General features: G+C 43.9%; 55 protein-coding genes, 1 tRNA gene and 1 pseudogene (1 of these 57 running past the window's edge). 29 read left to right on the forward strand and 28 right to left on the reverse strand.

Translation table 11 applies throughout. The features are described from left to right. The first annotated feature begins 142 nt into the window (after positions 1 to 142). The gene (locus tag J6I44_RS08165; RefSeq protein ID WP_265765570.1) at positions 143 to 1,306 is read left to right on the forward strand and encodes a ThiF family adenylyltransferase; all 1,164 of its coding nucleotides are present in this window, start codon (positions 143 to 145) and stop codon (positions 1,304 to 1,306) included. Here the strand turns inward: J6I44_RS08165 and J6I44_RS08170 are convergent. The 7 genes from J6I44_RS08170 to J6I44_RS08200 form a co-directional block, all read right to left on the reverse strand. Then, on the reverse strand, positions 1,299 to 1,907 hold the full coding sequence (locus tag J6I44_RS08170; RefSeq protein WP_265765571.1) for an ImmA/IrrE family metallo-endopeptidase: 609 nt from the start codon (positions 1,905 to 1,907) through the stop codon (positions 1,299 to 1,301). The two genes, J6I44_RS08165 and J6I44_RS08170, sit on opposite strands and share 8 nt — an antisense overlap. A 188-nt stretch (positions 1,908 to 2,095) precedes the next feature. Next, positions 2,096 to 2,410 (reverse strand): helix-turn-helix domain-containing protein, encoded by a 315-nt coding sequence (locus J6I44_RS08175; RefSeq protein WP_265765572.1) that lies wholly within the window; start codon positions 2,408 to 2,410, stop codon positions 2,096 to 2,098. A 136-nt stretch (positions 2,411 to 2,546) separates the two neighbouring features. Then, complete coding sequence (locus J6I44_RS08180) at positions 2,547 to 3,062, reverse strand: hypothetical protein (protein WP_265765573.1); 516 nt, start codon at positions 3,060 to 3,062, stop codon at positions 2,547 to 2,549. Between the two features lie 9 nt (positions 3,063 to 3,071). Next, a complete protein-coding gene (locus tag J6I44_RS08185; RefSeq protein WP_265765575.1) occupies positions 3,072 to 3,359 on the reverse strand; it encodes a hypothetical protein in 288 nt (95 codons plus the stop codon). 273 nt (positions 3,360 to 3,632) lie between these two features. Beyond that, positions 3,633 to 5,771, reverse strand: coding sequence for a hypothetical protein (locus tag J6I44_RS08190; protein WP_265765576.1), 2,139 nt, complete (start codon positions 5,769 to 5,771; stop codon positions 3,633 to 3,635). After that, positions 5,722 to 5,979 carry a hypothetical protein gene (locus tag J6I44_RS08195; protein WP_265765577.1) on the reverse strand — a complete coding sequence of 86 codons (258 nt, stop codon included), beginning with the start codon at positions 5,977 to 5,979 and terminating at the stop codon, positions 5,722 to 5,724. The genes J6I44_RS08190 and J6I44_RS08195 overlap by 50 nt, the downstream gene beginning before the upstream one ends. 3 nt (positions 5,980 to 5,982) lie before the next feature. Beyond that, on the reverse strand, positions 5,983 to 6,282 hold the full coding sequence (locus J6I44_RS08200) for a hypothetical protein (RefSeq protein ID WP_265765578.1): 300 nt from the start codon (positions 6,280 to 6,282) through the stop codon (positions 5,983 to 5,985). Between the two features lie 196 nt (positions 6,283 to 6,478). Between J6I44_RS08200 and J6I44_RS08205 the strand changes: the two genes are divergently transcribed. Then, a complete protein-coding gene (locus tag J6I44_RS08205; RefSeq protein WP_265765579.1) occupies positions 6,479 to 6,892 on the forward strand; it encodes a helix-turn-helix domain-containing protein in 414 nt (137 codons plus the stop codon). 148 nt (positions 6,893 to 7,040) lie between these two features. Here J6I44_RS08205 and J6I44_RS08210 read toward each other — a convergent pair whose 3' ends face one another. From J6I44_RS08210 to J6I44_RS08230, 5 genes are all read right to left on the reverse strand, one after another. Continuing rightward, positions 7,041 to 7,322, reverse strand: a complete 282-nt coding sequence (locus tag J6I44_RS08210) for a hypothetical protein (RefSeq protein WP_265765580.1) — start codon at positions 7,320 to 7,322, stop codon at positions 7,041 to 7,043. Positions 7,323 to 7,522: 200 nt separating this feature from the next. Continuing rightward, entirely contained in the window at positions 7,523 to 8,362 is an 840-nt protein-coding gene (locus tag J6I44_RS08215; protein ID WP_265765581.1) for a hypothetical protein, read from the reverse strand. Further along, positions 8,352 to 9,521 (reverse strand): tyrosine-type recombinase/integrase, encoded by a 1,170-nt coding sequence (locus J6I44_RS08220; RefSeq protein WP_265765582.1) that lies wholly within the window; start codon positions 9,519 to 9,521, stop codon positions 8,352 to 8,354. Before J6I44_RS08220 ends, J6I44_RS08215 begins: the two co-directional genes overlap by 11 nt. 157 nt (positions 9,522 to 9,678) lie before the next feature. Continuing rightward, positions 9,679 to 9,752 (reverse strand) — tRNA-Arg (locus J6I44_RS08225). Positions 9,753 to 10,047: 295 nt separating this feature from the next. Continuing rightward, the gene (locus J6I44_RS08230) at positions 10,048 to 11,073 is read right to left on the reverse strand and encodes a hypothetical protein (RefSeq protein WP_265765583.1); all 1,026 of its coding nucleotides are present in this window, start codon (positions 11,071 to 11,073) and stop codon (positions 10,048 to 10,050) included. Positions 11,074 to 11,336: 263 nt separating this feature from the next. Between J6I44_RS08230 and J6I44_RS08235 the strand changes: the two genes are divergently transcribed. After that, positions 11,337 to 12,188 carry a dienelactone hydrolase family protein gene (locus tag J6I44_RS08235; protein ID WP_265765584.1) on the forward strand — a complete coding sequence of 284 codons (852 nt, stop codon included), beginning with the start codon at positions 11,337 to 11,339 and terminating at the stop codon, positions 12,186 to 12,188. 230 nt (positions 12,189 to 12,418) lie between these two features. Here the strand turns inward: J6I44_RS08235 and J6I44_RS08240 are convergent, their stop codons facing one another. Then, positions 12,419 to 13,030, reverse strand: coding sequence for a nitroreductase family protein (locus J6I44_RS08240; RefSeq protein WP_265765585.1), 612 nt, complete (start codon positions 13,028 to 13,030; stop codon positions 12,419 to 12,421). 135 nt (positions 13,031 to 13,165) lie between these two features. On the opposite strand from J6I44_RS08240, the gene J6I44_RS08245 reads away from it, so the two are divergent. From J6I44_RS08245 to J6I44_RS08260, 4 genes are all read left to right on the forward strand, one after another. After that, positions 13,166 to 13,837, forward strand: a complete 672-nt coding sequence (locus J6I44_RS08245) for an FAD-binding oxidoreductase (protein WP_265765586.1) — start codon at positions 13,166 to 13,168, stop codon at positions 13,835 to 13,837. 57 nt (positions 13,838 to 13,894) lie between these two features. Next, a complete protein-coding gene (locus tag J6I44_RS08250; RefSeq protein ID WP_265765587.1) occupies positions 13,895 to 14,698 on the forward strand; it encodes a class I SAM-dependent methyltransferase in 804 nt (267 codons plus the stop codon). Positions 14,699 to 14,734: 36 nt separating this feature from the next. Beyond that, the gene (locus J6I44_RS08255; RefSeq protein ID WP_265765588.1) at positions 14,735 to 15,799 is read left to right on the forward strand and encodes a Gfo/Idh/MocA family protein; all 1,065 of its coding nucleotides are present in this window, start codon (positions 14,735 to 14,737) and stop codon (positions 15,797 to 15,799) included. 322 nt (positions 15,800 to 16,121) lie between these two features. Next, positions 16,122 to 16,502 carry a hypothetical protein gene (locus tag J6I44_RS08260; RefSeq protein ID WP_265765589.1) on the forward strand — a complete coding sequence of 127 codons (381 nt, stop codon included), beginning with the start codon at positions 16,122 to 16,124 and terminating at the stop codon, positions 16,500 to 16,502. Positions 16,503 to 16,559: 57 nt separating this feature from the next. On the opposite strand, the gene queA is transcribed toward J6I44_RS08260, so the two are convergent. Together queA and dinB are read right to left on the reverse strand one after the other, a co-directional pair. After that, complete coding sequence (gene queA / locus J6I44_RS08265) at positions 16,560 to 17,561, reverse strand: tRNA preQ1(34) S-adenosylmethionine ribosyltransferase-isomerase QueA (protein ID WP_265765590.1); 1,002 nt, start codon at positions 17,559 to 17,561, stop codon at positions 16,560 to 16,562. A gap of 68 nt (positions 17,562 to 17,629) precedes the next feature. Continuing rightward, positions 17,630 to 18,715, reverse strand: a complete 1,086-nt coding sequence (gene dinB / locus J6I44_RS08270; RefSeq protein WP_265765591.1) for a DNA polymerase IV — start codon at positions 18,713 to 18,715, stop codon at positions 17,630 to 17,632. 131 nt (positions 18,716 to 18,846) lie between these two features. On the opposite strand from dinB, the gene J6I44_RS08275 reads away from it, so the two are divergent. The 12 genes from J6I44_RS08275 (at position 18,847) to J6I44_RS08330 (ending at position 31,753) form a co-directional block, all read left to right on the forward strand. Further along, positions 18,847 to 19,107, forward strand: coding sequence for a hypothetical protein (locus J6I44_RS08275; RefSeq protein ID WP_265765592.1), 261 nt, complete (start codon positions 18,847 to 18,849; stop codon positions 19,105 to 19,107). 86 nt (positions 19,108 to 19,193) lie between these two features. Further along, positions 19,194 to 19,442, forward strand: a complete 249-nt coding sequence (locus tag J6I44_RS08280; RefSeq protein WP_265765593.1) for a hypothetical protein — start codon at positions 19,194 to 19,196, stop codon at positions 19,440 to 19,442. A 372-nt stretch (positions 19,443 to 19,814) separates the two neighbouring features. Continuing rightward, the gene (locus J6I44_RS08285; RefSeq protein ID WP_265765594.1) at positions 19,815 to 20,336 is read left to right on the forward strand and encodes a 2'-5' RNA ligase family protein; all 522 of its coding nucleotides are present in this window, start codon (positions 19,815 to 19,817) and stop codon (positions 20,334 to 20,336) included. Positions 20,337 to 20,438: 102 nt separating this feature from the next. After that, the gene (locus J6I44_RS08290) at positions 20,439 to 21,842 is read left to right on the forward strand and encodes a Glu/Leu/Phe/Val family dehydrogenase (protein WP_265765595.1); all 1,404 of its coding nucleotides are present in this window, start codon (positions 20,439 to 20,441) and stop codon (positions 21,840 to 21,842) included. 84 nt (positions 21,843 to 21,926) lie between these two features. Next, positions 21,927 to 23,789: a 1,4-alpha-glucan branching protein GlgB gene (gene glgB / locus J6I44_RS08295; RefSeq protein ID WP_265765596.1), complete on the forward strand. Its 1,863-nt coding sequence runs from the start codon at positions 21,927 to 21,929 to the stop codon at positions 23,787 to 23,789. A gap of 102 nt (positions 23,790 to 23,891) precedes the next feature. Continuing rightward, positions 23,892 to 24,713, forward strand: coding sequence for a phosphosulfolactate synthase (locus J6I44_RS08300; protein ID WP_265765597.1), 822 nt, complete (start codon positions 23,892 to 23,894; stop codon positions 24,711 to 24,713). Positions 24,714 to 24,750: 37 nt separating this feature from the next. Further along, positions 24,751 to 25,569, forward strand: coding sequence for a glycogen/starch synthase (locus tag J6I44_RS08305; RefSeq protein ID WP_265765598.1), 819 nt, complete (start codon positions 24,751 to 24,753; stop codon positions 25,567 to 25,569). Positions 25,570 to 25,658: 89 nt separating this feature from the next. Further along, a complete protein-coding gene (locus J6I44_RS08310; RefSeq protein WP_265765599.1) occupies positions 25,659 to 26,816 on the forward strand; it encodes a hypothetical protein in 1,158 nt (385 codons plus the stop codon). Between the two features lie 6 nt (positions 26,817 to 26,822). Next, a complete protein-coding gene (locus J6I44_RS08315) occupies positions 26,823 to 28,121 on the forward strand; it encodes a hypothetical protein (RefSeq protein ID WP_265765600.1) in 1,299 nt (432 codons plus the stop codon). 67 nt (positions 28,122 to 28,188) lie between these two features. Further along, positions 28,189 to 29,511 (forward strand): tetratricopeptide repeat protein, encoded by a 1,323-nt coding sequence (locus J6I44_RS08320; RefSeq protein WP_265765601.1) that lies wholly within the window; start codon positions 28,189 to 28,191, stop codon positions 29,509 to 29,511. Positions 29,512 to 29,695: 184 nt separating this feature from the next. Next, positions 29,696 to 30,892 (forward strand): transcription termination factor Rho, encoded by a 1,197-nt coding sequence (gene rho / locus J6I44_RS08325; RefSeq protein ID WP_265765602.1) that lies wholly within the window; start codon positions 29,696 to 29,698, stop codon positions 30,890 to 30,892. 81 nt (positions 30,893 to 30,973) lie between these two features. Further along, positions 30,974 to 31,753 (forward strand): copper homeostasis protein CutC, encoded by a 780-nt coding sequence (locus J6I44_RS08330; protein WP_265765603.1) that lies wholly within the window; start codon positions 30,974 to 30,976, stop codon positions 31,751 to 31,753. Positions 31,754 to 32,000: 247 nt separating this feature from the next. Here the strand turns inward: J6I44_RS08330 and J6I44_RS08335 are convergent, their stop codons facing one another. The 6 genes from J6I44_RS08335 to miaA form a co-directional block, all read right to left on the reverse strand. Continuing rightward, a complete protein-coding gene (locus J6I44_RS08335) occupies positions 32,001 to 32,330 on the reverse strand; it encodes a rhodanese-like domain-containing protein (RefSeq protein ID WP_265765604.1) in 330 nt (109 codons plus the stop codon). 64 nt (positions 32,331 to 32,394) lie between these two features. Next, a complete protein-coding gene (lptB, locus tag J6I44_RS08340) occupies positions 32,395 to 33,153 on the reverse strand; it encodes an LPS export ABC transporter ATP-binding protein (protein ID WP_265765605.1) in 759 nt (252 codons plus the stop codon). Between the two features lie 17 nt (positions 33,154 to 33,170). Beyond that, complete coding sequence (gene purQ, locus J6I44_RS08345) at positions 33,171 to 33,872, reverse strand: phosphoribosylformylglycinamidine synthase subunit PurQ (RefSeq protein WP_265765606.1); 702 nt, start codon at positions 33,870 to 33,872, stop codon at positions 33,171 to 33,173. 4 nt (positions 33,873 to 33,876) lie between these two features. Beyond that, complete coding sequence (locus tag J6I44_RS08350; protein WP_265765607.1) at positions 33,877 to 34,209, reverse strand: ATP-dependent Clp protease adaptor ClpS; 333 nt, start codon at positions 34,207 to 34,209, stop codon at positions 33,877 to 33,879. 11 nt (positions 34,210 to 34,220) lie between these two features. Next, positions 34,221 to 34,469 (reverse strand): phosphoribosylformylglycinamidine synthase subunit PurS, encoded by a 249-nt coding sequence (gene purS, locus J6I44_RS08355; RefSeq protein WP_265765608.1) that lies wholly within the window; start codon positions 34,467 to 34,469, stop codon positions 34,221 to 34,223. A gap of 38 nt (positions 34,470 to 34,507) precedes the next feature. Further along, positions 34,508 to 35,437 (reverse strand): tRNA (adenosine(37)-N6)-dimethylallyltransferase MiaA, encoded by a 930-nt coding sequence (gene miaA / locus J6I44_RS08360; RefSeq protein WP_265765609.1) that lies wholly within the window; start codon positions 35,435 to 35,437, stop codon positions 34,508 to 34,510. A gap of 158 nt (positions 35,438 to 35,595) precedes the next feature. Here miaA and J6I44_RS08365 point away from each other — a divergent pair, with 158 nt between their 5' ends. The 4 genes from J6I44_RS08365 to J6I44_RS08380 all read left to right on the forward strand — a co-directional run bounded on the left by J6I44_RS08365 (position 35,596) and on the right by J6I44_RS08380 (position 41,173). Then, positions 35,596 to 38,184 (forward strand): family 20 glycosylhydrolase, encoded by a 2,589-nt coding sequence (locus tag J6I44_RS08365; RefSeq protein ID WP_265765611.1) that lies wholly within the window; start codon positions 35,596 to 35,598, stop codon positions 38,182 to 38,184. Positions 38,185 to 38,358: 174 nt separating this feature from the next. Continuing rightward, positions 38,359 to 39,474, forward strand: a complete 1,116-nt coding sequence (gene dnaN / locus J6I44_RS08370; protein WP_265765612.1) for a DNA polymerase III subunit beta — start codon at positions 38,359 to 38,361, stop codon at positions 39,472 to 39,474. Continuing rightward, the gene (locus J6I44_RS08375) at positions 39,467 to 40,255 is read left to right on the forward strand and encodes an SAM hydrolase/SAM-dependent halogenase family protein (RefSeq protein ID WP_265765613.1); all 789 of its coding nucleotides are present in this window, start codon (positions 39,467 to 39,469) and stop codon (positions 40,253 to 40,255) included. Before dnaN ends, J6I44_RS08375 begins: the two co-directional genes overlap by 8 nt. A 111-nt stretch (positions 40,256 to 40,366) precedes the next feature. Next, positions 40,367 to 41,173 (forward strand): class I SAM-dependent methyltransferase, encoded by an 807-nt coding sequence (locus J6I44_RS08380; RefSeq protein WP_265765615.1) that lies wholly within the window; start codon positions 40,367 to 40,369, stop codon positions 41,171 to 41,173. Positions 41,174 to 41,250: 77 nt separating this feature from the next. On the opposite strand, the gene argS is transcribed toward J6I44_RS08380, so the two are convergent. The 3 genes from argS to radC form a co-directional block, all read right to left on the reverse strand. After that, positions 41,251 to 42,885 (reverse strand): arginine--tRNA ligase, encoded by a 1,635-nt coding sequence (argS, locus tag J6I44_RS08385; protein WP_265765617.1) that lies wholly within the window; start codon positions 42,883 to 42,885, stop codon positions 41,251 to 41,253. 98 nt (positions 42,886 to 42,983) lie between these two features. Next, complete coding sequence (locus J6I44_RS08390; RefSeq protein WP_265765619.1) at positions 42,984 to 43,343, reverse strand: four helix bundle protein; 360 nt, start codon at positions 43,341 to 43,343, stop codon at positions 42,984 to 42,986. Between the two features lie 40 nt (positions 43,344 to 43,383). After that, positions 43,384 to 44,103, reverse strand: a complete 720-nt coding sequence (radC, locus tag J6I44_RS08395) for a RadC family protein (RefSeq protein ID WP_265765622.1) — start codon at positions 44,101 to 44,103, stop codon at positions 43,384 to 43,386. A gap of 203 nt (positions 44,104 to 44,306) precedes the next feature. On the opposite strand from radC, the gene J6I44_RS08400 reads away from it, so the two are divergent. Beyond that, positions 44,307 to 46,583, forward strand: a complete 2,277-nt coding sequence (locus J6I44_RS08400) for a carbohydrate binding family 9 domain-containing protein (RefSeq protein WP_265765623.1) — start codon at positions 44,307 to 44,309, stop codon at positions 46,581 to 46,583. A 79-nt stretch (positions 46,584 to 46,662) separates the two neighbouring features. Here the strand turns inward: J6I44_RS08400 and J6I44_RS08405 are convergent, their stop codons facing one another. Further along, the gene (locus J6I44_RS08405; protein ID WP_265765625.1) at positions 46,663 to 47,853 is read right to left on the reverse strand and encodes a phosphorylase family protein; all 1,191 of its coding nucleotides are present in this window, start codon (positions 47,851 to 47,853) and stop codon (positions 46,663 to 46,665) included. Between the two features lie 14 nt (positions 47,854 to 47,867). Between J6I44_RS08405 and J6I44_RS08410 the strand changes: the two genes are divergently transcribed. Next, positions 47,868 to 48,437 carry an NUDIX hydrolase gene (locus tag J6I44_RS08410; protein WP_265765627.1) on the forward strand — a complete coding sequence of 190 codons (570 nt, stop codon included), beginning with the start codon at positions 47,868 to 47,870 and terminating at the stop codon, positions 48,435 to 48,437. A gap of 32 nt (positions 48,438 to 48,469) precedes the next feature. On the opposite strand, the pseudogene J6I44_RS08415 reads toward J6I44_RS08410, so the two are convergent. Then, positions 48,470 to 48,829 (reverse strand): annotated as a pseudogene (locus J6I44_RS08415) (four helix bundle protein). Positions 48,830 to 49,182: 353 nt separating this feature from the next. On the opposite strand from J6I44_RS08415, the gene J6I44_RS08420 reads away from it, so the two are divergent. From J6I44_RS08420 to J6I44_RS08435, 4 genes are all read left to right on the forward strand, one after another. Then, a complete protein-coding gene (locus tag J6I44_RS08420; RefSeq protein ID WP_265765629.1) occupies positions 49,183 to 49,656 on the forward strand; it encodes a peroxiredoxin in 474 nt (157 codons plus the stop codon). A gap of 12 nt (positions 49,657 to 49,668) precedes the next feature. Beyond that, positions 49,669 to 52,215, forward strand: coding sequence for a type I DNA topoisomerase (gene topA / locus J6I44_RS08425; protein WP_265765630.1), 2,547 nt, complete (start codon positions 49,669 to 49,671; stop codon positions 52,213 to 52,215). Positions 52,216 to 52,322: 107 nt separating this feature from the next. Next, the gene (locus J6I44_RS08430; protein ID WP_265765631.1) at positions 52,323 to 52,892 is read left to right on the forward strand and encodes a hypothetical protein; all 570 of its coding nucleotides are present in this window, start codon (positions 52,323 to 52,325) and stop codon (positions 52,890 to 52,892) included. Positions 52,893 to 52,907: 15 nt separating this feature from the next. Next, positions 52,908 to 55,424 (forward strand): KAP family P-loop NTPase fold protein, encoded by a 2,517-nt coding sequence (locus J6I44_RS08435; RefSeq protein ID WP_265765632.1) that lies wholly within the window; start codon positions 52,908 to 52,910, stop codon positions 55,422 to 55,424. A gap of 95 nt (positions 55,425 to 55,519) precedes the next feature. On the opposite strand, the gene aat is transcribed toward J6I44_RS08435, so the two are convergent. Together aat and J6I44_RS08445 are read right to left on the reverse strand one after the other, a co-directional pair. Next, the gene (gene aat / locus J6I44_RS08440; protein WP_265765633.1) at positions 55,520 to 56,122 is read right to left on the reverse strand and encodes a leucyl/phenylalanyl-tRNA--protein transferase; all 603 of its coding nucleotides are present in this window, start codon (positions 56,120 to 56,122) and stop codon (positions 55,520 to 55,522) included. Continuing rightward, positions 56,109 to 57,671, reverse strand: the 3' portion of a protein-coding gene (locus J6I44_RS08445) for a zinc-dependent metalloprotease (RefSeq protein WP_265765634.1). Its footprint extends 915 nt past the window's final position; 1,563 of the gene's 2,478 nt are visible here — the last part of the coding sequence; its start codon lies beyond the right edge, outside the window; the stop codon is at positions 56,109 to 56,111. The genes aat and J6I44_RS08445 overlap by 14 nt, the downstream gene beginning before the upstream one ends.

Genomic DNA, 57,671 nt, shown 5'->3' on the forward strand with positions numbered 1-57,671 from the left:
CGCCAGCGCTTGCATTCAACGCTGGACTACCGCACACCGGCGGAAATGCAAGAGTATTTAACCCAACAACAAGAACGGGCAGCATGATCTGGCTTAACGTACTGTCCATTTTTTTGTAGCAATTCCAGAGGACGGACCTCTTTTGATCAATGATTATCCTCTTATCCGTGAAACAGAGTTTTCAGCAGTAATTACATCGCTAACAGAGTCAATAGATCCTTATGGTGATTTCCAGATCACTGATAGTTTAACAGATTGTAAGGCAAGTATATCAGTTGGTAAAACAGAACTTTCTACAACCTATTATACAGGTGGTAGAGGGACTGTTGGTATTTTAAGCAAAGATCCTATCGATCATATTGATTGGCAGGATCAAAGCAAGATTGGGGCAGCAATGGCTTCTACCTTGGCAGCCGCTGCTTTATTACGGAAAACAATTGATAAACCTGTCCGATCAATAGCAATTTGCGCCTGGAATTATGAAGAGGTAAAACTGGATGCCGGTAATTATCCAGAAGTATTAAACAATAAACCAGATCTTGGGAATTCTCTCATTATCGGAGCGGGAGCTGTTGGAAGCGCTTTTTCATATTGGCTACAGCTTTTAGGATTTAAAGGTAGCTTAGCTCTGATTGATAAGGATCCTGTGCAACTTCATAATACAAATAGGTCCCTACTTTTTATTCCGGACCATTCAGATTGGTTCACTGGTCCGGCGCTGAATAAAGTTGATGTTTTGGGTGAGACTTTTAAAGGTAAGTGTAGATCTATTGCAGAATGGTATGATGAAGTAGAAGAGATAAAAGATGAAAAATTTGATATTATCTACTGTCTGGCAAATGAGCGCGATGTCCGGACTCGCATAATGAGTAGGTACCCTTTAGTTGTATTGCATGCAACTACCGGTCACAATTGGGTAAGTCAGCTACACCGGCATATCTATGGCACTGATGATTGTATTCGTTGCAGAATGAATGACATTAAAGAGGTAAAATTTGAATGTTCTAAGGGAGAGGTTAAGAAGGATGAGGAAACGGAAGTGGAAGCTCCTATCAACAATAGGGATGCAGCCTTACCCTTCTTGTCAACTGCTTCCGGATTATTCTTGTATACACTTTCTCTAAAAATGGCCAACGGGTACGTATCGCAGGATAAGGTTAATGATTGGAGAATGTATTTTGACTTCTTGCATGATCCTTTTAGGAAGGGTGCTCAAAAATGTCAGTCGGATTGTCCTTATTCAGGAAAAGACCAGATGGTAAGGAAGATACAATCAGATAATAAATACAAGGAATTTGTTAATTAGGATCAACTGTAATGAAGGTTCCAATTCTATTTTGGTAGCCTAAATCAAAAGTTTGTTCTTTTATGGCATAATCATCACGTACAGAGGGATACCAGTTTTTTAATCGGGATTGGGATGTTACGCATCCATTAGTACAGGAATATGAATAAGCTTGGGATTGCTCATTCACTTGGTTTCCTCTGATAGAGTTGTGCCAATGGTTATCAAAAAAGAAGTCAGAACGCTGATCATATAGTATTTCATTATTGGTGTTGCTAACAATGAATGAACAGTCATTGTTAGTTAGCTTCATCATACGTATTGCCGTAGCCTCCCTTGAAATTTTATAATAAGTTCTTAGTTCTTCTAAAGCTGAATACGAAATAGAGAGTTTGTTTAGCTTATCCTTAAATGGGTTTGCAGGAGCTAAAAAATTGATGGCAAATATGTTAGCCTCTTGTTCTATTTCTTTATCAGAATAATAACCAGGATTTGAGACTAACCGGGATTCTTTATGCAAGACTTCGAGATGACTGGGTATAGATAAATGACCAAGCTCGTGAGCTAGGGTGAATCTTTTAAATTCTGGAGTCCAATCATGGCTTTTATTAAAGCCAATCAAATAATCTAACCTTCCAAGGTATTAGGTGAATCCAGAAAAGTCATCGTAGAAATCTTTTTCGATGAAATGATACCCGGCAAAGTCAATTAGCCCCTCAATATTTGGTATAAACGTATTGGGATCTAATTTTAAATGCTCTCTTAAATGAATGGTTGATTCTATAATCTCTGACTCATCTAACATCTATACTACTTATTTCCTGACTTTATGAGCTCAACAAATTCGTTGATTTTTTTAATTGAGTCAGCCGATAGGTCCTCTACATTTCTCATGAGCATTTGCCTTTCAAACTCGGCATCAGAGCTACCAACAAATTCCTCTACATTTGCATCAAGGATATTGGCAAACTTTCTAATTAGTGAAGGTGTAGGAACCCTATTCCCTTTTTCAAACTGAGAGATGGAAGCTTGAGTCATTTCCATCTTTTCAGCTACCTCTTGCTGGTTGTATCCTCTGTTTTTTCTAATCTTTTTTAGATTATTCCCAAACTCGGTCGATAGCATGGCATAGGGTTATATTATAAATTTACATTTATAATATAATTAAATTTGAACATATAGCAATACACTTTTGTCAGGGGAATTACCTTTTTGTTATGAGAAGTGTTTGAGTAGGAAAAAATGGACTGCAAAATCTTTTTTATATACAAATAATTGGCATTGATACTATTCCAATTTGTTTGGCTATGAAATAAGTCGAATTCCCGTCCACAATATCAAAAAGACCTTTTTCTTCATTTGGTATAATAGAAATAGGTTTTCGCCTAGGTATTATCCCTTGATACGCCTGGCGCATATAGATAAACCCGTTGGCAATGCCTTCAGGCCGTTTTCTTGTCGGGCGTAACCAGCTGATTGGTACGATAGCCGTAGCTTCATCCATATTGAAGAAACGATCCAGTCGGTTGGGATCTAGGCAAAACATGCGCTGGTAGTTTTGGAGGTACGTCCCAACTTGTTCCATTTTGAGCCAGCCGGTAAGGGCTGCATCTATATCCTCATCATTGGTATAGTTAACCTGTATGAATTGCCCCGTGTCATCTATGTTTATATGCAGTTTGTTGAAATCATGATACTGACGGTTGATTTCATCTAGTTGCTTTGTGAAGTGGCTCAGCAAAGTAGATGGATTGCTGGTATCGACAGCTGTTTTCATATATGCCATTTATAGATTTTCCGCTTGTGGGTTTTCTTGAATGATTTTAATTATATCATCCACTTCTGATTTTCGGCACAGTTTAATGGCCTTTCGACCATTTTGAATGTTCCGGCCATAGCTGCGGACGGTCAGCATCTTGCGATAGCCGCACCGGTAGAAGGAGGTTCGGGATATGCGTCCCAGTTGCTCACACATGTAGCTGATTGCTTCTCCGATGGTCATGAAGTCTTCTTGGTTGGAGCCGGTTCCCGCCGGTAAATAGTTTATCTCTTCAGGATTTTCAAAATTAGACATTATCTATCTTATTTTCTTAGAGGGTGGTGTTAAGTGCAATAAAAACTGATGGTTAACTGTCTAAGAAATCGGGAAAGATTCATCTTAGATATCTTAGACCGATCTTAGACTTCTTAGTCGTTTCTTAGTGGTTTTCTTAGCTATTTTATTATTTACTAACTAACTATTTATTATATACTTACAAGGTGTTGGTTGGGGCGGATTTTTCGTTTCTAAGAAAATAAGACGCTATTTACAGTTTCTTAGTAATTCTCATATTTCCGGCCATTTAGGTCAAAAAGGTGCCGCCTCGTCGGTTTCCGCTACAGCGTATTCAACCGGCCCTTGTTGGGATTCCCGCTGCATCATCACGTTAGCCTCCTCCCGCCGGCCAAAAGCCCGCAGCCACGAAGGCGTAAGGTGTTTCCGGGGAATATGGTAGCCGTGCCGGTTTTCCTTTACGGTGCCTTTTATCGGATCCTCATAGCTGTAATAATTAGTTTTCGCTTTTCCGTGCAGGTCCAGGGCTTCTATTTCTTCCCGGATGATATCCTGGCTGATATAATCGCGTCCCTTGTTGTAGTTGGTGTAGGCATCCCAGATGCCGCTCCAGTACATGACCAGCCCATCCTTGCTGTTCCATCCGTAATAGCGTTTGGGGAGCTCCCCGTTTTCATTCATGACTTCTATGCTGGCAAGGAATTGCTGAAGCGGGGTTTGATGGACTTCCCGTTCGGCCGAGTTGGCTAGAAACTGTACCCCGTACCGAAAGATCTCTGTGGAGATCCGCGAATCCCGAAGCAGCTCCTGCATCTCCCGGAGATCTTCCTCGCTCGCAGCCGACTTATCCCTCCCGGAAAGCGATTGCCCCACGAATTCGGCGAACTGCACGTCACCGGGCCGACAGACAAACAGATCTACCGTAATAAGCGCCGCCATATTTTCGATCTGCCGGTCTTTAATTTGGAACCGCACGCCTTCCTGGTCGCTTCGCCGGTCGAGTTCTTCCTCGACGGCTTCGGTCAGTAGGCGTTTGGTCCAGAGCAGCTCACTTTTAAACAGCTCCCGGTTAAAGTCATTATAGGTGTATAGTAGCGACAGAAACAGCCGCTGCATCTGGCTTTTATGATTTTCAAACCACCAGAGGTTCTGCACGTCACCCCGTTTGTCTTTTGCGTATTCAATCATAATACACCGCGAGCGGAAGTGGTCTTCGGTCGGTTTGTAGTTGGAGATAAACATTAGCTGCGACCGCACCGGGCTCCAAGCGTTCTTGGTCCGGTCGTGGGAGGCGCTTACCCCACGTTGTCGCAACTCGTACCACATGTTAAACACCTGTGGGGTGATCTTGCCTTTTCCGGGCACAAACTCATCCATGATGACCGGGATCTTGCTATGGTTGGCCAGCTTGTTTTCTGCAGATTTAAGCGTGGGGTTGGAATCGACGTCGGTAAACGACTGGCCGAAGAAGTTCAGCATGATTTGCGAGAGCTGACCTTTTCCCGTCGAAGGTTCCCCAAACAGGTACAAGAACACGACATGTTTGAATACGTCATAGATCTCATCAAAGAACAGGAACGAGAGCATATATGAGAAGATGAGGTATCCCTCAGCCTTTTTCTCGGGCTGCTGGCCGGCAATGAGCTCTCCAAATTTGTCTCGTACGGTATCGATGAAGTATTGGAGCTCTTTACCGGTAAAAAGACGGTGTTCCTCATCGCTATAAAATCCATCCGTGGGCGACGGCAGGTCAAACAGCGGCGCCGGTTCAATCCGACCGGGCTTCACGTAAAAGGTAGTGTCGGCAGCTACCATGGGGAACAGCCCGGAATCCGGATTCGGGGCGATGATATACTGGGGCTCCCGCAGGTGATCATTTGGGATATTGATAAGTGCATTTCGGGTTAAGTAAAACTTATACCCGTGATGCTCAATAAATCCGTAATAATTGAATTCATACACGGTCTGGGGTTGCCACCGATTGCAGAGAAAACTCATAAAGAAGAGGATTTCATCATCAGACTTAAACCGGGCTGACTGGTAGGAGTGCTTAAAGATCTGGATCTGAAACGCTTTCTTAGACAAGAGGTCCTCAGGCTCCAGCACAAAGAGCTCGCTTTGGGTTAGGGTTCGCGTTTCTGGAGTAAGCCAACTCACCTGGCATTCATAGAGCGTGGAATCCCATTTAAGGGTCTCGGGATTGTAGCGGATGATCTTGGAATGTATTTCAATGTCGAAGGTGCCGATCCGGCGGCTGGTGCCATCGGTTTCATTGCGGTACCATCCGAAATCCAGGGGATCGGAGCTGTCCACATATTCAAACGGTTCTTTTTGCGAATCAGAAATGGCAGATGGTTCAAGTTCATCTGGGTGTTGTCGACTGTTAGGTGATAGTAGCTTTAGAGAGCCTTCCCGGCTGTTGCTGCTGCTCATTTATTCGTTTTTGAGATATTAAAATTTTGTGTTCACTCACATGGTTGAGTTCATAGAGGTTGTCTCCATATCCGTATATCACCCAGAGGTCGTATCCTTCTACGATCTGTGTTTCGATCATGCGGACGGTTTCAGTGCGCTGGATACCATCGACGTCAAGAAATTTAATGGTATCCCCGAGAGTGTAGCGGGTACGTATATTGGCCATAGTTTAAAGGGTTAGTCGAATTCCTTTGATCTTGCAAAGAGCTCCCATGGGCAGATCAAATTTCTTGTTGAGAATGAGGGTAAGAACCTGCTCTGAAATTCCTAGTGCTCGTTCCATTTTGCACAAGCGATGATCTGAAATGTAGTATGGTTTTTTGAACCACTGCCGGAAGGTGTTTAGCTTTATATCAGGAAACAGGATTTTCCGAAAATCATCATAGGTATCATATTGATCGAGTATCTGTCCTTTTATGATGCCTAGGCGTAGCCGGTTAATTTCATATTTTGTTATTGGTCCGTTCACAAGCGTACTTCTGTCTTTTAAAATTTATGGGTAAGTAGTATAATCGGATGGTTACAGTTACCCGTTACCGATACCTACAGGGCTAAAGTAGTGATGTGATAACAACGAAACAATTAAATGTGATGTGATCATAAATATTTAAGAAGGGCATTGATTCCAATCACAATAAAACCAACAGGATAGGAAAAGAGGAATTTTGGAGAAAAAATCTGGATCAATATTACAAGATAATGTCCGGTATTTGCTGGAGGAATACTACGAAGGTAATGTGTCTGAAATGCAGCGGGAGACGGGGGTAAATCGGTCTGTTATTTCAGAGTTAAAAAATGGAGGGAAGACAGAAGTAAACAGCTCCACGCTAATTCGGTTTGCTGAGGCGGGGGTGAATCTTAACTGGTTGTTAACGGGTAAAGGTAGGCCTTTTATGGTTAACGAAGATTCCGAAATTAGCACAGAGCTGAAAGAAAAACAGTTGCTCGATAATCGCGCAAATGAGATTAAAAAGCTAGTAAGTGATATCGAAGATCAGCTATCCGAACAACCGCATTTGCGGCTTGATCCGGATGTTCAGACTGCACTTCTTGAACTTTTAAAGAAAGCTGTTCGATAAGATCTAGCACTTCCTTTTTGCTGTTGATCTGTTTGGCATTCGGTCCCCGTAGTGTTGGTTCACTGGTATTGATCATAGGTCACTCCTACTTGACTTATTTTTTAGTTACAAAAATAAATAGATACAAGAGTAAGTTGGTGGTGGTTTGTTACATTTTGGGCAAAAATATTTTTTCTATGACTTTGCGCTCAAAATATTTTCGGCGTGTTCCAAACCGGTGAAATGGCACAAAATTTTTGTCTTTGGGGGGCAAGTTGCTTCTATTGAGTATGCTACGGTGATGTAATCCAATTAGAGCTTCCACTTCCTTAGCTGTCATGAACTTTGATTTATCAGGTTCTGCATTCAGCTTGTTAAGAATGGTATCTAATTTGGCGTCGAGAATGGCAATGGTAGCCATTAAATTTTCTTTGGGGTCTTGAGAAGTCATAGATGATATCTTTGGGGTTGCAAAAATTTTATGGCGCTAAATAAAAGGCAACCCTTGGTAAAATACACCCGTTGAAAAAATCAGATTTTGAAAATCAATAGGAGATTTAAGTACTGAAAATCAAAATCTGTAATTTACCCTTAATTAACAGGCTCTATGGAACAGAAGGACAGGTTCATTTATCCATATTTTAACCTGTTTTATGAAAACTTTCTGTTTTTCAGAGTGGATTTGATCCGGTGTTTGAGAATGGACTTGTAGGCTTCCGGGTTAACGAGATAGTTGGGGGCATTTAGGATTTCGTATTTCCCGGCCGCTTCTTTTACAAGCTCATCAACCGGTTTTTGGGCTTTTACTTTATTGATATGTCCGTTGGAGCTATCTATTAGAAAGTCACTGATCAACTCATCCAAATCATCCACCAACAGTTTGAAGGTATACCTGCCATGCAGGCCGATGCGGACCTCTAAGAATGAAATTGCGTCATCAAGGCATCCGAATTGTCCAATAGTCCGAAGTTTGCCCTCTAGCCGGTTCAAGGTATCCTTTGAACAATTGTAGATGCGGGCCATTCTACATGTCCAAGGAGCATAGTCCAGGTTAAGAACACCTTCACCATAATCATTAAAAAGATTCTCCAGGATCCCGGAGAAGTGGGCATTGGAAATCTCAGCACCACTGAAATCTAAATCCAGGGTTTTCTTCCGATTTACCTTCTGTTCTGTAAATTCAATAACGCTCCGGCCAAGATTTGTCAAATGCTCCTGATACAGTTTTCTAACAGCTAAAATAAACTCCGGACTAAAGGTTTCGGCCGTTCTACCGGTGAAATTTTTCAGACAAAGTTGAAGCTGCTTTCGGTATTGATTGGTTTCCTTCAGATATGCTATGGCCGTGATACTCGTAGCCTGATACCGTTTAATATCCGATTCGAAGTTTAAGTTATTGGACAGTTTGGAAAACCGATCAGCGGTAAGTTTTAGCAGCAAATCTCTCTTTGGTAAAGAGTCAAATCTCGCAGTTGGTATCTTATGCTTCATTCAGGTAATTCATTTTACCGTTTCGGTTGGCGGTACGCATCAGGTCTTTCGCAACCAGGTGAACATAGCGGTTGGTAACTTCAAGGCTCTTGTGTCCAAGCATGTTTTTGACCTCTATGACATTAAAGCCAATACGCAGTAAATAGGTTGCACAAGAGTGGCGGAGTCCGTGAAAGTTTATGGTGTCTTTAAGTTCGGCTTCCTCAGTGGCATAGAATTTAAAGCGTTTAGAAACATTGTCTCCCGTCATTGCAATTTCACGATCAGGCGTTGATTTTGGACTCGGAAAGACTAAGCCCTTTTTGGGGTTACCCATGAGTTTGCGCCAGGCAATGAGTCGCCAGTACAACGTTTCAAAAATGGGTATTGTGCGCTCCGATCCATTTTTAGTATCAGTAACTCTGATAAATCCTTCTTTAAGATTAATATGCTCCCATCGCAACTGGATGATTTCCTTACGTCTCATACCAGTATAAAAAGCCAAAGTGATCAAGGGTTTAAACCAGAGCTGCATCTGATCGGAGGATTGAATAGCACCAGACTTTTTGTGTTTCAATTGGTAATCTCGAAACTTTTTAAAAATTATATCGAGATCATCCTCTTCGATAATTTTATCAACCAAGTTGTCTCGAACTCTTGGCAGGGCAATTTTATCGCAGGGATTGATTTCTATGTATTCTTCTTCCACCAGCCAGTTGAAGAACGTTTTCAGATGTTTTAGGTAATTCTTTTTTGAAGCATTGGCCAAGTCATCCCGAAGACAAAACGCCCGAATATCATCCGCATCAATTCTCGTGACAGGCATTGTATACCCAACATCCTCCATAAACATCTTAAGGAGATATTTATAGTGTCTTTTGGTTGGGGCTGTTACATTGGTCTTTTCCCTGAGGAATTTCTTTTGGAGGTCATTCAAGATTGGACTCACAACAGAAGTCCCCTTTAACTCCTGCATCTTTTCATACTCTTGGAGATTCCAATCATCATCAAACGGATTTATTTCATCGGCATCATAGAGCTTTTCGTACTGGAGTTTCTTTTGCTCGGCTATCTTCTTGTACTTGGTACCAAGTGCATAGGTTCGTTGGATGAGTTCGCCATCAACCCGCGTGGCGAAAACGATAGAGTAGTAGTTATTGCGTTTTCTTAGACTGGCCATTTACTCTCGAATAAGTAGTTAAGGTTGGAGAGTAATGTAACATCATATGTAACATCAGTCCAGTAAAATATGTGTGAATTATGAAATATTTTCATTTTGAGAAGGGCATATTGAAACAAAAAAACCCCGCCAAATTTTGACGGGGTTTTCTTCAAAGTGCGCCCGGAAGGATTCGAACCCTCAACTTTCAGATCCGAAGTCTGACGCTCTATCCAGTTGAGCTACGGGCGCTTACGGGTTTTCAGTAATTCAAAAACCGATCTTAATTCACGATGTTAAAGTACAAAATTTCAGAATCTCTTAGTAATATCATAGTCAAAAAAGTGACTATAAATCTTATTTCCTTTGACCCTGACCTGTTTGTTCCGAAGTCAGACGCTCTATCCAGTTGAGCTACGGGCGCAGGATAATTTTCTTTATCAGTTATGACCTTCTGATTCGAAGCCAGGAGGTTTAACCAATAATTTGAGTCGCTAAATATACAAATATTCCAAGAGGAATACAGAAGAAAATTATCAACTGGGATCTAAGTAGCGGGATTTGGGTTCGGCTCCACGTTTTGTGAGTCCAGATCATCCACCTTCTGCACGCCATCGAGCTTCAGGTAATCAACCAACTCATCCTGCAACTCGCTTTTGATTTTTTCAGGATGCGTGATCTTCGTGTAAAAGATGGTGAAATAGATGACTTTGATGGCCGTGACGGTACTCTCAATGAAGCTACTGAACATCTTGCCCAGCATAAGAGCGAGGACGAGGGGAATCCATGTAAAGGGCAGCGTCTCGAACCAGTATTTTGCTCCTTCGGTGCCTTCTATCTCAGTGAAAGGAAGAGGTCCGGCCAGCCACACGCCCAAGCCAATAGAGATGATGCCCAGTACAATATAGACGGGCACGACAATTCTTCGGGTCACATTCCCCAGGAAATCAATGCCAAAAACACCAACCAGTGACTCCGGGACCTGGCTTTTGAGCTTTTTCATCTTCTTTACGCCCGGCATAATATCCAGCCGATCGACGGCTACCGAAGGCAGCAGGTAGTGGTTGATCAAATCCCAGACTTCTCCTATCCCCGATATAAATAGTCGCACAAGCATCATGACAAACCCACTGCCTACGAGCTTCCCCTTCTTCATAAAGGCCATGGCGATATCGAGCCAGGCTATTTTGCGTGTCTGGGATTGGATAGGCTTACAGGCTTCCACGGCGCCGCTATAGGAAGGATCGTGGCCAATGATCGTCTCATAGACAATCCAGCTCATGCGCATCTCCTGTTTGTTGTGGTAAAAGTATTTATAGATAAAAAGGACGACAGCGAGGAAGATCATCCAGCCCTCCAGCGGAAGATCTAACCACCAGCCAAGCCATCCATAAAAGAAGCTGATAATCATGATGGAATTATAGATTAACATTCGTATCCAGGGTTTTAGGATATCCTCATCATGACCGATGATGGTAAAGGTATGCTTAAACAGGTTAAAGACCGAGGTAAGGCGGTCTTGAAATGGCAGATTATCCAGAGACTGCTCAATATTTTTGAAGTTGTAATCCATAGCGACGCCTTTGATGTATTGAAATTAGATATTTGAGCCAACGTAAAGTAAATCTCACATCTATATATACGATTTTGGAAGATAAAAGGGCTCAAATCAATGAACAGGAGGGTATTTGGGATACAAATAAATTTCCTCCATGCTGGCATAAAAGGAATATGCTGTCTAACTTAATATTCTTGGAACAAAACAGGGATTAATGCAACGTTTTACGGCCATTTTGTTGTTAATTAATTGAACCTCAAATAAATAAAGCTATAGAGATGACAAAAATCGGGAAGGGTTTATTGGTATTTGGACTGATGTTGATGCTGGGAGCTTGTAGCTCCGAATCAGAAAAGGGAGAGGGATATGTTGAACGAATGGAGAAGGAGCATCAAGGGGACAGTCCCGTACAGAATGCGGCCACTGATCCAGATGAAAAAGAACAAGCAGCGGGCAAAGAAGTGACCTATGCTACCGTCAATGGATCGGAAATTACGGGCTATTTAGCGAAAGCAGATAACGCCGGGGAGGGGCGGCCGGGACTGATCGTGATCCATGAATGGTGGGGACTCAATGATAACATCCGTATGATGACCAATAAGCTGGCTGCCGAAGGCTATACGGCCTTGGCGGTGGATCTTTATAATGGCAAAGTTGCTCAATCGCCCGACAGTGCCGGCACCTATGCCCGGTCGGTCAACGAAGATGAAGCCGTTGATAACCTAACGCAGGCCTATACCTTTTTGACTGAGCAGCAAGGAGCTGCGAAAATTGGGACCATCGGTTGGTGTTTTGGTGGAGGATGGTCGCTTCAAACCGCTTTAGCCCATCCGGAAAAGATCGATGCCACCGTCATTTACTATGGCCGGTTGGTTACGGATGCCGGTGAGCTCGCAAAATTGCAGATGCCGATACTGGGTATCTTTGGGGCCGAAGATGAGGGTATTCCACCAGAGCAGGTCAATGCTTTTGAGTCAGCTTTGGATGAAGCCGGGGTTACGAATAGTATCCATATTTATGATGGTGCAGGGCACGCATTTGCGAATCCTTCTGGCACACGGTACCAGCAGGAAGCGGCAGAAGATGCCTGGCAGCATACCATTCGTTTCTTAGACGAAAATTTGAAGTAGATGAAGAGAACCCAGGTTAAGGAATAAAGATGGTACAATCTCCCCTTGAGGGGAGAGCCGCGCAGCGGGAGGGGTGTTCAAGGTACTGGAAGGGGTTAACACCTCCCGGCCAAATTTTGAAATTTCACAGAATTTGGCCACCCTCCTCAAGGAGGGATTAGCCAATGCTACTTCCTCTTATAATGAAAAGCCCTTATCCCGAGATCACATTAGTTAGATTAGATATCTTGTTATTTCTCTCCCCATTGTCCCTTAAAGACAATATCATCGAGTGGTTTACGGCTCCGTAGCGTGGTTTCTTTTTCAGCCAACTTTATAGGCAGGGAATCTACTTCCCCTTCATAGCCGATCGTAAACATCGTTAATGGTTTATATGCTTCAGAGATATCATAGAGCTCCCGCGCTTTGTCGGGTAAGATGCCGGCCATTTGGTGGACAAAGAGGTCATGGCGGGTAGCCTCAAAAGTAAGGTGTGCTATGGCTTGGCCTAAGTCATGGTTGGCATGCCGATTCGGACGTCCGTTGGCATCGAAAGATTGTTTGGCAAGCCCCAAAACGAGAACGGGTGCATCGGTAGCCCAGGTTCTGTTGAAATCATTGATCACTTTGGAGAGTTTTGAAAAAGCCTCTTCCTCTTCTTTGCGGGCAACGATAAATCGCCAGGGTTGTTCATTGTAGGATGAGGGGGCCCACCGTGCGGCTTCAAAAAGCTGATGCAGCAGCTCCTCATCTATTGATTGGTCCGAAAATGAACGGGGACTCCACCGCTTTCGTAATAAATTATGGATGGGATAGTTTGTTTCGGCTTCTTTGGATATCATATCCAGATCTTCTTTTGGCATGGAGTAGGTTTTTAAATATTTTGGTTCAAAATTAAACTGTTTAACAGTGCATTAGCCACACTCGTTCCCTGGTGAATGGAAGGAGCGTAAAATACATTTTTAAGGGATAAAACCTGCAACGAATCCAATACGATTATGAGCTATAAGGTAACGATCAGAGATATTCAGCAAATAACACACGATGTAAAACGGTTTAGAGTAGACAAGCCCGAAGGCTATGAATTTATTCCGGGGCAGGCTACCGAAGTTGCTATCGACAAACTCAGATGGAGAGATAAGAAGCGTCCCTTTACCTTTACCAATTTAAATGGGGAGCCCGATCTGGAGTTTACCATCAAGATCTATAATGATCACAATGGGGTTACGAATCAGCTAAACTATTTGAATATCGGAGATCAGTTGATTATCGATGATCCCTGGGGCACAATCCAGTATAACGGTCCGGGCGTATTCCTGGCCGGGGGAGCAGGAGTAACCCCCTTTATTTCCATCCTGCGGCGGTTGGCACGCGATAACAGTATTGAAGGCAATACGCTTATTTTTTCCAATAAGACGGAGGATGATATTATCCTGGAAGATGAGTTCGAAGCTATGCTGGGTCGGCATTTCATGAATGTAATTACGGATGAACCGACGGATAATTACACCTATCTGGATGGCTTTATTGACAAAGAATTTCTGGAAGAGCAGATTGATGATTTTGACCAGCCCTTTTATGTCTGTGGACCCATGGATTTCAATGAGGCTATGCTCGGCTATCTAAAAGAGTTGGGAGCCGATCCGGAGGCCCTTGTGTTTGAAGAATAAAAGGTATTACATGAACTTCCCAAGGCGGCTATTAAGCTGGAATAATAGAATGTACTTATGGATAATGAAAAAATTCGGTTAGAGGGTATATCTGAGACATTATTAATTCCCCTGATGGGCCGGGCCCTGGCTACCAAGAGTAGGGATGGGGTCCTGAGCGATGAGAAATCCCTGGAGATATTTGAGTCACTGAATTACGATTTTGATAAATTCAATGATGCCCATTCCAGGCGGAGTATGATGCGTACCACTATCCGGACGGCCATTATTGACCGGGTGGTTCAAAATCACTTGGCGGATCATCCGGAAGGTACTGTTGTAGAAATTGGCTGTGGACTCAATTCGCGATTTGAGCGGCTGCGCCCTGCGAATATAAAGTGGTTTGATCTGGATGTACCCCAGGTGCATAAAGTTTGGAAACAACATTTTGAAGAAACCGACCGCCGAGCATTTCTGCCCTTTTCAGCATTTGACGAACAGTGGATCACAGAAGCAAAGAAGGGCGGGGAAGGACCGTTCCTTTTTATTTCGGAAGCCTCGGTGATCTATTTCCCCAAACAGAAAGTCCGCCAACTGTTCCAGCTGCTGGGGACCCATTTCCCGGGTAGTTACTACCTGTTCGATACGGCACAGCCAGATTTTATTGAAAGCTTAACGAAAAATGAAGATGCCCTGAAGTTTTGCAATGCCCAAATAAAGTGGTCTATTAACGATGTAGAGGAGTTAAAAGAGTGGGTTCCGACGATTGAAATTTTAAACACCATCGATTTGGAATCATCCGATCATGAATATGGGGCTTTATATCCTGATGATTTTCAGCAAGCAGCTGAAGGATATCAGCTTAATTTAATCAGGCTTTGACTGCTTAGTAACGATAATCTTTTAAATATTACATAGATGGAAACGAACTATAAATTGGGACTTGTGGGATGCGGATCCATTTCGGGTACCCATGCGGCGGCCATTGCTGATACGCAGGATGGAACGCTCACAGCCGCATATAGCAGAACAGAATCCAGGTTAGAAGAGTTTTGCGAACAATATGAGGTGCAGGGGTATTCGGAATACGACCAGTTTTTGTCTGAGGCCGATATCGATACCGTTGTTATTTGTACGCCCAGCGGCACCCATCTGGATTATGGTATGCAAGCGGCCCGGGCAGGCAAGCACGTCATTGTAGAGAAACCGGTAGAAGTTACCCTGGAGCGTGCCCAGGCCTTAATTGATTGCTGTAAAGAGGAGGGCGTCAAGTTAGCCGTTATTTATCAAAATCGGTTTATTGAAGACATCCAGAAAATGAAGGAGGTTGTTTCATCCGGGTCATTGGGTAAGCCGGTCATGGTTGATGCCTCCGTTAAGTGGTTTCGGAATCAGGAATATTATGACAGTGGAGGCTGGCGGGGTACGCTGGACTTGGACGGCGGTGGAGCGGTGATCAATCAGGCGATACACACCGTGGATCTTATGCTCTGGATGTGTGGAGAAGTGGAATCGTTGCAGGCCTTTAAGGGCACACTCACCCATGAAAGTATTGAAGGAGAAGATAACGCTGTTGCTGCGCTCCAGTTTAATAACGGAGCAATAGGTGTTTTTCATGCATCAACTTCGGTAGTGCCTGCCCAAGATCGAAAGATCGAAATTCATGCCCAGGAGGGGACGGCTTGCCTTAAGGGAGATGTCCTGACTATAACAGGCGTTGACTCCGCTTATAATCCCGATAATAACAACGGTGAGATGTCAGGTGCGGGTGCAGATGACCCCATGGCTGGGATGTCTCACGATAATCACCGAAAGCAGTATGATCAAATATTGAAGGCTTTTCGGGAAGATACCGAGCCGGTGGTATCCGGGAAAGAAAGCTTGAAATCCCTGGCATTTGTGGAGGCGCTGTATAAATCTTCAGAGCAGCAAACCGCTGTCTGTCCACAAGAATTGTATGCTAAATTCAGTGTGGAAGAGTAATAAAAATCCCAGTTGTCGTAAGTGTCCGCTTGTGACACTCTGGGGGGCATAAAGCTATATCACAGAGTTACTCAGAGAAAGCTCTTTGTGAAATAACCTGCCAAGAACAGTACATTAGCACGAGCGGACGCTCGCGCTATTACAGATGTGGTGTAAAATTCCGTACTGGTTTCGCTTTTCCGTGTTGTGAGAGAGCCCGGGATGACAAGAATTAACGCAAGTTTGCGATTGTGGTAAATATTTGCCGTTTCGCAATATAAACGATATCCTAACCGTCCCTGTTAATATAACGTGAAGTAATTCCAAATAAAGGAAAATAACTATGAAATTAGTTGATCCCTCAGGAAATGAGGTTACAAGTAAAGAGAATAAAGATGCTAAGGAGCTGGAAAAGCAGATGTCAAAAAAGATTGAAGCTCTGCTCGAGCCGGTAATGAATAAAGTAAAGCTTTCCGGTGCGCAGGTTCCACAGCAACAGCTGATGCAGTTGAGTTCGGCAGCCCAGCAGATGCTGTTTAACCGAATGATCTATAACCTGCTGCAGAAAGTAGGCATTGAGGATATTGATGAAGTGTTGTCCGAAGACGATGTCGAAGAGCTGTCAACGTCACTGAAAAATCAGGTTAAGATGGTGGACGGCAACGACATGCAGCAAAAAATGCAGCAGATGCAACAGCAGCAGCAACAAGATTCTGAAAAATAGAAACAGCTTCCTGCAGCCCGTCGCCAGGCGGGCTGTACAGACTGTTTTTATTCATCATCAGAGTATCAGCATGGCATCGCCGAAAGAGTAGAAGCGGTACTGTTTGTGAATGGCATGCTGGTAAATTCTTTTCATACGATCGAAGCCGGTAAAAGCAGCCACCAACATTAGTAGCGTACTTTTTGGGAGGTGAAAGTTGGTGATTAAGGCATCCGTGGCTTGGAAGTCATAGCCGGGTCGAATAAAGATATCAGTATCCATCGAGGTGGAAGAAAACTGCTCGCTTTTTTGCAGGCACGACTCCAATACGCGCACACTGGTGGTGCCAACAGCGGTTATATGGTCTGCGGTATTGAGTTGATTAGCGGTTTGCTCGGTCAGCTTAAACCATTCTGAATGCATGGTATGGTCTTCGATACGATCTGCTTTGACAGGCGCGAAGGTCCCCAGCCCTACGTGGAGGGTAACCTCAGCCTGTGTAATACCGGCCTGTTCAATATTTTCAAGAAGCTCATCCGTAAAATGAAGTCCGGCAGTAGGGGCAGCCTTACTGCCCAACGCATCCGCATAGACCGTCTGATATTCTTCCGAGAGAGACTCATTCTGTTTAATGTAGGGTGGAAAGGGCGTATGTTTATATTCGTTATAGCACTCATGTCCGAGCGCAGGGGTCATTTGTAGGGTGCGAAGCCCCTCTTCATCAATATCGATGACCGTGGCCGAAATAGTGTCGGTAAGTTCAATTGTGCGACCTTCTTTGAATTTTTTGCCTGGTCGAACCATCGCGCGGACTGTTGTATCATTAACCGCTTCGAGGATAAAAATCTCTTTTTTCCCTTCATCAAATAAGAGGCGACATTTCTCAACCTTGCTGTTGTTGACAACCAGCGTAGTTTCTTTCGGAAGATAATCCAGTAAATTATAGAAATGATCATCAATAAGCTCATCCGTTTCCCGATGATAGACCAGTAGGCGCGCGTGGTCGCGCGGATGGGCTGGCTCTTGGGCAATTAGTTTGTCGGGCAGATCGTAATCAAAATCAGAAAGCGTATAATCCATGGGGAAATTAGCATTTAGAGGTCTTGCTTCAGCCGGTGGAAGTTAACCACAGAATATCATAGAGGAAACTATTCAAAAGGAATTTCCAGTTGTTTAAAATGTCCCCGCTCGTTGAGGTTTAGATTAGACATGGTAATGCCCAGAAGTCGTACTTTTCGATCGCCGACCTTGGTTTCTTCAAGCAGTTGTATAGCCGTTTGAGCAATATCGTTGGCATTATCCAGGTAATGAGAAAAGGAGGTACTTCGGGTGACGGTCTCAAAGTCGGCATAGCGGACCTTAAGGGTCACGGTCTTTCCGGCAGCGTGTTTGTTTTTCATCACATCAGCAATTTTTTCGGCTAGTTCAGAAAGGAAATTATGAATCCAGCTTAGATCATCGATATCTTCCGAAAAAGTGCGTTCTTTGCCGATGGATTTACGAATGCGGTCCGGTTTCACTTTTCGGTGATCAATGCCGCGCACAATACGATAATAATGCCGGCCGGTCTTGCCAAATTGTTCAACCAGATCAATCTCGGACCATTTTCGTAAATCCCGCCCGTTTGTTATCCCCAGCCTTTTCATTTTCGCTTCGGTCGCATCACCCACGCCGTGAAACGCACCGATGGGAAGCTCGGCCAGAAAGGCTTCTGCTTCTTCCGGAAGGATAACCGCCAGGCCATCCGGCTTGTTGAGGTCAGAGGCCATCTTTGCCAAAAATTTATTGTAAGCCACCCCGGCTGAAGCCGTCAGGTTGGTTTTTTCCCGGATAAGGCTACGGATCTTTTGGGCAATAAGTGTTGCTGAGGGCAAGCCAATATGATTTTCAGTGACATCCAGGTAGGCTTCATCCAGGGAAAGGGGTTCAACCAAATCGGTGAATTGGAAAAAGATTTCCCGGATTTGTTGTGAGACTTTTTTATAGACTTCAAAGCGGGGCTTAACAAATACAGCATGGGGACAGAGCCGCACCGCTTTGGCTGCCGGCATGGCCGAATGGACGCCATATTTTCGAACTTCATAGCTTGCAGCCGCAACTACGCCCCGGCCTTCCGGCGATCCACCGACAATAAGAGGTTTGCCCCGATACTCCGGAAAGTCGCGTTGCTCTACTGATGCATAGAAGGCATCCATGTCAATATGGATTATTTTATGGATGCGCGGTTCGCTCATTAGGGTGTGTGTAGGGTTATTAAATCCTGAAATCAGGGAATTAGGGACCTCGAAATATCACAATTCCAAAATCAATGAAAAAAAGTTATTTTTAGCCTCGTCAATGTTAAATATAAAACAATGTAGATTGAATGGAAGTTTTAGATGGAACAACGATTTTTTGGCTTTTAGCCCTTGGAATGATTACAGGAGCGGCTGTCAAAGTAGCCATGTGGAATACAATGATTGATTTGGTTCCCAATTTGGCTGCAGGTATTGCGGGCTCTATTATTGTGGGAGGTCTGGCCGTGGCGTTAAATTTGCCTGGTGGACTGCTCTTTGCATTTTTAGGCAGCCTGTCGATTCTCTTTATTTTAAATGTGTTTCATATGAAGAGCCAAAAGGCACATTAAAATTAAGCACCAATAGGTAGAGCGGGAACACAAAAGCACAGGATCGCATTTAGAGAAGTACAATCTGTAATAAAGCAGGAGGTAAGATGGCTTCTTTTGGTGCTCAACTTTTTTGGATGATCGCTTTAGGACTTACGCTTGGTTACTTCAGTCATTACATATACTTGAAGTATAGCGTCCCAATTTGGTTAAGCTTGGCTTTAAGTACAGCAGGGGCCGTTTTAATGGGTGTTTTAGCCCATCTTTTGGTTTTTGGCTTGCCCCTGATGTACGCTCTTTTGGGCTCTGTTATATTTCTTTTTGTCGGCAATTTATTCCTTTCGCAAGAGGAATAGCATCTCCGGAAGAGGCGGCATGAGGCCCTTTAGAGTTTTCTTCATTTTTTACTGGCATCTTAATTCAAATTTTTTAAATTAGTTGCAGGGATTGTGATGGGATGTATCAAAAGGGGATTCGGCATTTTAGCCGGATCCCTTTTTGTTTTTACTCTCAGGATATGAGAAGTGCCATCTTTTCCGAAATTATTTCTCTTCTTTTCTTAAAGCTATCGGGAATTAATGAAAAAATATCCCATTGAATGATTTCCAAAACTCTTTTAGCTTTCAGTATAATTGAGTGAAATAAGCAGGTTTTGGTTTTAGTTGTAAAATTGATACCCGCATTGGGGCAAAAAGCTATCCTACTTCATCCTTAAATAGCGAGGGCCTATGTCAGCATCGTCAGTCTATTCTCTATGGTTGCAACCGAATGGTGATATCGCATATCAGCTTCAAGAACGGATTAAGAAGTTGAGTAAAAAGTATAAGACGCCGGCCTTTGCCCCGCACGTTACCTTGCTTGGCAGTTTGTCTGCCTCCGAGACAGAACTCATTTCATTGACGAATACCTTGGCTTCTTCGTTGCACCCCACCGAGTTGTTCTTGACAAAAGCAGGTTATCAAAACCAGTTTTATCAATCTTTATTTGTACATGTAAAGAAAGATACTTCCCTTAAAGAAATGAGAGGTATGGCCTGTAGACTGTTTGATAAACCTGATACAGAACCGTATAAGCCACACTTGAGCTTGCTTTATGGAGATCTTTCCCAAAAAGAAAAAGAACGCATTTTAAATATTACAGGACGAGAGTTTCATATTCGATTTTCAGTAAATAGCATCGTACTTATGCAAACAGAAGGCCAGCCTGAACAATGGAAAAAAATTCATACAGCGGTATTTAAGCTGAAATAATGACAGATGATTCAAGTTGATACTCTTTACTAATATTACGATTCTCATTTATCGCCCAACATCGTAAAAGGATTAATTAATAAATCAGAAAGGGTACACTACATGTCTGACTATAAATTTTTTGCGCAGGTAAATGAAGCCTTTGATGAAGCTGCAAAATATTCCCGCTTTGACAAAGGCCTATTAGGCCAGATAAAGATCTGTAACAACGTTTATCATATTACCTTTCCACTTGAGCGAGATGATGGCACAATAGAGGTTATCCACGGATGGAGGGTCGAACACAGCCATCATAAGTTACCTACCAAAGGTGGAATACGATTTAGTATGACGGTGAATGAAGACGAAACGATGGCCCTGGCTGCCCTTATGACCTATAAATGTGCAGTGGTAGATGTTCCCTTTGGGGGAGCAAAGGGGGGGATTAAGATTGACCGGTCAAAATATTCGAGCGAGGAAATAGAGCGCATCACCCGCCGCTATACCTATGAGCTTATTAAAAAAGATTTTTTAGGACCCGGTTCCGACGTGCCGGCCCCCGACTATGGTACCGGAGCCACAGAAATGGGGTGGGTACTGGATACCTACCGCCAGCTTAAATCTGATATAAATGCTGAAGCCTGCGTAACAGGTAAGCCTATCTCAATGGGGGGAGTCCGTGGACGTACGGAAGCAACAGGGCGAGGCGTCTTTTTTGGCATCCGTGAGGCATGCAAAAACAAGGAAGATATGGAGGATCTGGGAATGGAAACTGGCCTTGAAGGTAAAACATTCGTCATCCAGGGGTTAGGAAATGTGGGCTATCACGCTGCCAAATATATGACTGAAGGTGGAGCTAAGCTGGTGGGCGTGGCTGAAATTGAAGGTTCAATTTACGACCCGGAGGGCATTGATCTTGAAAAACTTGTGGAGTTCAGAAATTCGACCGGATCTATTGTAGGCTTTGAAGATACTCAGGAGCTCGAAAGCAATACCTCTGTATTGGAAGCCGAGTGTGACATTTTGATTCCGGCCGCTCTGGAAAATCAGCTCAATGAACAAAATGCTGTAAATATAAAAGCCAAAATTATAGGAGAAGCGGCTAACGGGCCTACAACGGCCGATGCTCACCGCATTTTAAAAGATAAAGGGGCTTTGATTATACCCGACAACTATTTAAATGCCGGAGGGGTAACGGTGTCCTATTTTGAATGGCTAAAAAATCTTTCCCACGTTCGCTTTGGTCGTATGGAAAAGCGCTTTGAAGAAGGCAGTTATCGTAAGATTTTGAATGTAATAGAGGCTACCTCCGATCGTACGTTCTCCGAAGAAGAGATGAAGGAACTGGCTCGAGGAGCTGATGAGTATGACTTGGTTGATTCAGGCCTTGAGGAGACAATGATCAATGCCTATGGACAACTCAATGAGCTCCGGAAGAAGCATGATATCGATCTGCGTACGGCTGCATTTTTAAATGCGATCGACAAAGTAGGAGTAATGTATGAGCAGATGGGAATTTTCCCCTGATCGCAAATACCTTATTTATATTGTATTGTAGAGCAGTAGTTATCCGTATTATGCAATAGAAATTTAATTGAACAACTAAAACAGATGAAAAAAAAGCTGACGCAAGAACAGATCAAGTGGTGGCATGAAGGAACCTGTCATACGGCCCATGAGATATTAGGAGCAAATACGGATGCCAACGGTACTCATTTTGCAGTATGGGCCCCGCGCGCCCATTCAGCAAGTGTTGTGGGAGAGTTTAATGATTGGGATGGCCGTGCGAACCCTATGAAAAAGGAAGAGTCCACCGGCATATGGACAACGTATATTCCGGGTATTGAGCAATGGGAGTTTTATAAATTTGAGCTGAAAACCAGCGAAGATTCTCCGCCATTTTTAAAATCTGACCCCTATGCAAAGGCCATGGAGCTGCGGCCCAAGACAGCCTCATTAGTGTACGATATGGAAGGTTTTGACTGGGGCGACGACCAGTGGCTTGCCGAACGGGAAGTGCGGCAGTCCTTTAGAAAACCGATCTCAATATATGAGGTACACCTCGCTTCATGGCGGCGAAAGGGGGAGGATAACATCGAGTATTTGACATACCGTGATTTGGCCGATCAGCTTATTCCTTATGCCAAAGATTGCGGGTTTACCCATATCGAACTTATGCCCATTGCCGAACATCCGTTCGACCCATCCTGGGGATATCAAATTACAGGCTATTTTGCGCCCACCAGTCGCTTTGGCGACCCAAAGGATCTGATGTATTTTATTAATGAGTGCCATAAAGAAGGGCTCGGCGTTATCATGGATTGGGTTCCCGGACACTTTCCGAAAGATGAACAGGGGCTGCAGATGTTTGATGGCACCCCTCTCTACGAATATGCCGATCCGCGCAAACGTGAGCAGAAAGAATGGGGTACTTATATCTTTGACTATGGTCGAGATGGCGTTCGAAATTTTCTGATTTCTAATGCTTACTACTGGGCCAAGTATTTCCACGTGGATGGTTTTCGTGTCGATGCGGTAGCTTCCATGCTCTATTTGGACTACTCGAAGCAAAACGGAGAGTGGACGCCTAACAAGTATGGCGGTAATGAGCATTTAGAGGCGATCGACTTTCTCAAAGATTTTAATACCATTATCCACCGGGAATTTCCGGGTATTTTGACATTGGCTGAAGAATCTACTTCTTGGGAAGGGGTTACCAAGCCCGCAGATCACGGAGGGTTGGGGTTTGATTACAAATGGAATATGGGCTGGATGAATGATACGCTGGACTATATTAAAAAAGACCCTTCTCAGCGTAACGATGATCCCAATAAGATAACCTTTCCGATGATGTATAATTATTCGGAAAACTTTTTACTGCCTTTTTCGCATGATGAGGTGGTCCATTCTAAAGACCCTATGGTCTGGAAAAGTTACGGAACGGAAGAGGAAGGCTTTGCCAACCTTCGTTTGTTATATACTTATTTCTACAGCCATCCCGGTAAAAAGCTTATGTTTATGGGGAATGAGTTCGCTGAGACAAGCGAGTGGTCTGAGGATCGGGCCCTGCACTGGCATTTGCTCGATCATGAACGACATCAGGGGGTGCAACGACTGGTTAGCGATCTCAACAGGCTTTATAAAGATGAGCGTGGACTTCATCAAAGGGATCGGGAAAGCGAAGGATTTGAGTGGATCGAACTGGGGCGCGAAACCCCAGGACTTTTTGCCTTTTTGAGAAAGGCTCAAAATCCATCTGATCATATTTTAAGCGTATTAAATTTTTCAGACTATTCTATCAATAGCTATCACTTGGGCCCCTTTGATGGTGTGCAATATCAAATTGTGTTTAATAGCGATTCGGAGTATTATGGAGGGCAAAACAGAGGTTCGCACTACGGGCAGATGGGCAAGCAGCATATATCCATACCACCCTTTTCGGGCCTTTTGCTAAAGCCAGTTGAGCATATATAATCTTATTTAAGGGCTAATACCAACAAAGATAGGGTTCTATTTTATTAACAAGCTGTATTTTAGTATATTAGTTCGTTTAATTTGTCAAAATTATAATGATTAATGGCTTTTAAGCTCAACCATCTTCCCAGTCGTACTGAAAAACCCCGAGAAAAAGGAATGACGCTGGTCCTGGATAAAGGACTAAGCGTACGTCAAGTAGAAGACTTTTGCGAGTCATGCTCCAATTATATCGATATTGTAAAATTAGGTTGGGGCACCAGCTACGTAACCCAAAATTTAGAAGATAAGCTGGCGGTCTATTCGAACGCCAACATTCCGGTTTATTTTGGGGGTACCCTCTTCGAAGCTTATGTGCTCCGCGATCAGTTGGACGCCTACATGGAGCTGCTCGATCGATTTAATATTGAGCACGCTGAAGTATCGAATGGCACGATATGGCTTTCCGACCAACGCAAGATTGAAATTATTCAACGCATGAGTAAACATTTCACCATCTTGTCGGAGATTGGAAGTAAGAATCCCAATGATATCATTCCTCCATACAAATGGGTGAAAATGATTGAGCGCGAACTTGATGCTGGGTCATGGAAAATTATTTGTGAGGCTCGAGAAAGCGGTACCGTAGGCGTATTTCGTCCCAACGGAGAAGTTCGTTCCGGACTCATTGATGAAATTGCTGATCAGGTGCCCGTCGAAAATTTAATTTTCGAAGCCCCTCAAAAAGAACAGCAGGTTTGGTTTATCCGAAAATTTGGAAGCAATGTGAACCTGGGAAATGTTCAGCCCTCCGAAGTTATTCCGGCGGAAACGCTTCGTCTCGGGCTTCGAAGCGACACGCTATTTGATTTTTATTCTCTTGATGATGAAGACATGAACCAGCTTTATGCTGACCAGGAAAATGGCAAGTCCGAAGACAAATAATACAATAGAATATCAACGAAGTTATTTTTAGATCTATATGAAAGTTTTATACGCTGCAGCTGAAATTTCTCCCTTCGCGCGAATGACGCACACCGCTGATTTGCTGCGTTTCCTACCAGCTTCTTTACAGGATAAAGGATATGAGATACGTATTTTGCTACCCAAGTATGGCACCATTAACGATCGCCGTAATCGGCTGCACGAAGTTATCCGACTATCGGGCATTGAAGTAGAGGTCGGTGAAAAGGTCGAGAGTATGCGCATCAAGGTCGCCAGTATCCCCAATGCAAAGCTTCAGGTGTACTTCTTGGATAATGACACCTATTTTAATCGGAAGGCGATGTTCATGAATCCGGATAATGGAGAGCATTATGATGATAATGACGAACGGATTGTCTTTTACAGCAAAGGAGTGCTCGAGACGGTAGCCAAGCTGGGATGGAAGCCGGATATTATCCATTGCCACGATTGGCCCGCAGGTTTAATTCCACTGCTTGCTAAAGAAAAGTATAATGACCTTGATCTTTTTAAGGATACTCAGGTTATCTACAATATCCACCATCCCGAAAACAACGGTGTATTCAATAAAAAACTGCTTGACCTTGTTGGATTACCCGATTCTTTCGACAAGGACAATGTTATTGAGGGGGACAACGTTGACTTGCGTACCCTCGGTTTAAAATACAGCGATCACGTTGTAACCGGCAACCACTTGACGGATGAACTGGATGACCTTTTTGGAGAGCTTAATATCTCGCCAAAGAAAATTCAGGGTTCTCCCGAAATGGTTTCTGATAAGTTTGCCGCCTATTACGACGAAATTGCCGGAACCGAGGAAGAAACTGAAGAATCATAAAAAATCTGAGTAGTATTTTGTTGCAGAACATTATGGGTAATGCCTTTCGAAACGCAGGCTATCTTTGCGTTACATTAATGTTAGGAGTTTTGATTGGCTGCGAAAGTCCGGGCTCCGTTGGTAGTGGTTTAACTGATTCGGAGGCCGACGTTGTCGTCTATCGGGATACCGTTGCGACCGTCACGACCGAGCAGTTTAATTCATACTCCGGCGACTATGCCTTCTTTTCCGCCGGTGGTTTCAACGATCCACTGTTTGGAGAGATGAGGGCCACGGGTATGATTAAACCCGCACTGCCTAACACAAGTAGCGACACTCTGTGGGATGAAAATACGGTTATGAAGATGCGTATCCTATTCGACTCCCCTAACGTTTACGGAGATACGCTTGCCGACCAGTCATTCGATGTTTATCAAATTGACGAATATTGGAGGCGACAGGCATTTAAGCTGCAGGATGACATCCGGATTGATGAAAGTCAAAAGGTGGCATCTTTTACGGTTGGATCAGAAGATTCCCTGGAAGTGCAGTTGGATCAGGCCTGGGTTAACGAAAATTACCGTCCCTACACCGAAGAACTTGCAGCAGACTCCACCGTAGATGAGGATTCGCTCTATGCCAACCAAGAGTTTGGATTGGCACTGGTGCCCACAAATAGCAATAAGATTATTCCAATCGATATTTCTTCTACCCGCTTTTTGATTGAAGATGCAGGTGAGGATACGGTACAGGTCGCCACCAATCAATGGGCCTTCTTTATGAGCAGGAATAACGAGCCGGCACTGCCTGAAGGGTCGGTTCCTGTGCACAGTCTTTTAGAGAGTGCCTTAAGTTTTAATTATGATCTAACAGAGATTGACAATATTTCCGGGCCCAGTATTTCCAGAGCGGAGCTCGTATTTCATCAAAATGAAGATGCCATGAACCAAACAGTTTCCGGTTCGGTTAAGCGTCCCCAGGCTCAGTCCGCGCTTTTGCATCTTATAGATCCTAATGGTGATACTCTAAGCAAGCTTGTGCCGGGGAATCCTGTTGCTAATGGTTTGTATTCCGAAGAGGATCAGGCTTTTCATTTTAATGTAACAGCCTTGGTCCAAAATGGGTTGATTAATAATGGATTGGATGAAGATCAACGATTTTATATTACACTGCCGGATAATGGAGCCATTAAGTCGAGTTTAATATCCGGTTCGGCAAGTGTCAATCCACCAGAACTTGTAATTACGTATTTAAAAAATAGTCAGTAGTCAACGTTGAGAAAACTTGTATTTATAGCGTTTTTATGTTTTTGTAGCACGGCAGCCCTTGCCCAAACGGAGGATGAGCAGGCCAAGAGTGGGTCTGTTTACTCGAAATTGGGTATTGGTTTTCCTGTTGGTTTAGCAAATACAGGAGCTCAATCAATGGGGGTAACCGGCGTATCTTATAATGAAAGTAATGTAGCAGGGCTGGCGAACCCGGCCCACTGGGGAAACACCGTCTATGGGCTTGGTTCCGGAGGTGTCAGCATCCGATCGTATAGCGCCACGGATGGATCCGGAAGTGCCCGTAATGCTGATTTCGGCATAAATCAATTTCAGCTGCAGCTGCCCATAGTGAGAGGTAAGTTTGGGATGTCGGGCTCTTTTAGTCCGGTCACGGAATCGAGTTTTCGCACCTACCAAGAAGATGTAACTTATGTTGGTGAAGGCGCTGCGCAAGATACCGTTCTTTATGGAATTGAAAATAAGGGCGGAGGCGGCGCGAATCGTGCCGAGTTGGGTTTTGGATGGAAAATAAGCCCCAATTTTTCTGTTGGTTATGCAGCTTCAGCAATATTTCTGTCAGCGGATAATACGTTTACCGGCGTATTTGCTAATAGTGAGTATAATCCTGTTAGTTATGCGTTCGAAACCAGTGGTGTTGGGTTTGGCAACAGATTTGGAGCCCAGCTTCGTTTACCGAAAACATTTGGATCTCAGGATGCATTGGGGTTAGGGTTAAGCGTAAGCTTACCGGTTTCTATCGATGCAGAAAGAAAGAAAACATCTGGCCAGAACGGGAGTTCAATATCGTTGACCGACTCACCGAATTTGGGGGATGGCAATATAACCTTGCCTATGACCGTTAATGCAGGGCTTAGTTATCATCCCAGCCGGTTAACCATGGTTGCTACAGAAGGAACATATGAAGGATGGTCGAACTTTGAGAATGATTTTAAGCCTTCGGAAAGCAACCTTTTTGTAGATCGGTATAAAATTGGTTTAGGATTCCAATATTTTCCGTACATTACAGGGTCTGATAAGTTTTTATCACAGTTTAAATATCGTTTAGGAGCCTCTTATGATACGGGTCATTTAGAGATTCAGGGGCAACAAATCAATACGTTGAAATTCTCCCTCGGATTAGGAATTCTGTCGCCAGGGCCTAATTCTAATTCTTCTATCGATTTGAGCTTTGATTACGGAATTCGCGGAACAAATAGCTTAAATCTGGTTAAAGAACAAATATGGGGCGTACGGTTAACGCTCAATTTGGCAGAATTCATGTTCTTCCGTCCTAAACTTCAATAACAGTTAGTTAAAATAAATTGAGCTTCAAAAAGTTTATAATGTGAATCGCATCAAAAAATAAAGCGTTATGAAAAAGCTACTTCTTATATCGGCTTTCATCTTCTTCAGCAGTAGCTGGACGATGGCACAGTCTTCGCCTGAACCTCCAAGCGGCATGAGCGAGATACAGGCTTATTCCATTTTTTATGAAAACTATAAGAATGATTCTTATGACGGGGCCCTACAATTTGGCCGCTGGATATGGAAGGCTATGCCAGAGACTATCGAGGGCTATTCAAAGTTTGATCTTAAAATGAATTTAAAACGGCTAATTAAGGTGTATGGAACCCTGTCCACTGATGCACAGGACCCTGCTTTGGGGCAAGCCTATACCGATACGGCTTTGACCATTTTCCAAAAGATCTCAGACAAGTATGGAGATAATTTGGATACCTACCAATGGTCGTTGCGCTTAGGTCGTTTTTATCAAAACCATTCCGACTATGTTGAGAATGCACCGGCTAAGGCTTCAGCTGAATATAAAAAGGCGTTTGATTTAAAGCCGGAGGAATTCACTAAAGCAGGAGAAGGCTATTATATACAGTCCATGCTGCAGAGTCTCGTTAATGATGGGCAGAAGGATGAAGCTCTTGCCGTCATTAAGCAAACAGAATCGTATGCTCCTGAAAAAGTTAAAGGATATTATGACCAGGTCCGCAATCAGCTTTTTGACTCGCCTGAAGAGCGTATCACTTACCTCGAAGGTAAGTTGGCAGATGACCCTGAGAATGTCGAGCTATTAACTCAGCTTCGAGATCTCTATGAACGACAAGCAAATAATCAAAAAGTCAATGAGCTGAGCAAAAAGCTTTACGAAATTGATCCAAGTTATGAAAATAGCTTAGCGCTCGGTGAAACGGCCATGAGCGATGCTAATTACAACGAGGCTATTAAATATTTTAAAGAAGCGTTGGGTAAGACCGAAAAAGCTGACCAAAAGGCAGCTATAGCGCTCAATATTTCGAATGCGTACCTCAACAAAGAGCAGCTGCAAAGCGCACGCCAATATGCGCGTACTGCATCCAACAACGATGACAGCTGGGGTAAGCCCTATATCCAGATAGCCGATATTTATGCACAGGCAGTAAGCCAGTGTTCTAATAATCGGGAAATGGAAACAGAAGATCGCGTGGTTTACTGGTTAGTGCTTGATTACTTGAGCAGAGCAAAAAGAATTGACAGCTCTGTAGCTAATGAAGTCGACCGTAAAGTTCAGGCTTATGCTCCGGTAACTCCTTCTACTGAGCAGCAGTTTTTCAAGAATTGGAAGGAAGGCCAGACATTACAAGTAAACGGTTCATTGAATTCTTGCTACAGCTGGATTAATGAATCAACGACGGTTCGCCGATAAGTTTTAAATATCGGCCAATCATCCTTATCTTTCTTTTAACAGATGAGCAGTGCAGCAATTAAGCTGCACTGTTTATTTTCCTCTCACTGGTACTAAAATCAAATTTAAAATTTTCAACTATCATTCTTGGCACTTCTTTTGTCGTACAAGAATGTCACACTTTAAGTAAAAAAGACCGGAAGTAATGGGACGTTCAAGAAACAATAGAAATCGCGGGCGTAATAAGAGCAAAAGCACTTTTGTGCCGCGGTTTAATAACAATAAACATGTAGAAGTAGCCGGAGAGTATAGCGGCGTTATTGAGATAAATTCCAAGGGCTATGGCTTTGCCCGCAAAAAAGATCATCAGTTTAGCTACGAACCCAGCGATCCCTTCTTGCGTCCGGATGAAGTAAAGCATCATAATCTGCGGCCCGGACTGTTTATCGAAGGGGAATATGAAGAAGATAATCACGGGAATCGGCATATTTATTCGATTGAGAAAATTAACGGTCGAGACCCTATGGATTGGCAGCGTGCTACCCGATTCGAGCTGCAAACACCTATCATGCCGGTAGATCATATTAAGTTAGGTGTAGATGCCGATAATATCGAAATGCGGGTTATGGATCTCGTAGCTCCCATTGGCAAAGGCCAGCGGGCATTGATTGTAGCTCCTCCCCGTACCGGTAAGACCGTACTGCTAAAAAAGATTGCTGAATCTCTTACCACCAATCACCCGGATATAACAACAGGAGTTTTATTGGTGGATGAACGGCCAGAAGAGGTTACTGACTTTTTGCGAACAACCGATGCGGAAGTCTTTGCCTCTTCTAACGACAAGCCCACTGAAAGTCATATTCGGATTACTGAATTAGCGTTAGGCTATGTAAAACGGAAAGCAGAAATGGGAGAAGATGCCGTCCTATTAATTGATTCTATTACTCGATTGGGCAGATCCTATAATAATGCGCAGGAAAGCAGCGGGCGTACGCTCTCTGGCGGACTCGATATTCGGGCCCTTGAAATACCAAAGAAGATTTTTGGATCCGCTCGTAAAATTGAAGGCGAGGGCTCGCTTACCATTATTGCCACCTGTCTTATCGAAACGAACTCCCGCATGGATGACTTGATTTTCGAAGAGTTTAAAGGAACTGGAAATATGGAGTTGGTACTGGATCGGAATTTGGCCAATGACCGAATTTACCCGGCTATCAACATCAGTGCTTCGGGTACAAGGAACGAAGACAAATTCATCGGTGATTCCATGGAAGAACGTAATATGGTTCGCCGCTACCTGCTGAAGAAATCTCCCAAAGAATCTATGCAAAGCCTGCTTAAGGTCTTGAAAAATACCGACAGCAATGAGGAGTTGTTAAATCAGATTGCCGCAATGGTTTAAAACCAAAGCCATTTGAATCAGGTCTTAAGATTAAAATAGGTTCGTCCCGATAGCGATAACATAACAGAAAAATATAAAAGCGTGAATTTAAATAAATTAACGACCGAAGTTGTTGTTTATAATATTGAATCAGCATTGAATGCCCAGAAAGGAGGGGCCGATCGGGTTGAGCTTTGCGACAATCCGGGAGGAGGAGGGACGACTCCCTCGTCTGGAACTATCCAGGTGTTAAGCCAGGAGCTTGATATTTCTCTATTTGTGATGATACGCCCACGGGAGGGAGATTTCTACTATTCTGAGCTTGAATTTGAGGCCATGAAGAGGGACATAGAGCGGAGTAAAGAGTTAGGGGCCGATGGTGTGGTCTTCGGTATCTTAACCAAGGATGGGAATATTGATGTAGGCCGATGCCGCGAATTAGTCACGTTGGCCCAACCGCTACAGGTGACGTGTCACCGGGCTTTTGATATGACGAAAGATCCGGAGCAGGCACTGGAGGCCTGTATTGAGGCTGGCTTTGATCGTATTTTAACTTCCGGACAACAGGCGCAAGCCCATGACGGGCTCGCCCTGATTACTGATCTCGTTGATATAGCAGATGGCCGAATATCCATCATGGCCGGCTGTGGGGTCAATGAAGAGACGGTTGAAGATATTGTAGCTGAATCAGGAGTCTGCGAAATACACCTTGCCGCTGCAGAAACCCGGCCCAGCCAAATGGACTACAAAAATGTGCAGATAGCAGGTATGGGCTCTACAAGTGGTAAAGAATATCTTGTTGATATCGCCAGTGAAAGCAGGGTTAAAGCTATTCGGGAGAAAGCCTTGAAGACCCGGGAAAAAGCTATAAATAAATTATAGCACTTAGAAAGTTAGTTCTGAGTGTTTTATTTTTGGCTTCAATCCATCCTTGATAGATTGATTTTTCCATTCTATTTGGATAATGTAGAGTGTTGATCTTAAAAGCCAAGACAGCCGTAAATTTCTTATGCAGATGATCAAGAAAATATCTAAATATATTCTCGGATTAGCGCTTTCGTACCTGGCTTTATTGGGAGGAGCTCATCTTGTTGGCTTTATCCATGGAATGATTGACTGTATGTAGTTTTTAATATACCGGCAGGCTGGTATCAATTTTTCGGGCCCACTCGTTGATACCCCCTTTCAGGTTTTTTACATTAGAAAATCCGTTGGTGCCTAAAATTTTACAGGCTTCGGCACTGCGTCCACCACTACGGCACATACAGACTATTTCTTTATCTTTTTTATCCTCTATTTCATCTATACGAGAAGCTAACTCGCCAAGAGGAATAAGGGTTGATTGATCGTAGTTAATATCGGATTGATATTTCTCAAAAGGCTCTCTTACATCCAAAACAAAGGTGCCTTCCTGGTCATCAATTTTCTGTTTAAGCTGCTCAACGGTTATTTCTTCCATAAATAAAATAAATCAAGTTTAAAATTAGGCGTATTGCACAAATGCTTTTAGATCAAAGCATTTTCTAAGAATCGTCGTATCGGTCTAACCGGAATTGGCTACCCAGGTAGAGTCTCCGGGCTTCTTCGTCGTCAGCAAGCTGATCTGCTGATCCTTCTTTCAGAATTTGTCCCTCAAACATCAGGTAGGCTCGGTCGGTGATGGCTAAAGTTTCGTGCACATTATGGTCGGTAATAAAAATACCGATATCCCGGTGGCGAAGTTCAGCAACAATTTCCTGGATGTCTTCAACCGCAATGGGATCTACGCCGGCAAAAGGTTCATCCAGTAGAATGAAGTTGGGATCGGTAACGAGAGCGCGAGCTATTTCGCAGCGTCGTCGTTCCCCACCGGATAAGCTATAGCCTTTGCTATCCACGACTTTTTCAAGCCCGAACTCTTCAATAAGTTGATCCGTTCGTTCTTTAATTTCTTTCCTGGAAAATCCTTTGAACTGAAGAATAGTTTCTAGGTTCTCCCGGACGCTTAGGTTGCGGAAGACGCTGGCTTCTTGGGCGAGGTAGCCGATGCCGAGACGGGCTCGTTTGTACATCGGCATATTGGTCAGGTTGCGATCATCCAGGAAAATTTGACCGCTGTTGGGGCTAACCAGCCCCACAAACATATAAAAGGTAGTGGTCTTGCCGGCGCCGTTCGGTCCCAGAAGTCCTACAATTTCTCCCTGGCTAACATTAATGGATACATCCGAAACAACCGTACGACGCTTATAGCTTTTGGTTAATCCCTTGCTGTAAAGTGTCTTTTTTTGAAGTTGTGCCGCCATAGTTAAAACGTTAACGTTTAAACGGAGGCGAGTTCGTGTAAAGCTGATTCAAAAATACGCTTGCCGTCATCCGAGCCCAGCATGCTTTCAACGGCACGCTCTGGATGAGGCATCATGCCCAGTACATTGCGTTGCTGGTTACAAATGCCTGCAATGTTATCAACAGAACCGTTAAAGTTTGCCTCTTCGGTTGTCTCGCCTGAACGATTGCAGTAGCGAAAAACGACTTGATCGTTATCCTGGAGTTGTTTTAGCTGTTCTTCATCGGTTACATAATTACCTTCGCCGTGAGCGACCGGAATTTCTAAGACTTCTCCTTTGTCTATGGTGCGGGTAAACATGGTGTCGGATGTTTCGCACCGCAGATAGGTCTGTTTACAAACAAAGCGGAGCTGCTCATTATGGAGCATAGCTCCTGGTAACAAGCCGGCCTCGAGCAGAATCTGGAAGCCATTGCAGACGCCCAGTACCGGTCTTCCTTTATTAGCAAATTCAATCACCGATTGCATGATCGGGGAGAAGCGTGCAATGGCGCCAGAACGCAGGTAATCGCCATATGAGAAACCACCCGGTACCAGCAAGAAGTCAATACTTGATAGATCGGTATCTTTATGCCAGAGAAACTGGGCGTTGGCATTCATCACATGTGCAAGAGCGTGATAGGCGTCGTGGTCGCAGTTCGAACCGGGAAAAACAATTACTCCAAAGTTAGCAGACACGGTGTTATCCTTTGATTTCGGTGACAAGTTGAATTTCTTTGAGCACGCCGTTGACTTCGAAACAATCTTCAAAACTACCCTCAAAGACTTCGGCTTTGCCCTCGTTATGTACTTTGTACGTTAGTTCTTCAGCGTGGGAATGGTTACATCCCAACGCCTTTTTTAGTTGGTCGATCACTTCCTTAAACGTATGGATGTCGTCATCATAGAGAATAACCCGCCAAGGGGTTTTTCCGTGTTCATCCTCCAGTTCTTTCTCTAAGACATCGACCTCAATGTCGGGTGTTTCCTGTTTGCCAGGGTCAGATCCCCATACATTCACAAGCGGATCAAGCATAGCAAAACGAATTAATTTTTCTGAATCGTAATCTCAAAATCTTCCATTACTTCGTTAGCCAGCAGCTTCGTGCAGGCATCTTCGGCAATATCATAAGCCGTATCTTTATTGTCGGCATCGATATTAAGCTCAATAAGTTTACCTATGCGGACATTTTCAACCTCGGTCAACCCCAGGTCTTTAAGGGCATGATGAGCAGCTTTGCCTTTTGGATCTAAGATCGATTTACGCAGTGTTACGTTTACAGTAGCCTTGTACATCAGTATAAAAAATTGTGCAGTTTTAAATGAGGGTAAAGTTAATCTTTATTTAGCTTAGCTGCTACCCGTTCGGCTATAAAATTCTGAGCCGCTTTCGAAGAGGTATTTTCAAGGTTAATCCAGTGGATGAAATCCCACCGACGGAACCACGACAGCTGCCGCTTGGCATATCGGCGGGTTTTGGTTTTCATGTCTTTAACCATCTTTTCGCGTGATATATTGCCCTGTATATGGCGGATAGCCTGCTTGTAGCCAACGGTATTGATTCCCGGGTCTTGCAGGCTGTATCCGCGTTCTAAGATTGATTTAACTTCTTCAAGGAAGCCTTGTTCAAACATAGAATCTACGCGCTGGTTGATACGATCATACAGTGTCTGCCGATCGCGATGGAGGCCAAAGACAAGCATGTCGTCGGGGACGGAGATGGTGTTATTATCCGAGTGGAAAGAGCTGAAAGGGCGGTCGGTTTGCATCCATACGTCAAGGGCACGAATGATACGCTGTGTATTCATTCCGTCCATTTTTTGTGCGTATTCCGGATCTACTTTTTGCAATCGCCGAAACAACGGTTCGATCCCTTGATCTTCAATTTGTGCTTCCAGATTGGCAATATTTTTCTCATTTGCTTTGGGTACATCATCCAGCGGTTGGATGGTGCACTGAACATGAAGCGTGCTGCCCCCTACAAAGAGTACGTTTTTACCTCGTGCTTCGATTTGCTGTCGCCACTGTTTGGCTCGCTCTTCATATTTGGCTACGCTGTCTTTGGTAGCAGGATCTATGATGAAAAGGTTATAGTGCGGTATATCGGCGCGTTCTTCTTTCGTAGGAGTAGCGGTACCAATATTTAAGTATTTATAACATTGACGGGAATCAACCGATATTATTTCAGCGTTTAAACGGTTCGCCAAATTCACCGAAAGAGCAGTTTTGCCTACAGCTGTAGGACCAATGAGTAAGATTCGCACAAAAGAGAGGTTAAATTCAACAGGATTTTGTAAGACCTAATATAAAAATATAGTATGTTTTTTTAGATATAGCCTGCATATAAAATTGCTGGTTAGTATGTTGTCTGAAAATAAAGTCAATTTGGTCAGTTATTGAATTCGAAATTATAGAGAAGCTCATGAGATTACCCAATCACACCCGCATACAAAGAGGATTAGTAATTGCAGCCTGCCTGATTTTCGGTATCGTACAGTTGTCACAGGCACAGTCAACTGATCATGACTTTAATCCCGAGGCTCTCGATGTTTCGTGGAAGTTGGTAGATAATGCCTATGGTGAGTCGGTCCAATACCACTCAACACTGACGCTCACCAACACGGGCGATGAACCCATTCCTGCTGAGGGATGGAGTCTCTATTTGAATAACCTGGCAGGCGAGGTTCAGTCGGAGCAATTTGAACTCATACATAAAAATGGAGACCTGTTTACGATCAACCCCACCTCCGCTTTTAAGGGACTTGAGCCAGGGGCTACGCTTGAGTTGAAGGTCACTTCGCCCGGGCTTGCGTTAAACGTATCCAGTTCTCCCTATGGATTATATTGGGTCTGGGATTCTAAGCCGGATGATGGTATTTCGATTGGAGAATACACGGTAGAACAAGTTGACGATCACGAAAAGATTAGTTTAGGCCTGCAAGCTGACTCGCCAGCGCCAATGTACGAAACGGTTTATCAACAAAATAAGCAGATCAAAAGTCTGTCCGCTGATGAATTGACTAAAGTTTTTCCCTCGCCCGTTGCTTATGAGGAGCTGGACCAGGAATTCCAACTATCGGCCGATATCCCGATCCAATACAATCCGGATTTTAGTAATGAAGCAGCCTATTTCTCTAAAGAGCTTGAAAATATTTTTGGGCGTAAGTCAGAGGTCAAAACAGAACCAACAGCGACACCTAAAATCCATCTCCGTAAAGGTGAGGAACCATCTGGAGAAGGATACGAACTGCGCGTTACTGATGATGCAATTACCATTACGGCTTCCCAACCAGCGGGTATTTTTTATGGCATTCAATCGGTGAAAACGTTGCTTCCGCCATCCGCATGGGCATCGGAGGAATCCAGCTTGGTAGTGCCCGGCGTGGAAGTAACGGATGCGCCTCGTTTTGGTTACCGATCGTTTATGCAGGATGTGGCGCGTAATTTCAGAACCAAAGAACAGATTCTGAAGACGCTGGATCTGATGGCCTTGTACAAATTGAATGTCTTTCACTTCCACTTCAACGATGACGAAGGCTGGCGCATTGAAATTCCGGGACTGCCGGAGCTAACCGAAGTAGGCAGTGAGCGCGGGCATACGCTGGATAACCACGAGAGGTTACAGCCATCCTATGGATCAGGGCCTGACAGCACCTATCCGGGGAGTGGGTATTATTCGACCGAAGATTTTATAGATATCTTAAAATACGCTACTGAACGACATATCCGGGTTATTCCGGAAATTGAGACACCCGGGCATGCACGAGCCGCTATTAAATCGATGGATGCCCGCTATCGCAGGCTGATGAAGCAGGGCAAGGAGCAGGAAGCTAAAAAATATTTGTTGCGCGATCCCGGGGATACTTCCACCTACCGTTCGGTGCAGGGCTGGGATGACAATGTCATAAATGTGGCCCTGCCATCCACCTATGCGTTTCTTGAAAAAGTGGTTGATGAGCTTGCCGCTATGTATGATGAGGCTGGTGCTCCGTTGTATCGCATCCATATGGGTGGGGATGAAGTGCCGGCGGGTGTGTGGGAGCAGTCGCCTGTCGTAGATCAGTTAATTGCAGGTAACCCGGATGTGGAATCCACCGGTGATCTCTGGAGCTATTTCTACCAAAAAGTTAATGCTTTGCTGAAAGAGCGCGGATTTGCTCTTTATGGATGGGAGGAGGTCGGTATGAGGGAGGCCTTATGGAGTGGCGAGTCACACTCGGTTGTTGATTCTGCTTTTGCCGAACAGGATGTCCAACTCGATGTGTGGAATAACCTGGTGGGTTCTGGTGATGAAGACCTCGCCTACCGGCTGGCCAACGGTGGATATAAGGTTGTGCTTTCCGGGGTGTCCAACTTCTACTTTGACCTGGCTTATCAAAAAGCGTTTCCCGAACCGGGCCTTTATTGGGGCGGGTTCCAGGATCTGGAGAAACCTTTTTCTTTCATCCCCTACAACTTTTATAAAAATGCCCGTATAGATCGTTTCGGCCGCAAACTCAATGATTCGTATTATCAGGATATGGAACGTCTAACGGATGAGGGGCGTGCGAACATCGTTGGGATACAGGGATTGCTGTGGGGTGAAAAGCTTATCAGTCGTGAACGCCAAGAGTATATGCTACTTCCCAAACTGCTGGGCTTGGCCGAGCGAGCGTGGGCCCCACAGCCGGACTGGGCTCTCGAAGCAGACAGTTCGACTTGGAATAGTGAGTACAACCGGGATTGGAATCGGTTTGTAAACAAAGTCGGTATGCGAGAATTGCCGCGCCTTGACCATTACTCCGGAGGGTTTGAGTACCGAATTCCCACCGCCGGCGCAACGGTAATAAATGAAGAGGTCAAAGCAAATGTACAGATGCCCGGTTTTACCATCCGTTACACCACGGATGGTTCTGAACCAACGATCAACAGCAGAGAATATATAAGACCTATTCCGAGTGAAGAGATGATTAAATTTAGGGTATTTAACCGATCTGGCCGTGGCGGAAGAACCATTAAAGTTGAATTGTAGGAAAGGCTACGGACCGCAAAATAGAGGCTTAAAGTGCTTTAAATCCACCGAAAATTTTATAGATAATACCGGTGTAATTTGGTTGCTAAGAGAGCGAGGATTTATTAGTATAAGGTACTTATTCTGTGGACTGTTTTTGAAGTCTGATAAACGTTCAGCAAAAAAATATTATCTATGAGATTCAATGTATCAAGCAGCGAATTAGTTAAAGCACTATCGGCCGTTTCGGGGGCTGTTCCAAATAAAGCAACTCTGCCCATCCTGGAAACTATTCTATTTGAGAGTGCCGATGGGCAACTGCGCTTAACGGCAACCGATTTAGAAATTTCGATTATCGAAACAATGAATGCCGATATCGACGAAGATGGTGCCGTGGCTATACCCGCTCGTCGGTTAACGGATACCTTGCGACAGCTGCCTGATATTCCCGTTGCTTTTGAAGTGGATGAAAAATTTAACGTCAAATTCCGCACAGATAAAGGAACATACAAGCTGGTTGGGGAAGATCCGGATGAGTTTCCCGAGGTGCCCAACCTTGATGAAGGACATAAGCTGGAAACGACAAAAGAAAATGTGCTGAAGGCTATTAATAAAACTTTGTTTGCGGTTTCTAATGATGACCTTCGTCCGGCAATGATGGGGGTGTACTTTGATATCGGTCCGGAGGAGAGCAAATTTGTTGCTACTGACGGCCACCGCTTGGTTCGTTACATCAAACAGGATCTGACCAGCGAGGAGGAAGTGAGCTTCATTGCCCCGGAGAAAGCACTGAATCTCGTCCAGAAAGCACTCCATGCTGAAGAATGTGTGTTGACTATCACCGAAGATCATCTTCGCTTTAAAAGCGGAAATACCACCGTCATTACGCGGTTGATTAATGAGCAGTATCCCAACTATGATTCAGTTATCCCCCGCGAAAATGATAAGACGCTGGTGATCAACAAAGAGCAGATGCTGGCAACCGTAAAGCGTGTGGCTATTTTTTCAAGTTCTACAACGCGTCAGATTCGCCTGCAAATGAAATCGGATAAACTGACGATCCGAGCCGAAGATATTGACATGAGCAGCGAAGCTAAGGAAACCATTGCCTGTGAATACGATAATGAAGAGATGGAAATTGGCTTCAATGCCAAATATCTGGCGGATGTCTTGGGCAATGTAGATGATGAGGAAGTGTACTTCGAATTTTCAACTCCCAATCGGGCAGGAATCGTCAAGCCTTCTGAAGAGGAAGACGATGAACAGATTCTGATGCTCGTGATGCCGGTGATGTTGAACACCTATGCGTAATGTGATAACGCTTACGACCGATTTTGGTCTGCAAGATTACTATGTGAGCGCCATGAAGGCCGTGATGCTGGGCATTGCCCCTGAGGCACGCTTTGTGGATGTTTCTCACGATATCCCTTCACAGGATATCATGGCCGGATCATGGGTATTGAAGAATTCGGCCATGCTTTTTCCTTCCAATACCGTGCATACGGTCGTTATTGATCCCGGGGTAGGCACCGATCGTCATGCCGTCGCTATGAAAGTAGAGGATCAGTATTTCGTGGGACCCGATAACGGCATTTTTTCTCTGTTGACTGCTGATCGTGAATATACCGCAGTGAGGTTGACAAAAAATCAGTATTTACGGGAGCACCATTCCGATACGTTTCATGGGCGTGATATTTTTGCCCCGGCCGCTGCTCACCTTAGTCGGGGCGTTCCTCTTGAGGAGCTGGGCGAACCCCTCGATGAGCTGGTCAGTTACCGTTGGATGCAACCCATAGCTGACAAAGACGGATTGGAAGGCAATATCATTCACATCGACAAGTTTGGAAACCTGATTACCAACATACCATATAGCCTCATTGAAGATGCTATTGCTGATAAGAGTGTGAAAATTTATGTTGGTAATATTATTCTGAATGATATAAAGCAAACGTTTGGTGCGGTTGCAGAGGGAGAGCCCGTAGCTTATATCGGCAGTGCCGGCATGCTTGAGATTGCGATCAATAAAGGAGATGCCGAAGAGATGTTAGGAATCCAAAAGGGAGCACAAATTTCTCTGATCCTCCAGAAATAGCATAGTTTGAGCGTAACACTCTTCGCTTGGATAACGTATCAGGAAGGGTATTAACAAGTAGAGCTTACAAGCAGACTGTGAAATCGTTCAGTTAAATCTAAGCCGGCGCCTATGTCTCTCGAATTACGATCCCCAAAATATGAGCGTGCTTCTATCGTCGTACCAGAGGAAGCCTCCCATCTCCGGAAAACATTCAACGGCACAATTTGTTCCAACGAAGGAGATGAATATCAAATACAGAATAATATTGTTGATCTGTTGGCTGAAGATACGGTCGATATGTCGTGGGCGCAGAGTTCGAACCACTGGAAAGTGACGGCCGCCCTCTATGAAGATATCTGGCGAAAGCGATCGTTATCAATACTGACGGGGGAGGAGTTTCCCATCCAAAAAGAACAAGAGCTTCTGATAAAATGGCTTAATCCTCGCCCGGGCTATCGTTATTTGGATATCGGATGTTCTACGGCGTTGTACGGACGGATGCTTAAGCAGGAAGAAGCGGATTGTGAGGTTGTTTCTCTGGATTTTTCTCGTCAAATGTTGCAGGAAGCCCGCCTGAAATCAGAGGCGGAAGAAACCGATATGTATTTGTTGCGAGCCGATGCACGCTACCTGCCCTTTTTTAGCGCAACCTTTGATGGAATTTCTATGGGAGGCACGCTTAATGAGTTGACAGATCCGACGAAAGTATTGTACGAAGCCCGCCGGGTGATTAAGAAAAACGGCACTTTTTTTATGATGCACTTAGTGAAAGCCGATGCCTGGTATGTGCGGCTGCTACAGGATTCAACCGAGTGGGGAGGCATCAAGTTCTGGACCATGGATGAAAGCAACGAACTGTTCAGGCAGACGGGTTTTCAAGTTGCTGATCAATTCAGCAAAGGTATCGTCTGTTTTACGAAGCTGTTGCCAGCCTGACTTTTATTGGGGGGGGCAGGTTGAACGTTGAATGCTAACCTGCAACTTTTAACTCTTCAACCTTCAACAATAAAAAATCACATCTGTTCCGGGGCGGAAATGCCGAGGATACCCAACCCATTCGCGAGAACCTGTGCTACTGCTTTAGCCAAAGCAGTGCGGGCCTGGACCAATCCTTCGTCTTCGCCAAGGATGCGGCAATCGTGATAGAAGGAAGTAAAATCTGAGGCTAAATCCTCCAGATAGTTAATGAGTCGATGGGGCTCGCGGCTTTCGGCAGCACTCTGGATCATCTCTGGGAAGCGAATCATCGTTTTGATAAGCTTACTTTCGGATTCATGGGACAGCAAGCCTAAGTTCGGATCATTTTCAAAAGAATATTCGTCCTCTACTTTGCGCAGGATGCTGTGAATGCGAGCGTGGGCATACTGCAGGTAGAAAACCGGATTCTTTTCGCCTTCGGCCTGGGCTTCAGCGATATCAAACTCAAGGTGCGTGTTGGGCGAGCGCATCAAGAAGAAGAAGCGCGTGATGTCTGATCCTACCTCGTCCATCAGCTCATCAAGCGTAATAAAGTTTGCCTTGCGGGTACTCATCTTGAAGGGTTTTCCTTCTTTCACAATCGTCACGAATTGGTACACCACTACGTCTACTTTATCAGGATCATATCCCAGTGCCTGGATGCCGGAGAGTACATCGGGATAGGTATCGATATGGTCGGCGCCAAAGACGTCAATACACTGGTCGTAGCCACGGTCCAGCTTGTTGGCATGGTAAGCGATGTCGGGCAGGCGGTAGGTCGGCTCACCCGTACTTTTGATCAGCACGGTATCTTTATCTTTGCCAAAGTTGGTGGTGCGAAACCAGGTGGCACCATCTTTATCGTAGGCCAAATCCTTCTCTCTAAACGCTTCCACAGCTTTTTCAATAGAGCCGTCGTCATACACTTCCTGCTCATTAAAGAAAGAGTCCATTTTAATGTTCATGCGCTGCAGCGTGGCTTGGATATCTTCAAAGATCATGGATTCAGCTTTCTCCTTGAAGACGGTAATCCCTTCTTCATCCACGAGCTTATCACCGTGTTCTTCCACCAGCGCTTGCGCAATATCACGGATGTATTCGCCTTCGTAGCCGTCTTCGGGTAGCTCGGCTTCTTGTCCCAGCTCCTGCAAATAACGGGTGCGCACACTTTGTCCCAGCTTGCGCATCTGCCGGCCGGCATTATTAAAATAATATTCACGATCCACTTCGGCGCCGGTCCATTCCAATAGTCGTGCCACGGTATCGCCCAGTACGGCATTGCGGCCATGGCCGACGGTAAGAGGACCCGTAGGATTGGCGCTCACAAACTCAAGCAGGATACGTTGCCCATCGAGCGAGGTCGTTTTGCCAAAATCTTGCTCTTGATCAAGCACGGCCTGCAGTTCGTCAAAAAGATAGTTTTCAGCGTACCGGAAGTTAATGAAGCCCGGCCCGGCAATTTCGACGGCAGCAACCTTACGCTCATCATAGTTCAGATTTTCAACAATCTGCTCGGCGATATTACGCGGATTGTCTTTAAGCACGCCGGCAAGGTTCAGCGCAATGTTGGAGGCTGAATCGCCGTGTTCCGGCTGGTTCGGCTTTTCGATCTGGATTTCGGGGATGTCATCCTCAGAAAGATCGAACTGGGTTAACGATTGGCGAATAATCTGGCGTAAATAAGACTTCATCTGTTTGTATTCAATGGCTGAAATTATAAAACGCTAAATATAACGTATTTTCGCCTCGAATATCGAACAGCAGAGAATGAAAAATTAAAAATGAAGAATTAGGAATATTTTTTATTCAGAGTTACTAATATTGATCCCAATATTTTCTTTAATTCTTCACAGTCATCCAATAATGATTCTGCAATTTTGGGCGGAATGAGGTTACTATCTTTTAGAAGCCGGAGCCAATAATGTGTTTCCCGTGCCTCTTTATAAGATATGAACATTTTAGCTCTAAAATCTTTATTTGACTGCCCTCCAATAGCTTCTTCAATATTTGCTCCGATAGATGTCCCGCTTTTTAAGATTTGTTTAGATAATACATATTCTTTTAAATCATTAACCATCATTTGATTTAATTTGACGATCCTCAATGCAAAATTATAGCTCTTATCCCTGATTACATTCTTCTCTTTCATATCGTGCAGAGTCTTATTTTTAATTTTTCATTGAGAATTTTTAATTCAAGAACCCTTTAGCGCGGAAGCTTGTATAGCCGTCGCCGGCAATGATGATATGGTCATCCACAGGAATGCCCAGTAGTTTGCCCGATTTTGCGATACGGTTGGTCAGCTGGATATCTGCCTTCGATTCTTTATTCTGTCCACTGGGATGGTTGTGCAGCAATAAAATGCTGTTGGCCTCATTCATCACGGACTGACGCATAACTTCGGCCGGATCCACAATAGTAGCGGTAGAGCCGCCAGAGCTGATCTTTTTGTACCCCATCACCACTTTAGCATTATTCAGGAAGGCCACGATGAACACTTCTTTGGTGAGGTCGCGCAACTTCGGGCCAAAATAAGCTACCGCATCTTGTGGAGAAGTGATCTGTATTTGCTCGCCCAGACTGGCCATCTGGATACGGCGGGCCAGCTCAAAAACGGCTTCCAGTGTCAGAGATTTCACTTTACCCATGCCGGGAATGATCTTTAGATCTTGCCACTCTTTGCGCGCTAAGTAGCGAAGCCCGTCAAAATGATCGAGCAGGGCTTGTGCCATCTGGATGACATTCATCTTCCGGCTGCCGGTCCGCAACAGGATAGCCAGCAGTTCCGCATCCGAAAGACTTTCGCTGCCATAATTCATTAGTTTTTCCCGGGGCTGCTCATCGGGACTCATTTCTTTGACGGTTCGCTTTAAAAAATCATCGGCCTCAAACTGCTCTTGATCAGACATAATCCTCCTCTTTTGGAATTGGTATTTATAGTAAGACCGTTTTAGGAGAGAATCCTTACAAAAAAAATATCACAAAGGGCTAAGCCAGTAGATAAGGACATTTTCATCATCTTTAACAACCTTTAAAACGCGAATTGTAACAAATTCCGATATTTTCGTATCAAAATATAAACACTCTAAAACCATTGTAATTAAGATTCTGCATGTTCCAAACTATTTTCATACGAACAGTTACCCTGGTATTACTATTAACAGCAGGACTATTTATCCATATGCCCATTGCTCAGGGGCAAGCGCCGGCTACAGGCGAAAAGCTTTACCCCCTTCAAATAGAAAGCGATATTGAAATTACCGGCCGACTAACACACCCGGCTTGGCAGAAAGCACCTTCTGTGTTTATAGAGAACCAACTGCAACCCAATGAAGATGAGCCGGCACCCGTAAATACGGAAGTGAAGGTACTGTATAGCCGAAAAAATATTTATATAGGATTTATCAGCAGCGATCCAAATCCCGACAGGATTCGGGCCCATATTTCAGATCGGGATAACAGTTTTGGAGATGATTTTATAGGAGTTTTTTTGGATCCATTTAATAATAATAAGCACGTCTACGAATTTTTTGTCAATCCGCTGGGAATACAGATGGATGCTATGCGGACGGATAATAACGAGAACATGAATTTTGATGTTCTTTGGCAATCAAAGGGAGCAGTAACTGATTCCGGTTACCGGGCGGTAATGAAGATTCCCTTCAAAAGCCTTAATTTTCCAGAGCGAAAGATACAGAACTGGTCTATACAATTTCTTCGTAATTATCCCCGAAGTAACCGGTACCAGCTGGTGTGGACTGATGTTGAACTTGATAACTCATGTCTGGTGTGCCAGAATGGAACGCTGGCCGGTATGCAGAATATCGAAAGTTCAAACACGGTCGAGCTCATTCCCTATGGCATGAGCTATCAGGGGAGTACCATCAACGATACAGACAATCCGTCGTCAGGATTAGATCACGGGCCTGTAAAGGCACGATTTGGTGGGAGTATTGCCTATGCACCCACTTCTACTACTTCACTGGATGCAGTCGTTAACCCCGACTTTAGCCAGCTTGAAACAGATGCAGCCCAGATTGGCGTAAATGAAACGTTCGCGTTGTTTTATCCAGAAAAGAGACCCTTCTTTATGCGCGGTGCAGACCTTTTCAGAACTTCTGAGGACCTATTCTATTCCCGGATGATTAATCATCCGCTGGGGGCCGGTAAAGTCACTCAGAAATCCGGTAATTATACCTTGGCCCTCTTAACGGCCTACGACCGGGATACTCCTTTTATTGTACCAGGATTGCAAGGAAGTTCCTTCATTCGATCTGATAAGGATATGTATAGCAATATTCTGCGTGCGAAGTACAATATTGGATCTGAATCGCATATCGGCAGTTTGGTAACGACCCGTAACCAGGCTGAGGGAGATGGGTTTAATTATCTTGGAAGCATCGATTGGAATGTGATGCTGGCGGATCACTACTACATCAACGGACAGCTTGGGTACACCTCCACCAGGGAATTACAGGATACTACCCTTGAAAATGGGGAAAGAGTCTTTGGCAAAAGCGGCTATGATGCAGCTTTTAATGGTGAGCAGTACACGGGAACAATGGTTAATGCCGAATTTGAACGCGAAGCCAAGTATTATAACTTTTCGGTTTCTTATGAATCATTTTCGCCTACTTTCCAAGCCCAAAACGGCTTTATCAATCGAATTGACCGAAGGACGTTCGAAGCAGACCAAAGTTTATCATACTACCCTAACTTTAGCTGGTTGGCCAACGGCAGTATAAACATGAGTGCCAGTTGGAGGTACAACTTTTCCGGAACATTTCAGGAGCGCTATATTTTTGCAGGAATTAGTAATAGGCTTGCTGGGCAAACACGGCTTTCCATTAACTACTTGCCATTGAATGATGAACGTTTTCGCGGAACGTTCTTTAGAAATCTCCAGCGCATGATGATAAACCTTAATAGCAGTCCGGCAGATATTATTTCACTGGGCCTGTCGACAGACTTTGGTCGTTATGTCAACAGAAGTAGTAATCCCACGGTTGGTCATGGGTATAATTTTTCCGCTGAGGCAGTCTTAAAACCATCCGCGCGCCTGGAGCTATCGGCCGATTACAGCTATTCTACGCTTTCATCATTGGATGATTCTGAAACTTACTACAGTGGAAATATACTTAGGGTAACCGGAAGATATAATTTTACCCGAAAATTGTTTGCCCGGGTTATCGGTCAGTACAACTCTTTTAGCGAACAGCTGCAGCTTTATCCGCTGGTGTACTATAAGGTTAATCCTTTTACTAAGTTTTATATGGGTATGACGGATAATTTGCGCCACTTTGACCAATCCGCTCCTGGCAGTTTTGAGGGCTATAAAGAGACTAATCGCCAGTTCTTTGTGAAGTTCCAGTACTTAATTCGCAGCTGATAAATGGGAAGGTGAGACGTACGATGTAAAAGGACAGGTCAATCTTTTTACGGTTGGCTCTTCGTATCTGCTGGCTGAACTAATTCTCATCCGGGCCGCCCATGAGAGGCTCATTCATAGCGCGGATACTGGCATTGGGAAGACCCTCGGGATAGTTATGTTTGCAAATCTCCAGCACTTCAATGACAATATCCAGGTGGAGCTGTTTGGAGTCCTCATAAAAATCCTGGGCTTCATCGCTGAGTTTAGGCTTGCCGTGCAGGGGTTTGTCGCTCACGCAAAGCAGCGTTGCGTTAGGGATGCGATAGCGATATCCGTTGGTTGCTACCGTGGCAGATTCCATGTCCACAGCAATACTGCGACTCATATGGATCTGTTCTACGCTTCGCCGTTTGGCGAACTCCCAGTTACGGTTCGCTGTCGTAAAGATGGTTCCCAGCCGGTGATTTCGGTTATATTTGTCCAGCACCTCTTTGAGATATACATTGAGCAGATAGTTCGGCGTGATGGGTATGTTGAGTGGAAGGGTATCATCCAGCACGCCGTCATTACGCATAAATCCGGTGGCAAGCACAAAGTCACCAATTTCCTGGTGGTTTCGAAGCCCCCCACAGTGACCAACCATGATCATAGCATCTGGACGAAGGACCGCCACGTGATCGGTAATGGTTTTGGCATTGGCAGGTCCCACTCCAATATTGACCAGCGTAATACCTTTATTGTCATCCAGCTTGTGGTGGTAGGCTGGCATCTGAACGCCCTTGCGCTCAGGCTTAATGCAATCGGGAAATTTATCCAGAAATACCTCTACGTGCATATCGTAGTTGGTGAATAGAATGTAGCGTTGAAAGTCTTCGGGTTGGGTTCCGGTATAATGCTCCAGCCGGTTGAGCGATATTTCGATACGTTCAGGGTTAAAAAGGAATAACTTTTTTTGGGTGATATCCCATTCGTCTTCGTCGGTATTGTCCAGCAGTTCCGGATCATTGAGGGCCAGGCGGTCTCTTGACGGAATGATCTTAATTTCAGCTCCCTTGGTGGCCAGTTTTTTGAGCTCTCGGACTAAGTACCAGCGAAATGATTTGGGCCGGGCCATTTCTCCGGTAATTATTGGATTGTGTTTGGACCAAGAACGTTTGACCAGTACCTTCGGATATTCTCCACCTTGATAAATGGACTCCATCGTATCGCAGGCTTGTTCGACGATAGGATGGATGTCAGATGTGGAGTTAAGGTCTTCTTCAGCTTGAAATTCAAATCGATCTGCCATAAACGAATTCTCTTATGAGTCAAAAAACATTTCCTTTTACCATAGAACCATGGCTGGTAACGGATGAAAATAAGGAATATAAAACACCAATATTCAATCTTCTTCGTCGAAATATGAGGCTTGAGGCAGAGGGGGAATCCAACGAGGCGGCCTTCTATGTGCTGGAAGCCCCGCAATGGGTGAACGTACTCCCCATAACAGAAGAAGAGGAGGTAGTATTGGTTGAGCAGTATCGGTATGGCATTGAGCAGCCTACACTGGAGATTCCCGGCGGTATGGTTGATCCCGGAGAGTCAGCACGGGAGGCGGCAGAGCGCGAGCTGTTGGAAGAGACGGGCTACCAGGGCAATCGCTGGCAAGGATTGGGTAAAGTGAGTGCCAATCCGGCTATTATGACAAATTACGCCCATCTGTTTTTAGCCGAAGGATGTAGCTATGAACAAGCGATTAGCCCGGATGAACACGAGCGTTTCCATATCCATAAGCTGCCCATGGAGGCCTTTTTGGGCCATGTCGCTGATGGGACGATCCATCACAGTATTGTAGTAGCTGCGGTGGCGAAGTATCTGTTGATCAAGAATTGAAAGGTAAGATGGCAAAGGTGAAATGGCAGACGTTACTGGTGGGTGCTTTTCATTAAGTTGGATAGCATCGCAAAAGTATGGTTTAGCTTTTCTCCTATATTTTCGGGCTTATTATCCACCAGATAGTTGAGTCTTTCAGCAATTTCTAGCTGGGTGTCGATTTCAACCAGTGACGAACGAGTAATTTCGTAAAACCTTCGGCGCTCTTTAGAAGACGAACGTGCAGCTCCTTCAGCAATATTAGAAGAAATTGAAACAGAGGCTCAACGTAATTGAGAGGTTGGTCCATACAATTCATGTTTGGGAAAGGAATCCGTAAGTTTATAAATATCGGCACTTAGTTCTATAGCTGATTTCCAGACATCCATATTCTTGTGACTAAGCTGAATCATAATTCTACCAGTTATATTTAAACTTGTTTTGTAATAAATAAGACCGCTGAGAAGGGGAATCCTTACAGAAAAACTTAAAATAAAGGCAAACAGAAGGTGACAGATGGCAGAAGAGCAACGTGAGAGGATTCCTGTTTAACCTTTAATGTCTGTCATTTCACCTTTGCCATTTTACCTCTTTTACCTTCATTGAATCTTCAAGAATAATGGGTACCTTCGCTTTTCAAAAGATTTATTGCAGTAAAGGGGCGATCATTTTATCATATAAAGACTAAATATGGCGGGCGCCCTGTAGATATGCGAACAAGCCGACCCATTAGAAGTATATTGATAATTAACGTTGAACCTCGATTATGATTGAAACCGGAGAAAAGATAGATACCAATTTTAAGCTCGATATTGTAAAAGATGGCGAAGAACAGAAAGTCTCTTTTGATGAGCTGTTAGATCGTCCGACCATCGTTTCTGTATATATGCGTAACAATACCTCCGGTTGCGATAAGCAGAATAAAAGTTTAGCGGAACATGCGGATTGGTTTGATGAACACGGATATAACCTGGTAGCCATTAGCAAAGACACCTGCGGCTCGCACAAGAACTATGCTGAGAAGTTGGGCATCAACTATATTTTGGCATCCGATCCGGCGTATAAGTTTGCTGAAGCGACGGATTCGGTTGTAGAAAAAAATATGTTTGGCAACAAATACAATGCCCCCACGCGGTCGGCATACCTGCTTGATACCGATGGTACCGTCAAAGCTATTATTGAAAAAATTAATACTAAAGATCATGCTTCTGAGTTAAAAAGTATGATCGAAAACTTGTAGAAAAGCATTTTTATGAAGTCTCTTGTAATTGTAGAGTCACCTACGAAAATTAAAACCCTGAAGAAGTACCTGCCGAAGGACTATGTGATTGATTCTTCGATGGGGCATATTCGTGATCTTCCGGCCAATGCCAAGGAAGTACCCAAAAAATTTAAAGGCGAAGAATGGGCCAACCTGGGGGTTAATACGGATAAAGATTTTGAGCCGCTCTACGTCATCCCATCCAGCAAAAAGAAGGTGGTTAGGCGCCTGAAAAAAGAGCTGAAAGATGCGGATGAGCTTATCCTGGCGACGGATGAAGACCGCGAAGGGGAAGCCATTTCGTGGCACCTGACGGAAATATTAAAGCCGGATGTACCCGTTAAACGCATGGTCTTCCGCGAAATAACCAAAGAGGCCATCCAAGAAGCACTTAAGCATTTCCGTGATATTGATATCAACCTGGTGAATGCCCAGGAGGCGCGTCGAATCATTGATCGCCTGGCTGGATATACCATTTCGCCCCTGCTGTGGAAGAAGATTGCTCCCGGCCTGTCTGCGGGACGTGTCCAGTCCGTAGCCGTTCGTTTTTTAGTAGAGCGGGAACGGGAGCGGATGAAGTTCCGGTCTGCCCGGTATTGGGATTTGAAAGCCAAGCTGCATAAGCTGGAGGATGAACATATTTTTGAAGCAGACCTTACGCATCTCGACGGTAAGCGTTTGGCGTCGGGTAAGGATTTTGATGAAAATACCGGCAAGCTCAAGAAGCCCAAAAAAGTAGTTCTGTTGGATGATGAGTCTGCTTCCGAACTTCGTGACGATCTGGATGAAGCAGAATGGCGCGTTTCTGAGGTGAAAAAGAACCGGAAGAAGCGTAATCCTTCGCCGGCCTTTATCACTTCTACGCTGCAGCAGGAAGCCAACCGGAAGCTGAATTTCTCGGCGAAACAGACCATGGGAGTCGCCCAAAAACTGTACGAGAATGGATACATTACCTACATGCGTACAGACTCAGCCCGTTTGTCTGGACAGGCCATTAATGCGGCACGTAATGCCGTAAAAGATGAGTATGGTGAAGAGTACCTGTTTGAACGCGTTCGGAATTACGGGGGAGGAACAGGAGCACAGGAAGCTCACGAGGCTATCCGTCCGGCGGGCAGCAGTTTTAGAAAGCCCGAAGAGGCCGGCTTGCGAGGTGCCCAGTTTAAGCTTTATGATTTAATCTGGAAACGAACTATTGCCACGCAGATGGCTCGAGCAGAGCTCGAGTTTACGAATGTGACCATCGAAGCTAAAGCCAATGGTAAGGTAGCCGAGTTCAAGACCAGCGGAAAGAAAATTATCTTCCCCGGCTTTTTCAGAGCTTATGTAGAGGGAAGCGACGATCCGGATGCAGCACTTGAAAACCAAGAGCGGTTTTTGCCGGAGCTGAACGAAAAGGAAGAAGTGATAGAAGAAGGCATTGAACCTATTTCTCACGAAACCAAACCACCGGCCCGATATACTGAGGCAACGCTGGTAAAAGAATTGGAAAAGCGGGGGGTCGGCCGACCCAGTACGTATGCATCCATTATTAGTACGGTGCAAAACCGGGGCTATGTAGAAGCCGAAGGCAAAACTTTGATACCGACCTTTACTGCTTTTGCCGTAACCGAGCTGCTGGAAAAGAACCTGCACGACCTTGTGGACAGTGATTTCACCTCAGAGATGGAGGCCAAACTGGATGAAATTGCCCATGGTAAGCTTGATACCAACAATTATTTGAGCGCTTACTATAAAGGAGATAAAGGACTCAAAGCCAAAGTTGATGAACAGGAGGATGAGATTGACCCTCAGGAGGCACGTCACCTTAATCTTCCACTTGAGGGCCTGAATGGGATTAAGGTCTTTGTAGGGCGATACGGTCCTTACATCAAGCAGGAAAAAGATGGAGAAGAGCTGACGACTTCCATACCGGACAGCTGGAAACCCAGTGATATTACGGTTGAAAAGCTGGAAGAACTGATGAAAGCCGAAGAGGAGGGACCCAAGTCCATTGGTGACCACCCGGATGCCGGAGAGCCGATCTTTATTCTAAATGGACGGTACGGCCCTTATGTGCAGGTTGGGGAAGTAACGGAAGATAATAAAAAACCCCAGCGTGCTTCATTGTTAAAAGGGATGAAGCCGGAGGATGTGGATCTGGAGTTAGCCCTGCGCCTGCTGGAATTACCACGTCCACTGGGGGACCACCCCGAAACCGGAAAGGTTATCAAAGCCGGTGTCGGCCGATATGGTCCTTTTGTAGTGCATGATGGCACCTTTGCTTCTTTGAAGCGAAAAGACCACGTGCTGGATATTGAGCTTGACCGGGCAGTAGAGCTTTTGGAACAGAAGAAAAAGAAAAAGTCTGGTGGTCGTTCGGTCATCAAGGATCTGGGAGAGCATCCCGAGAATGGTAAAAAGGTTCGGGTGATGGACGGTCGTTATGGCCCTTACATCAAATATGGGAAGACTAACATCAGTTTGCCTGATGACTTCGATCCTGAAGAGGTATCCATGGATATAGCGATACAATTGATAACAGAAAAAGGAAAGTAAATAGATGTAGGATGTGAAACGGTACGCCTGTCTTCTGCCGTTTTTCATCTTTATTTCCCAAAATTTCTACATGACAATGATCTGTTAGTTTTCTACTTTGGGGTGTCATGGAAAAAACAACACAGCACTATTTTCAATATCCCAGGAACCTGCACGAGATAGACTTGGCTACGCTTGTGTCGATGTATCGAGACCGGGGAATTCCCAAAAAGGCTAAACCGGGTGAATATTTTGCCTGCGCGAAGACGGGCAACCTCATCAAGGAGGGAAAATGGTGGTTTGGCCAGTATTACGAACAGAAAGCATGGGATCAAACGCTTACCAAGGGTTGTGAAGGGTATCCACTGACCGAAGTGGAGCTAAATATTCTGGGTATGGCCTTCGCCGTACATGATGAAGCGCCAAAGCGCGATTATGTGGAGCAGCATTCGGGGACAATTTCTAAGCTTTCTTATATGATTGCCAATGATCTGAAAGAGTTTGGGTTCTTGTCTATTGATGATCAGAAACGCCTGTTGATTACCCCCCGTGGAGAGAAAGCGTTACAAGGGGTTGCGCGTCGTATATATGGCAAGAAATTTCATCCTGATATGCTAAGAATAAACCAAGATGATGTTGTTCGCCCTACTATTGAGCGGGCTCCCAAGGAAGACAACGAACAGGCCAGCTTGTTTTAAATGAGACGTTAAGGGATGAAGTATAAAAGGATAATTTTCTTTCTATCTTTTATTCTCTTTGCTTCTCTATTACTAAAAAATTGGTTTCATCAAGAGATATTGAACCAATATATAGTGCCATTGGTTTTTGATCAGATTGAGCCAACCTACTATTTAGATGTGTTCTTTATGCTATCTGGGGTATCATTTATTATCCTTTTTAAGGAAAAGTTTAAACGCAAGTTCAGCCCTTCTCCATTAAGCCTGTTTTTTTCTTTTTGGCTGGTGTTAATTTATTCTTATTACAGATTTATAGATGGGAAATATTTTTTTATTGAGACTAAAACAGCATCATGTTTAGCATATGGTGATATATTATTGCTTTTTGGATTGATATATCCAGTGCTTTATTTATATCGTAAATTTAAGAAGGAAAAAAATAAACAAGATTCTGAGAGAGGTTTCAACGAAGATAATCCAATAGAAGATATTGAGTCAGATCTTTTAGGAAGAAAAAGATATGCAAAAGAGATTGCTGAAAGAATTGTAAGTACACAAAATGAGAAATCATTTGCAATCGGGGTTGTAGGGCAATGGGGGACTGGAAAAACTTCCTTTCTAGAGTTAATTAAAAAGTATTTCGAAAAGGATGACTTATTAATTTTTGATTACAACCCCTGGAATATAACAGGGAGTAGCTCAATAACATCTAATTTTTTTGAAACATTTAGTATTCAGCTAGAAACCTACAGTTCCCAATTATCAAATTTGGTAAGGGTCTATTCTGCTAAGCTGGGTGCAAGTACTAATAGCTTTTTCTTAGCTGCTATATTAGAGTGGATAAATTTATTAAATCATCGAACAAAGGAATCTTTATATGATGAAATAAATCAGCAGTTGAAAGAAATAGATAAGAAGATAATTATTTTTATTGATGACTTAGATAGGCTTGACAATTCTGAAATAATTGAAGTAGTAAAGCTGATAAGGAATTCTGCAAATTTTTATCGAACGGTTTTTATTGTAAGCTATGACAGGAATTATTTATTGAATGCCGTAAAAAAAATTAATGAATCGAGCTACGAATCTTTTTTAGAGAAAATTTTTCAGCTTGAAGTTACCTTACCAAGATTTGAAGAAGATATAATTTTATCAGAGTTAGAGAACTCATTAAAAGATATCCTCACCCAAGAAGATCATGAGGAGCTTGTAAATCAATTTAATGCAATAGATTATGACCGACTATATAATTCTTCAGTTTCTTCATTTAGAGGAATTAATATTCCTGGCTATTATTTAGAAACGTTACGTGATGTTACAAGATTTATTAATCTTTTTTCAATCTCTTATTCTCAACTTCAAGGAGAGGTATACATCGAGGATCTTTTCTATTTGGAGATTTTGAGATTAAAACATCCCAATATTCATGAATTGATTTTTGAAAGATCTGATGAGTTTTTTGAAACTACTAATTCTACAGGACCAGAAGATAAAAAATTAGTATTGAAAGAAAATGAGGGTTCAAATTCTAAAAAAAAGTTAAAACTATGTGAATACCTGAATACCAAAAGTTCGGAGCTTCATATAAGTGAAGAAGAAATTGAAGCAATAAAACTTTCTTTAAAGAGAATTTTTTGGAGAAGTATCCATTATGAAGTGCACTCTTTATCAGTAGTCATTCCTTCTAATTTTAATAAATACTTTTCTTATAGGTTATTAGATGGAGATTTATCAGAAATTGAGTTTAGTAAAGCAAGAAAATTGCCAAAAGATGAGTTTTTCAAAAAAATAGATGAATGGATATGCTCAGGTTTTTCAGAAGAAGTAGAAAGAAAATTAGCTTTAATTAAAAATTTTGATAATAAAGAGGATTTCGAAAAAGTTATCTCTTCAATTTTCTACTATGCAAATAAGAAATCTAGTGATCCCAATAGTTTCTATCCATTTAAGGGATTTAATGTGCGAAATATTTATAACAAGATGTATGATCATGAAGATAGGATCACAAAGGGGTATTATTCTGGAGAACAAGAAAACTATAAGGAATTTGTTTATAGCATTTTAAACACAAGTGATACTAAATTTAATTTTCAAATTGAGTTTTTACATTTCCTCAACACTGAGTTGAACTTACATAATTTCCCATTAGATCTTGAGGAAAGAACTGATTTTTTAATTAACTATCTTGAAAAATATCTGGAAGAGACTGACCAATTTAACTTAACAACTTGGAAGATTTATATAACGAATAAACGTTGGTATAATGAAAACAAAGCAAAAAAGATTTACCCCGAAAGATCTAAAGAATTATTAAAGCAGTTCATTAAAGAAAAAGCAACCAAAAGTTATTTTGAATTTTTTATAAATGAAGAATCCTCTAAGTATTATTTAGGGGATGGGGTCAATGCTTTATTTGACGACATGTCAGAGCTCAAAAAGTTTGTGAAAGAATTAGAAGTTACTCCAATATCGAGAGAGATAAGCCATTTTCTCAATCAATTAAAAGGGGAAAAATCGATGATAGAGTTTGATTTTAAAAACCTGGATTTGTAATAAATAAGCTAATTTCAGGAGTTTAAACTTATAATTATTAAAACTAACCATTTTATAAAGTACGACTCCTAGAAAGAGATAAGTTTGATAGGCTTTTAATTACTTTTTGTCGTAGAAGCCGCCTTGAATTCTGCTTTGCCCTCCAAGGCTTTTTGTAGCTTTTGGTCATATTCATCAGCCGGAATTTCTATACAGCCAAATTGGGATAAGTGTTCCGTCCAAAATTGCGTATCCCAAAGTTTAAAACCGCCTTCTTTTAATGCTCGGTGGCACCAGTAGAGCGCTACTTTTGAAGCCTCCTTTTGCCATCCGAACATCGATTCTCCAAAATAAGCAGCTTTCAGAGAAACACCATATTGGCCGCCAATGAGATCCCAATCCTGGTTATAAACGCTTACCGAATGGGCGTGCCCCAGTTCATGCAGGTTGCAGTAAGAGTCGATAATTTCATCAGAAATCCAGGTGGAGTCACGATCGGCGCAGGCTTCCATTACTTTTCGGAAGGCATAGTCAAACCTAACGTGATAGTGACGATTTCGGATGATGCGCCTCACATTTGATGAAACATTAAATCGATCCAGTGGAATGATGCCCCGTTGCTGTGACGTATACCATTTGGCCTTCGGATCGTGGCGGGAGTCGGCCATGGGAAAGATCCCGTTTGTATAGGCATTGAGCAGTTTTTCAGGAGCAATCATTATAGGTGTTTTTTGGCTGTAACGAACAATCTAAAAAAGGTTGCCCACTTCCGATCGGAGAACCGGGCGGGGGAGGCAGCGGCGTGGATGGCTCCATTACTTTTCCTTTGTCTTTAAACAGCTGTAACATGCGGTATCCATAAAAAAGAGCAGCCTCACGTTGTTCGGAAAGTCCCTGTTTTTCGGCTTCTTTTTTCATCCACTGCCGAAGTTCCTCAAGCTTGAGATTCGTAATCGCACGAACTTGTGATGAAGCCTCACGGTCGCTCGCCAGTTCCATCATGTGATAGAGAACCAAATGATTAACCGTATTTTGGATGGCGCCTCGATAGCCTGACTGAGCGGGAGCCTGCCACGTTACATCCAACAGTTGACCGAGCAGGTCGCTTAACCCCAACCGGTTGTTGTCCCGGGCTTTATAATCTATGAGACGTGCTGTCCTGTTTGTATTCAACAGCAAGTCAATCGTCATGTTGGCAGCTGTTTCAGCTGCTCCCAGGGGATCAAAAGCGGGATCAGTATGGCTGTTAAATAGCTCGCGTGAGTTATAATAGCTAAGTGGACGCGGAGGAATCAGATCAATAATCTTTTGAGGCATCTGCAGGGCATCCGGCTGAATGGTCTTGAGCATGGCATTTAGGGCGGCGCGTTGAATGGAGTCAGCAACTGGCTTAGGATTGGGTTGTTCGTCGCCCCGCAGGGTGTAGCTGTAGTTCAATCCCCCGATGAGCTTGGCTGTACCATCCAGTTGATACCGGTGATAAAGATAAATAGGCACCAAGGCATCTTCGAGCTTCGCCATGGGCGTTCCAACGGGAATATTGGAGACCGAAAAGTTTTTGAGCGCAATTCGGCGGACATCCATAATATGATCAAGCTGGTCAACGGCATTGGTTCCATTGTCCCACAGGTGGGCCTTGGGATGAGCGCCCCCGGCTGGACGGGCATCGTAATCCGAGATAAAAAGAAGTCCTTCGTCAATAGCATTGGTAAGGATCGTTTTTAATTCGGTGGGATTATCGGTATCTGCATAGCCATAGGAGATCGTTACTTTATCCCATTCGCCAATATTGGTATCGTAGGCATTGCTCAAATTGAGGGTGCTGTCGGCATTGATGGAAACTTTAGGCGCGGGATAATCCATCACAGAAGCGCGGTCATTAACACTGGAAGCAAAGTTATGGGCAAGTCCCAGGGTGTGTCCAATTTCATGAGCGGAAAGCTGTCGGATGCGGGCCAGCGCCATTTGCAGCATGGGATTATCTTCGTCATAGCTCGTTTCGCCTTTATAGGGAGAGAGCAACCCTTCGGCAATCAAATAATCCTGACGAACCCGCAGCGATCCCAGTAATACGTGTCCCTTGATGATTTCGCCGGTACGGGGATCCACAACCGAGGTGCCATACGACCAGCCACGTGTGGAGCGATGCACCCAGTTAATCATATTGTATCGCACGTCCATGGGATGAGCGCTGTCAGGCAGCATTTTAACCTGGAAGGCATTCTTATAACCCGCTGCTTCAAACGCCTGGTTCCACCAGCGGGCACC

The sequence above is a fragment of the Fodinibius salsisoli genome (assembly GCF_026229185.1).
Taxonomy (GTDB): Bacteria; Bacteroidota; Rhodothermia; order Balneolales; family Balneolaceae; genus Fodinibius; species Fodinibius salsisoli.

Bases quoted from the DNA above. Each gene is read 5' to 3' on its own strand.
- aat (WP_265765633.1), bottom strand. From the start codon at position 56,122: ATGATTGCTCCTGAAAAACTGCTCAATGCCTATACAAACGGGATCTTT.
- J6I44_RS08405 (WP_265765625.1), bottom strand. From the start codon at position 47,853: ATGGCAGATCGATTTGAATTTCAAGCTGAAGAAGACCTTAACTCCACA.
- J6I44_RS08350 (WP_265765607.1), bottom strand. From the start codon at position 34,209: ATGCTTGATCCGCTTGTGAATGTATGGGGATCTGACCCTGGCAAACAG.
- J6I44_RS08375 (WP_265765613.1), top strand. From the start codon at position 39,467: ATGCGTAATGTGATAACGCTTACGACCGATTTTGGTCTGCAAGATTAC.
- J6I44_RS08290 (WP_265765595.1), top strand. From the start codon at position 20,439: ATGTCTGACTATAAATTTTTTGCGCAGGTAAATGAAGCCTTTGATGAA.
- J6I44_RS08195 (WP_265765577.1), bottom strand. From the start codon at position 5,979: ATGGCCAATATACGTACCCGCTACACTCTCGGGGATACCATTAAATTT.
- J6I44_RS08285 (WP_265765594.1), top strand. From the start codon at position 19,815: ATGTCAGCATCGTCAGTCTATTCTCTATGGTTGCAACCGAATGGTGAT.
- J6I44_RS08320 (WP_265765601.1), top strand. From the start codon at position 28,189: ATGAAAAAGCTACTTCTTATATCGGCTTTCATCTTCTTCAGCAGTAGC.
- purS (WP_265765608.1), bottom strand. From the start codon at position 34,469: ATGTACAAGGCTACTGTAAACGTAACACTGCGTAAATCGATCTTAGAT.
- J6I44_RS08300 (WP_265765597.1), top strand. From the start codon at position 23,892: ATGGCTTTTAAGCTCAACCATCTTCCCAGTCGTACTGAAAAACCCCGA.
- J6I44_RS08400 (WP_265765623.1), top strand. From the start codon at position 44,307: ATGTTCCAAACTATTTTCATACGAACAGTTACCCTGGTATTACTATTA.
- radC (WP_265765622.1), bottom strand. From the start codon at position 44,103: ATGTCTGATCAAGAGCAGTTTGAGGCCGATGATTTTTTAAAGCGAACC.
- dnaN (WP_265765612.1), top strand. From the start codon at position 38,359: ATGAGATTCAATGTATCAAGCAGCGAATTAGTTAAAGCACTATCGGCC.
- J6I44_RS08365 (WP_265765611.1), top strand. From the start codon at position 35,596: ATGAGATTACCCAATCACACCCGCATACAAAGAGGATTAGTAATTGCA.
- rho (WP_265765602.1), top strand. From the start codon at position 29,696: ATGGGACGTTCAAGAAACAATAGAAATCGCGGGCGTAATAAGAGCAAA.
- J6I44_RS08380 (WP_265765615.1), top strand. From the start codon at position 40,367: ATGTCTCTCGAATTACGATCCCCAAAATATGAGCGTGCTTCTATCGTC.
- J6I44_RS08175 (WP_265765572.1), bottom strand. From the start codon at position 2,410: ATGCTATCGACCGAGTTTGGGAATAATCTAAAAAAGATTAGAAAAAAC.
- J6I44_RS08390 (WP_265765619.1), bottom strand. From the start codon at position 43,343: ATGAAAGAGAAGAATGTAATCAGGGATAAGAGCTATAATTTTGCATTG.
- J6I44_RS08185 (WP_265765575.1), bottom strand. From the start codon at position 3,359: ATGTCTAATTTTGAAAATCCTGAAGAGATAAACTATTTACCGGCGGGA.
- glgB (WP_265765596.1), top strand. From the start codon at position 21,927: ATGAAAAAAAAGCTGACGCAAGAACAGATCAAGTGGTGGCATGAAGGA.
- J6I44_RS08255 (WP_265765588.1), top strand. From the start codon at position 14,735: ATGGAAACGAACTATAAATTGGGACTTGTGGGATGCGGATCCATTTCG.
- J6I44_RS08420 (WP_265765629.1), top strand. From the start codon at position 49,183: ATGATTGAAACCGGAGAAAAGATAGATACCAATTTTAAGCTCGATATT.
- J6I44_RS08280 (WP_265765593.1), top strand. From the start codon at position 19,194: ATGGCTTCTTTTGGTGCTCAACTTTTTTGGATGATCGCTTTAGGACTT.
- J6I44_RS08210 (WP_265765580.1), bottom strand. From the start codon at position 7,322: ATGACTTCTCAAGACCCCAAAGAAAATTTAATGGCTACCATTGCCATT.
- dinB (WP_265765591.1), bottom strand. From the start codon at position 18,715: ATGAGCGAACCGCGCATCCATAAAATAATCCATATTGACATGGATGCC.
- argS (WP_265765617.1), bottom strand. From the start codon at position 42,885: ATGAAGTCTTATTTACGCCAGATTATTCGCCAATCGTTAACCCAGTTC.
- J6I44_RS08230 (WP_265765583.1), bottom strand. From the start codon at position 11,073: ATGGATTACAACTTCAAAAATATTGAGCAGTCTCTGGATAATCTGCCA.
- J6I44_RS08305 (WP_265765598.1), top strand. From the start codon at position 24,751: ATGAAAGTTTTATACGCTGCAGCTGAAATTTCTCCCTTCGCGCGAATG.
- J6I44_RS08250 (WP_265765587.1), top strand. From the start codon at position 13,895: ATGGATAATGAAAAAATTCGGTTAGAGGGTATATCTGAGACATTATTA.
- J6I44_RS08220 (WP_265765582.1), bottom strand. From the start codon at position 9,521: ATGGCCAGTCTAAGAAAACGCAATAACTACTACTCTATCGTTTTCGCC.
- queA (WP_265765590.1), bottom strand. From the start codon at position 17,561: ATGGATTATACGCTTTCTGATTTTGATTACGATCTGCCCGACAAACTA.
- topA (WP_265765630.1), top strand. From the start codon at position 49,669: ATGAAGTCTCTTGTAATTGTAGAGTCACCTACGAAAATTAAAACCCTG.
- J6I44_RS08235 (WP_265765584.1), top strand. From the start codon at position 11,337: ATGACAAAAATCGGGAAGGGTTTATTGGTATTTGGACTGATGTTGATG.
- J6I44_RS08410 (WP_265765627.1), top strand. From the start codon at position 47,868: ATGAGTCAAAAAACATTTCCTTTTACCATAGAACCATGGCTGGTAACG.
- J6I44_RS08275 (WP_265765592.1), top strand. From the start codon at position 18,847: ATGGAAGTTTTAGATGGAACAACGATTTTTTGGCTTTTAGCCCTTGGA.
- J6I44_RS08190 (WP_265765576.1), bottom strand. From the start codon at position 5,771: ATGAGCAGCAGCAACAGCCGGGAAGGCTCTCTAAAGCTACTATCACCT.
- J6I44_RS08260 (WP_265765589.1), top strand. From the start codon at position 16,122: ATGAAATTAGTTGATCCCTCAGGAAATGAGGTTACAAGTAAAGAGAAT.
- J6I44_RS08245 (WP_265765586.1), top strand. From the start codon at position 13,166: ATGAGCTATAAGGTAACGATCAGAGATATTCAGCAAATAACACACGAT.
- J6I44_RS08180 (WP_265765573.1), bottom strand. From the start codon at position 3,062: ATGAAAACAGCTGTCGATACCAGCAATCCATCTACTTTGCTGAGCCAC.
- J6I44_RS08215 (WP_265765581.1), bottom strand. From the start codon at position 8,362: ATGAAGCATAAGATACCAACTGCGAGATTTGACTCTTTACCAAAGAGA.
- J6I44_RS08240 (WP_265765585.1), bottom strand. From the start codon at position 13,030: ATGCCAAAAGAAGATCTGGATATGATATCCAAAGAAGCCGAAACAAAC.
- J6I44_RS08435 (WP_265765632.1), top strand. From the start codon at position 52,908: ATGAAGTATAAAAGGATAATTTTCTTTCTATCTTTTATTCTCTTTGCT.
- J6I44_RS08335 (WP_265765604.1), bottom strand. From the start codon at position 32,330: ATGGAAGAAATAACCGTTGAGCAGCTTAAACAGAAAATTGATGACCAG.
- lptB (WP_265765605.1), bottom strand. From the start codon at position 33,153: ATGGCGGCACAACTTCAAAAAAAGACACTTTACAGCAAGGGATTAACC.
- J6I44_RS08430 (WP_265765631.1), top strand. From the start codon at position 52,323: ATGGAAAAAACAACACAGCACTATTTTCAATATCCCAGGAACCTGCAC.